56 protein-coding genes and 2 tRNA genes (2 of these 58 only partly in view) are annotated in these 56,908 nt (G+C 56.1%); 36 read left to right on the top strand and 22 right to left on the bottom strand.

All coding sequences use genetic code 11. The features are described 5' to 3' along the window. Window positions 1-182, bottom strand: partial view of a glutamate synthase subunit GltD gene (gene gltD, locus ACOI7D_RS14700; RefSeq protein ID WP_032454181.1) — the 5' end (the start) only. 1,237 nt of this gene lie to the left of the window's left edge; only the first 182 of its 1,419 coding nucleotides appear in the window; it begins with the start codon at window positions 180-182; its stop codon lies off the left edge, out of view. A gap of 9 nt (window positions 183-191) precedes the next feature. Next, complete coding sequence (gene gltB, locus ACOI7D_RS14695; protein WP_109546869.1) at window positions 192-4,652, bottom strand: glutamate synthase large subunit; 4,461 nt, start codon at window positions 4,650-4,652, stop codon at window positions 192-194. A 673-nt stretch (window positions 4,653-5,325) separates the two neighbouring features. Here gltB and ACOI7D_RS14690 point away from each other — a divergent pair. Continuing rightward, on the top strand, window positions 5,326-6,261 hold the full coding sequence (locus ACOI7D_RS14690) for a TIGR01212 family radical SAM protein (RefSeq protein ID WP_044524840.1): 936 nt from the start codon (window positions 5,326-5,328) through the stop codon (window positions 6,259-6,261). 52 nt (window positions 6,262-6,313) lie between these two features. On the opposite strand, the gene ACOI7D_RS14685 is transcribed toward ACOI7D_RS14690, so the two are convergent. Then, the gene (locus ACOI7D_RS14685; RefSeq protein ID WP_023291136.1) at window positions 6,314-7,597 is read right to left on the bottom strand and encodes an MFS transporter; all 1,284 of its coding nucleotides are present in this window, start codon (window positions 7,595-7,597) and stop codon (window positions 6,314-6,316) included. A 76-nt stretch (window positions 7,598-7,673) separates the two neighbouring features. Further along, window positions 7,674-8,690, bottom strand: a complete 1,017-nt coding sequence (locus ACOI7D_RS14680) for a Zn-dependent oxidoreductase (protein ID WP_023291135.1) — start codon at window positions 8,688-8,690, stop codon at window positions 7,674-7,676. Between the two features lie 297 nt (window positions 8,691-8,987). Here ACOI7D_RS14680 and uxuA point away from each other — a divergent pair, with 297 nt between their 5' ends. The 4 genes from uxuA to mtgA all read left to right on the top strand — a co-directional run bounded on the left by uxuA (window position 8,988) and on the right by mtgA (window position 14,149). Continuing rightward, a complete protein-coding gene (gene uxuA / locus ACOI7D_RS14675; RefSeq protein WP_044524869.1) occupies window positions 8,988-10,052 on the top strand; it encodes a mannonate dehydratase in 1,065 nt (354 codons plus the stop codon). Between the two features lie 148 nt (window positions 10,053-10,200). After that, window positions 10,201-12,540: an aerobic respiration two-component sensor histidine kinase ArcB gene (gene arcB / locus ACOI7D_RS14670; RefSeq protein ID WP_064155360.1), complete on the top strand. Its 2,340-nt coding sequence runs from the start codon at window positions 10,201-10,203 to the stop codon at window positions 12,538-12,540. Window positions 12,541-12,773: 233 nt separating this feature from the next. Then, the gene (gene elbB / locus ACOI7D_RS14665; RefSeq protein ID WP_023291132.1) at window positions 12,774-13,427 is read left to right on the top strand and encodes an isoprenoid biosynthesis glyoxalase ElbB; all 654 of its coding nucleotides are present in this window, start codon (window positions 12,774-12,776) and stop codon (window positions 13,425-13,427) included. Further along, window positions 13,424-14,149 carry a monofunctional biosynthetic peptidoglycan transglycosylase gene (gene mtgA, locus ACOI7D_RS14660; RefSeq protein WP_023291131.1) on the top strand — a complete coding sequence of 242 codons (726 nt, stop codon included), beginning with the start codon at window positions 13,424-13,426 and terminating at the stop codon, window positions 14,147-14,149. The genes elbB and mtgA overlap by 4 nt, the downstream gene beginning before the upstream one ends. A gap of 63 nt (window positions 14,150-14,212) precedes the next feature. On the opposite strand, the gene npr is transcribed toward mtgA, so the two are convergent. The 11 genes from npr to ACOI7D_RS14605 form a co-directional block, all read right to left on the bottom strand. Next, window positions 14,213-14,485 (bottom strand): PTS phosphocarrier protein NPr, encoded by a 273-nt coding sequence (gene npr / locus ACOI7D_RS14655; RefSeq protein ID WP_002918431.1) that lies wholly within the window; start codon window positions 14,483-14,485, stop codon window positions 14,213-14,215. Beyond that, complete coding sequence (gene rapZ / locus ACOI7D_RS14650; protein ID WP_004206208.1) at window positions 14,482-15,336, bottom strand: RNase adapter RapZ; 855 nt, start codon at window positions 15,334-15,336, stop codon at window positions 14,482-14,484. The genes npr and rapZ overlap by 4 nt, the downstream gene beginning before the upstream one ends. A gap of 45 nt (window positions 15,337-15,381) precedes the next feature. Further along, on the bottom strand, window positions 15,382-15,870 hold the full coding sequence (ptsN, locus tag ACOI7D_RS14645; protein WP_004144926.1) for a PTS IIA-like nitrogen regulatory protein PtsN: 489 nt from the start codon (window positions 15,868-15,870) through the stop codon (window positions 15,382-15,384). 70 nt (window positions 15,871-15,940) lie between these two features. Beyond that, a complete protein-coding gene (hpf, locus tag ACOI7D_RS14640; protein WP_004206206.1) occupies window positions 15,941-16,228 on the bottom strand; it encodes a ribosome hibernation promoting factor in 288 nt (95 codons plus the stop codon). Window positions 16,229-16,250: 22 nt separating this feature from the next. Further along, complete coding sequence (gene rpoN, locus ACOI7D_RS14635) at window positions 16,251-17,684, bottom strand: RNA polymerase factor sigma-54 (protein ID WP_004206204.1); 1,434 nt, start codon at window positions 17,682-17,684, stop codon at window positions 16,251-16,253. A gap of 47 nt (window positions 17,685-17,731) precedes the next feature. Then, a complete protein-coding gene (lptB, locus tag ACOI7D_RS14630; protein WP_004206203.1) occupies window positions 17,732-18,457 on the bottom strand; it encodes an LPS export ABC transporter ATP-binding protein in 726 nt (241 codons plus the stop codon). Window positions 18,458-18,463: 6 nt separating this feature from the next. Then, window positions 18,464-19,009: a lipopolysaccharide ABC transporter substrate-binding protein LptA gene (lptA, locus tag ACOI7D_RS14625; RefSeq protein WP_002918415.1), complete on the bottom strand. Its 546-nt coding sequence runs from the start codon at window positions 19,007-19,009 to the stop codon at window positions 18,464-18,466. After that, window positions 18,978-19,553: an LPS export ABC transporter periplasmic protein LptC gene (gene lptC / locus ACOI7D_RS14620; RefSeq protein WP_002918413.1), complete on the bottom strand. Its 576-nt coding sequence runs from the start codon at window positions 19,551-19,553 to the stop codon at window positions 18,978-18,980. Before lptC ends, lptA begins: the two co-directional genes overlap by 32 nt. Beyond that, entirely contained in the window at window positions 19,550-20,116 is a 567-nt protein-coding gene (gene kdsC, locus ACOI7D_RS14615) for a 3-deoxy-manno-octulosonate-8-phosphatase KdsC (protein WP_023291129.1), read from the bottom strand. Before kdsC ends, lptC begins: the two co-directional genes overlap by 4 nt. Before the next feature lie 14 nt (window positions 20,117-20,130). Then, on the bottom strand, window positions 20,131-21,135 hold the full coding sequence (gene kdsD, locus ACOI7D_RS14610; protein WP_369707981.1) for an arabinose-5-phosphate isomerase KdsD: 1,005 nt from the start codon (window positions 21,133-21,135) through the stop codon (window positions 20,131-20,133). Next, window positions 21,132-22,109: a calcium/sodium antiporter gene (locus ACOI7D_RS14605; protein WP_109546870.1), complete on the bottom strand. Its 978-nt coding sequence runs from the start codon at window positions 22,107-22,109 to the stop codon at window positions 21,132-21,134. Before ACOI7D_RS14605 ends, kdsD begins: the two co-directional genes overlap by 4 nt. Window positions 22,110-22,318: 209 nt before the next feature. Between ACOI7D_RS14605 and mlaF the strand changes: the two genes are divergently transcribed. The 7 genes from mlaF (at window position 22,319) to murA (ending at window position 27,125) form a co-directional block, all read left to right on the top strand. Continuing rightward, window positions 22,319-23,131 (top strand): phospholipid ABC transporter ATP-binding protein MlaF, encoded by an 813-nt coding sequence (mlaF, locus tag ACOI7D_RS14600; RefSeq protein WP_004206196.1) that lies wholly within the window; start codon window positions 22,319-22,321, stop codon window positions 23,129-23,131. Between the two features lie 7 nt (window positions 23,132-23,138). Next, window positions 23,139-23,921, top strand: a complete 783-nt coding sequence (gene mlaE, locus ACOI7D_RS14595; protein WP_004150949.1) for a lipid asymmetry maintenance ABC transporter permease subunit MlaE — start codon at window positions 23,139-23,141, stop codon at window positions 23,919-23,921. A 4-nt stretch (window positions 23,922-23,925) separates the two neighbouring features. After that, window positions 23,926-24,477: an outer membrane lipid asymmetry maintenance protein MlaD gene (gene mlaD / locus ACOI7D_RS14590; protein WP_004206195.1), complete on the top strand. Its 552-nt coding sequence runs from the start codon at window positions 23,926-23,928 to the stop codon at window positions 24,475-24,477. 18 nt (window positions 24,478-24,495) lie between these two features. Continuing rightward, on the top strand, window positions 24,496-25,131 hold the full coding sequence (mlaC, locus tag ACOI7D_RS14585) for a phospholipid-binding protein MlaC (RefSeq protein ID WP_023291126.1): 636 nt from the start codon (window positions 24,496-24,498) through the stop codon (window positions 25,129-25,131). Continuing rightward, window positions 25,131-25,421 carry a lipid asymmetry maintenance protein MlaB gene (gene mlaB, locus ACOI7D_RS14580; protein ID WP_023291125.1) on the top strand — a complete coding sequence of 97 codons (291 nt, stop codon included), beginning with the start codon at window positions 25,131-25,133 and terminating at the stop codon, window positions 25,419-25,421. The genes mlaC and mlaB overlap by 1 nt, the downstream gene beginning before the upstream one ends. A gap of 136 nt (window positions 25,422-25,557) precedes the next feature. Continuing rightward, the gene (gene ibaG, locus ACOI7D_RS14575) at window positions 25,558-25,812 is read left to right on the top strand and encodes a BolA family iron metabolism protein IbaG (protein WP_004144910.1); all 255 of its coding nucleotides are present in this window, start codon (window positions 25,558-25,560) and stop codon (window positions 25,810-25,812) included. Window positions 25,813-25,865: 53 nt separating this feature from the next. After that, window positions 25,866-27,125, top strand: coding sequence for a UDP-N-acetylglucosamine 1-carboxyvinyltransferase (gene murA / locus ACOI7D_RS14570; RefSeq protein ID WP_023291124.1), 1,260 nt, complete (start codon window positions 25,866-25,868; stop codon window positions 27,123-27,125). Window positions 27,126-27,179: 54 nt separating this feature from the next. Here murA and sfsB read toward each other — a convergent pair whose 3' ends face one another. Further along, the gene (sfsB, locus tag ACOI7D_RS14565; RefSeq protein WP_004206189.1) at window positions 27,180-27,452 is read right to left on the bottom strand and encodes a DNA-binding transcriptional regulator SfsB; all 273 of its coding nucleotides are present in this window, start codon (window positions 27,450-27,452) and stop codon (window positions 27,180-27,182) included. Between the two features lie 197 nt (window positions 27,453-27,649). Continuing rightward, window positions 27,650-28,621, bottom strand: a complete 972-nt coding sequence (ispB, locus tag ACOI7D_RS14560; RefSeq protein ID WP_023291123.1) for an octaprenyl diphosphate synthase — start codon at window positions 28,619-28,621, stop codon at window positions 27,650-27,652. A gap of 260 nt (window positions 28,622-28,881) precedes the next feature. On the opposite strand from ispB, the gene rplU reads away from it, so the two are divergent. The 4 genes from rplU (at window position 28,882) to cgtA (ending at window position 31,724) form a co-directional block, all read left to right on the top strand. Next, window positions 28,882-29,193 (top strand): 50S ribosomal protein L21, encoded by a 312-nt coding sequence (rplU, locus tag ACOI7D_RS14555; protein ID WP_002918379.1) that lies wholly within the window; start codon window positions 28,882-28,884, stop codon window positions 29,191-29,193. 20 nt (window positions 29,194-29,213) lie between these two features. Beyond that, a complete protein-coding gene (rpmA, locus tag ACOI7D_RS14550; protein WP_002434222.1) occupies window positions 29,214-29,471 on the top strand; it encodes a 50S ribosomal protein L27 in 258 nt (85 codons plus the stop codon). Window positions 29,472-29,564: 93 nt separating this feature from the next. Then, entirely contained in the window at window positions 29,565-30,530 is a 966-nt protein-coding gene (locus ACOI7D_RS14545; RefSeq protein ID WP_004206187.1) for a DMT family transporter, read from the top strand. A 15-nt stretch (window positions 30,531-30,545) separates the two neighbouring features. Beyond that, window positions 30,546-31,724: an Obg family GTPase CgtA gene (gene cgtA / locus ACOI7D_RS14540; protein ID WP_004206186.1), complete on the top strand. Its 1,179-nt coding sequence runs from the start codon at window positions 30,546-30,548 to the stop codon at window positions 31,722-31,724. Window positions 31,725-31,776: 52 nt separating this feature from the next. Here cgtA and dacB read toward each other — a convergent pair whose 3' ends face one another. After that, a complete protein-coding gene (gene dacB / locus ACOI7D_RS14535) occupies window positions 31,777-33,210 on the bottom strand; it encodes a serine-type D-Ala-D-Ala carboxypeptidase (protein WP_023291122.1) in 1,434 nt (477 codons plus the stop codon). Window positions 33,211-33,445: 235 nt separating this feature from the next. On the opposite strand from dacB, the gene greA reads away from it, so the two are divergent. After that, on the top strand, window positions 33,446-33,922 hold the full coding sequence (gene greA / locus ACOI7D_RS14530; RefSeq protein WP_002918375.1) for a transcription elongation factor GreA: 477 nt from the start codon (window positions 33,446-33,448) through the stop codon (window positions 33,920-33,922). Between the two features lie 152 nt (window positions 33,923-34,074). Here greA and yhbY read toward each other — a convergent pair whose 3' ends face one another. Next, window positions 34,075-34,368: a ribosome assembly RNA-binding protein YhbY gene (yhbY, locus tag ACOI7D_RS14525; RefSeq protein WP_002918374.1), complete on the bottom strand. Its 294-nt coding sequence runs from the start codon at window positions 34,366-34,368 to the stop codon at window positions 34,075-34,077. A gap of 123 nt (window positions 34,369-34,491) precedes the next feature. On the opposite strand from yhbY, the gene rlmE reads away from it, so the two are divergent. The 7 genes from rlmE (at window position 34,492) to ACOI7D_RS14490 (ending at window position 40,631) form a co-directional block, all read left to right on the top strand. Next, window positions 34,492-35,121: a 23S rRNA (uridine(2552)-2'-O)-methyltransferase RlmE gene (rlmE, locus tag ACOI7D_RS14520; protein WP_008806638.1), complete on the top strand. Its 630-nt coding sequence runs from the start codon at window positions 34,492-34,494 to the stop codon at window positions 35,119-35,121. Between the two features lie 99 nt (window positions 35,122-35,220). Continuing rightward, complete coding sequence (gene ftsH, locus ACOI7D_RS14515; RefSeq protein WP_004206183.1) at window positions 35,221-37,155, top strand: ATP-dependent zinc metalloprotease FtsH; 1,935 nt, start codon at window positions 35,221-35,223, stop codon at window positions 37,153-37,155. A gap of 96 nt (window positions 37,156-37,251) precedes the next feature. Beyond that, a complete protein-coding gene (gene folP / locus ACOI7D_RS14510) occupies window positions 37,252-38,100 on the top strand; it encodes a dihydropteroate synthase (RefSeq protein WP_109546871.1) in 849 nt (282 codons plus the stop codon). Further along, complete coding sequence (glmM, locus tag ACOI7D_RS14505) at window positions 38,093-39,430, top strand: phosphoglucosamine mutase (protein WP_004206179.1); 1,338 nt, start codon at window positions 38,093-38,095, stop codon at window positions 39,428-39,430. The genes folP and glmM overlap by 8 nt, the downstream gene beginning before the upstream one ends. Window positions 39,431-39,659: 229 nt before the next feature. After that, window positions 39,660-39,989 (top strand): preprotein translocase subunit SecG, encoded by a 330-nt coding sequence (secG, locus tag ACOI7D_RS14500; RefSeq protein WP_002918369.1) that lies wholly within the window; start codon window positions 39,660-39,662, stop codon window positions 39,987-39,989. A 9-nt stretch (window positions 39,990-39,998) separates the two neighbouring features. Next, a tRNA-Leu gene (locus tag ACOI7D_RS14495) sits at window positions 39,999-40,085 on the top strand. A 297-nt stretch (window positions 40,086-40,382) separates the two neighbouring features. Beyond that, window positions 40,383-40,631: a hypothetical protein gene (locus ACOI7D_RS14490; protein ID WP_072420646.1), complete on the top strand. Its 249-nt coding sequence runs from the start codon at window positions 40,383-40,385 to the stop codon at window positions 40,629-40,631. 42 nt (window positions 40,632-40,673) lie between these two features. On the opposite strand, the gene ACOI7D_RS14485 is transcribed toward ACOI7D_RS14490, so the two are convergent. The 3 genes from ACOI7D_RS14485 to argG form a co-directional block, all read right to left on the bottom strand. Then, window positions 40,674-41,225, bottom strand: a complete 552-nt coding sequence (locus tag ACOI7D_RS14485) for a YfaZ family outer membrane protein (protein ID WP_032454172.1) — start codon at window positions 41,223-41,225, stop codon at window positions 40,674-40,676. Window positions 41,226-41,573: 348 nt separating this feature from the next. Further along, complete coding sequence (locus ACOI7D_RS14480; RefSeq protein WP_023291118.1) at window positions 41,574-42,203, bottom strand: winged helix-turn-helix transcriptional regulator; 630 nt, start codon at window positions 42,201-42,203, stop codon at window positions 41,574-41,576. A 172-nt stretch (window positions 42,204-42,375) separates the two neighbouring features. Beyond that, window positions 42,376-43,719: an argininosuccinate synthase gene (gene argG, locus ACOI7D_RS14475; protein WP_004144895.1), complete on the bottom strand. Its 1,344-nt coding sequence runs from the start codon at window positions 43,717-43,719 to the stop codon at window positions 42,376-42,378. Between the two features lie 307 nt (window positions 43,720-44,026). On the opposite strand from argG, the gene ACOI7D_RS14470 reads away from it, so the two are divergent. The 12 genes from ACOI7D_RS14470 to mtr all read left to right on the top strand — a co-directional run. Continuing rightward, window positions 44,027-44,103 (top strand) — tRNA-Met (locus ACOI7D_RS14470). Between the two features lie 208 nt (window positions 44,104-44,311). Next, window positions 44,312-44,764: a ribosome maturation factor RimP gene (rimP, locus tag ACOI7D_RS14465; protein ID WP_002918364.1), complete on the top strand. Its 453-nt coding sequence runs from the start codon at window positions 44,312-44,314 to the stop codon at window positions 44,762-44,764. Between the two features lie 27 nt (window positions 44,765-44,791). Next, window positions 44,792-46,279 (top strand): transcription termination factor NusA, encoded by a 1,488-nt coding sequence (gene nusA, locus ACOI7D_RS14460; RefSeq protein ID WP_002918252.1) that lies wholly within the window; start codon window positions 44,792-44,794, stop codon window positions 46,277-46,279. 24 nt (window positions 46,280-46,303) lie between these two features. Continuing rightward, window positions 46,304-48,994, top strand: a complete 2,691-nt coding sequence (gene infB, locus ACOI7D_RS14455) for a translation initiation factor IF-2 (protein ID WP_064157959.1) — start codon at window positions 46,304-46,306, stop codon at window positions 48,992-48,994. A gap of 102 nt (window positions 48,995-49,096) precedes the next feature. Continuing rightward, window positions 49,097-49,498 (top strand): 30S ribosome-binding factor RbfA, encoded by a 402-nt coding sequence (rbfA, locus tag ACOI7D_RS14450; protein WP_002918248.1) that lies wholly within the window; start codon window positions 49,097-49,099, stop codon window positions 49,496-49,498. Further along, on the top strand, window positions 49,498-50,442 hold the full coding sequence (truB, locus tag ACOI7D_RS14445; RefSeq protein ID WP_044524834.1) for a tRNA pseudouridine(55) synthase TruB: 945 nt from the start codon (window positions 49,498-49,500) through the stop codon (window positions 50,440-50,442). The genes rbfA and truB overlap by 1 nt, the downstream gene beginning before the upstream one ends. Window positions 50,443-50,589: 147 nt before the next feature. Then, the gene (rpsO, locus tag ACOI7D_RS14440; RefSeq protein ID WP_002918244.1) at window positions 50,590-50,859 is read left to right on the top strand and encodes a 30S ribosomal protein S15; all 270 of its coding nucleotides are present in this window, start codon (window positions 50,590-50,592) and stop codon (window positions 50,857-50,859) included. Between the two features lie 242 nt (window positions 50,860-51,101). Next, window positions 51,102-53,237, top strand: a complete 2,136-nt coding sequence (gene pnp / locus ACOI7D_RS14435; RefSeq protein WP_109546872.1) for a polyribonucleotide nucleotidyltransferase — start codon at window positions 51,102-51,104, stop codon at window positions 53,235-53,237. Between the two features lie 108 nt (window positions 53,238-53,345). After that, the gene (gene nlpI / locus ACOI7D_RS14430) at window positions 53,346-54,230 is read left to right on the top strand and encodes a lipoprotein NlpI (RefSeq protein ID WP_004206169.1); all 885 of its coding nucleotides are present in this window, start codon (window positions 53,346-53,348) and stop codon (window positions 54,228-54,230) included. 104 nt (window positions 54,231-54,334) lie between these two features. After that, window positions 54,335-54,415, top strand: coding sequence for a protein YrbN (gene yrbN / locus ACOI7D_RS14425; protein WP_085903200.1), 81 nt, complete (start codon window positions 54,335-54,337; stop codon window positions 54,413-54,415). Beyond that, window positions 54,408-56,339 carry an ATP-dependent RNA helicase DeaD gene (gene deaD / locus ACOI7D_RS14420; protein WP_023291114.1) on the top strand — a complete coding sequence of 644 codons (1,932 nt, stop codon included), beginning with the start codon at window positions 54,408-54,410 and terminating at the stop codon, window positions 56,337-56,339. The genes yrbN and deaD overlap by 8 nt, the downstream gene beginning before the upstream one ends. Before the next feature lie 143 nt (window positions 56,340-56,482). After that, window positions 56,483-56,908, top strand: the 5' portion of a protein-coding gene (gene mtr, locus ACOI7D_RS14415; RefSeq protein ID WP_109546873.1) for a tryptophan permease. It continues 819 nt past the right edge of the window; 426 of the gene's 1,245 nt are visible here — the first part of the coding sequence; its start codon is at window positions 56,483-56,485; the stop codon falls past the right edge of the window.

The raw sequence follows: 56,908 nt of genomic DNA, 5'->3' as shown, positions 1-56,908 counted from the left end.
ACCGGGCACTTCCACTCGCAGTACGGGTTGCCGCAGGAGAGGCAGCGATCCGCCTGCGCCTTGGCCTGGCCTTCTGAAAACGGCTCGTAAATTTCCACAAATTCAATTTTACGGATCTTCAGCGGTTTCTTTGGCGGATCAACGCGCTGCAGGTCGATAAATTGATAAACGTTCTGACTCATCTTAACCCCTTACTGCGCCTGCACCCGCAGCTCAGCTGCGGAACGACTACGGTGACCCAACAGTGCTTTAACATCGCTGGACTTCGGTTTAACCAGCGCAAACTTCGCGGAGAAGGCCGGCCAGTTGGCGAGGATCTCTTCGCCGCGTTGCGAACCGGTAAGCTGCACGTGCTCGGTGATTAAACCGCGCAGGTGCTCTTCATGGATGGCCAGAGAGTCAACGTCCAGCACTTCCACCAGCTCCGGGTTCACGCGTTTACGGAAGTCGCCATCTTCATCCAGGACATAGGCAAAGCCGCCGGTCATCCCTGCGCCAAAGTTGACGCCGGTTTTACCGAGCACGCAGACGATACCGCCGGTCATGTATTCACAGCCGTTGTCGCCGATGCCTTCCACCACGGTGATGGCGCCGGAGTTACGCACCGCGAAACGCTCACCTGCGCGGCCTGCGGCGTACAGACGACCACCGGTCGCGCCGTACAGGCAGGTGTTGCCGATAATGCTGGCTTCGTGGCTGCGGAAAGCGGAGCCCACCGGCGGACGAATGGCCAGCAGACCGCCCGCCATGCCTTTGCCGACATAGTCGTTGGCGTCGCCCGTCAGATGCAGTTCCACGCCGCCGGCGTTCCACACGCCGAAGCTCTGGCCCGCGGTGCCGCTAAAGTGAGCGACGATCGGGTCGCCCGCTAGTCCCTGGTCGCCATGGGTCTGGGCAATATACCCGGACAGCGAGGCCCCCACGGAGCGGTCGGTATTGCGGATATCGAACCAGAACGTTTTGCTCTGCTTTTCATCCACGTACGGTTTCGCCTGCTGCAGCAGCTGGGCGTTGAGCACGCCGTTATCGAACGGCGGGTTATTTTCGGTGCAGTACAGCGCTTTGCCAGGATGCGGCTCTGCGGTCTCCAGCAGTTTACCCAGATCCAGTTTCTGCTGCTTGGCGGTGAACCCATCCAGCTCTTTGAGCAGATCGGTGCGGCCAATCAGATCCACCAGGCGCTTGACGCCCAGCTGGGCCATCAGCTCGCGGGTTTCACGGGCGATAAATTCAAAGTAGTTGGTCACTTTGAACGGCAGACCGTGATAGTGGTTCTTACGCAGTTTGTCATCCTGGGTCGCCACGCCGGTCGCGCAGTTGTTCAGGTGGCAAATACGCAGGTATTTACAGCCCAGCGCCACCATCGGGCCGGTACCGAAACCGAAGCTTTCCGCGCCGAGGATCGCCGCTTTGATGATATCGAGGCCGGTTTTCAGGCCGCCATCCACCTGCAGACGGATCTTATGACGCAGGCCGTTAGCGACCAGCGCCTGCTGGGTTTCCACCAGACCAAGCTCCCACGGACAGCCGGCATATTTCACGGAAGAGAGCGGGCTCGCCCCGGTGCCGCCGTCGTAGCCGGCGATGGTGATCAGGTCGGCATAAGCTTTGGCTACGCCGGTGGCGATGGTGCCCACGCCCGGTTCAGAAACCAGTTTGACCGAAATCATCGCTTTCGGGTTGACCTGCTTGAGGTCGAAAATCAGCTGCGCCAAATCCTCGATAGAGTAGATATCGTGGTGCGGCGGCGGGGAGATCAGCGTCACGCCCGGTACCGAATAGCGCAGTTTGGCGATGTACGGAGTGACTTTATCACCCGGCAGCTGGCCGCCTTCACCCGGCTTCGCGCCCTGGGCGACTTTGATCTGGATAACGTCGGCATTGACCAGATAGGCTGGGGTGACGCCGAAGCGGCCGGACGCCACCTGCTTGATGCGCGACACTTTATTGGTGCCGTAGCGCGCCGGGTCTTCACCGCCTTCACCGGAGTTAGAGAAGCCGCCGATGCTGTTCATCGCTTCCGCCAGCGATTCGTGCGCTTCCGGACTCAGGGCGCCGATCGACATCGCTGCGGTATCGAAGCGTTTGAACAGCTCCTTCGCCGGCTCCACGTCGTCGATGCTGATGGCGTCTTCGCCCGGGTTGAGCGCCAGCAGATCGCGCAGCGTGGCCGCCGGACGTTCGTTAACCAGCTTCGCGTATTGTTGATAATCGCTGTACTCGCCGCTCTGCACAGCCTGCTGCAGGGTACGCACCACGTCCGGGTTGTAGGCGTGATATTCGCCGCCGTGAACGTACTTCAGCAGACCGCCCTGAGCCAGCGGCTTGCGCGCCAGCCAGGCGCGTTTCGACAGATTCAGCAGGTCCTGCTGGAAATCGTCGAAGCCGGCGCCGCCGATGCGACTGACCACGCCCTGGAAGCAGAGATCGGAGACATCGCGATGCAGACCGACCGCTTCGAACAGCTTCGAGCAGCGGTAGGAGGCGATGGTCGAGATCCCCATCTTGGACATGATCTTATACAGACCTTTATTGATACCGTTGCGATAGTTCAGCATCACCGCACGGTACGGTTTATCGATAGCTTTGCTGTCGACCAGCTTCGCCAGCGTTTCATAGGCGAGGTACGGATAGATAGCTGTCGCGCCGAAGCCCAGCAGTACGGCGAAGTGATGCGGATCGCGGGCGCTGGCGGTTTCAACGATGATGTTGGCATCGCAGCGCAGACTTTTATCGACCAGACGGGTCTGGATCGCGCCAACGGCCATCGGCGCCGGCACCGGCAGGCGGTCTTTGGCGATGTTGCGGTCAGAAAGAACCAGCAGCACGGTACCATCGCGTACCATTTGCTCCGCTTTGTCGCACAGGACCTTCACCGTCTCGCTGAGGGAAGCCTCTGCCGGGTTGAAGGTGATGTCGAGGACGTCGGCACGATAGTGCTCTTCTTCCATCGTCGTCAGCTGTTTGAAATCGGAGTACAGCAGGATCGGCGATTTGAAGCTCAGACGATGCGCCTGGCCTTCCGCTTCGCAGAAGACATTCATTTCGCGACCGATGCTGGTGGCCAGCGACATGACGTGCGCTTCACGCAGCGGATCGATAGGCGGGTTGGTAACCTGCGCGAACTGCTGACGGAAATAATCGTAGATAATGCGCGGCTGGCTGGAAAGGACGGCGAAAGGCGTGTCATCGCCCATTGAGCCGACCGCTTCCTGGCCATTTTCGCCGAGCACGCGCAGCACCGAGTCCAGCTCTTCCGCGCTGTAGTTAAACTGTTTCTGGTAGCTGGCCAGCAGATCGTCGTCCAGCTGGCGGCTGCCAACCTCTTCGTCCGGCAGATCTTCAAATGGCACCAGGCGACGAACGTTTTTCTCCATCCACTCTTTATACGGATGGCGGCTCTTCAGATCGTCATCGGTTTCCGCTGAGTGCAGAATGCGTCCGGCACGGGTATCGATAACCATCAGCTCGCCCGGGCCCACGCGGCCTTTCTCAACCACTTCGTCCGGCTGGTAGTCCCAGATGCCGACTTCAGAGGCGCAGGTGATGAGCTTATCTTTGGTAATGACGTAGCGCGCCGGGCGCAGGCCATTACGGTCGAGGTTACAGGCCGCGTAGCGACCATCGGACATGACGATGCCCGCCGGGCCGTCCCATGGCTCCATATGCATGGAGTTAAAGTCGAAGAACGAACGCAGCTCCGGATCCATATCCGGGTTGTTCTGCCAGGCTGGCGGCACCAGCAGACGCATGGCGCGCACGATGTCCATCCCGCCGGCCAGCAGCAGCTCCAGCATGTTGTCCATTGAACTGGAGTCGGAGCCGGTTTCGTTAACGAACGGCGCGGCGTCGTGCAGGTCCGGGATCAGCGGGGTCTGGAACTTATAGGTACGGGCGCGAGCCCACTGGCGGTTGCCGGTGATGGTGTTGATTTCACCGTTGTGCGCCAGGTAGCGGAACGGCTGCGCCAGCGGCCAGCGTGGTACGGTGTTGGTGGAGAAGCGCTGGTGGAACAGGCAGATAGCCGACTCCAGGCGCAGGTCCGCGAGGTCCAGGTAGAAGCGCGGCAAATCCGCCGGCATACACAGACCTTTATAGATGTTGACCAGGTTGGACAAGCTACAAACGTAGAAATCTTTGTCTTCCTGCAGGCGTTTTTCAATGCGACGACGCGCAATAAACAGACGACGCTCCATATCGCGCGGGCGCCAGCCAGCCGGGGCGTTAACAAAGATTTGCTCAATACGGGGCAGCGAGGAGAGGGCGATTTCACCGAGCACGCCTTCGTTGGTCGGCACATCGCGCCAGCCAACAATCGACAGGGTCTCAAGCTGAAGTTCTTCTTCAACGATGCGGCGTGCCGCTTTCGCCAGTTCAGGATCTTTATTCAGGAACAGCATCCCAACGGCGTAGTTTTTGGCTAAACGCCAGCCGCGCTCTTCGGCAACGATGCGGAAGAAACGATCGGGTTTTTGCAGCAGCAGACCGCAACCGTCGCCGGTTTTACCATCGGCAAGGATTGCGCCACGGTGCTGCATGCGGGCCAGTGCGTGTATCGCGGTTCGCACTACCTTGTGGCTAGGTTCGCCTTCTATGTGGGCGATCAGGCCGAAACCACAGTTATCCCTCTCAAGGGATTTGTCGTACAACATATCAGTGAACCTCCCCAGGCTCTACGGACCCCCTCCGATACCGATTGCGCACAGGCACAGAAAGAGCATGGCGACGGGGTTTGCACCTCGCATTCGCCCTCTTTAAATCCTTTTTGCATCGGTACACAAGTTTGAGGACTTGCTGTTAAGAGGGAATCTCAATTACTGCATAAATATGATGAGCAGAGTGCTCATCCAGAAAGCTTCCAGCGGATTCCCAACTTATCGGGAATCCACACTTACGTCAAATGGCAATCTTATTAATACAAAAATGTGCTATACACGTGTTAACTTTTTGTTTTTAAAATAAATAATGCCATTTTTTATGCTTTGGATACGTCTGCAGAGGGTAAGGCTAGTGTGATCTGTCTCACTGTGCGCGCGGCTTTGCATTACCGATCTGCGCTGAAATATATTTCATTATTAGCATATTTGACTGCTATAAATTTATGTGGTGGATATTAATACTGTTTTTTACCATAAAGTAGATTAGGGCCGCGCGATGATGAAATATAAGGAAAACTCATTACCCTGTGGGTGAATGAAATTGCAGTAATCATGATTGTTTATGCAATGAAGCGGGGCGCCGCGCTGACGATTGATCCAGGTCATCGCCGTCGGTGACGAAAAGTGGCAGGCTTGGCCCCCTTTGTTGAGGCCGGTCTATCAGATTATGCAGTTACAGAAATTAGTCAATATGTTTGGTGGGGATCTTCTGCGCCGCTATGGCGAAAAGGTCCATAAGCTAACGCTGCACGGCGGTTTTAGCTGCCCGAACCGCGACGGTACGCTGGGCCGTGGCGGCTGCACTTTCTGTAACGTGGCCTCGTTTGCGGATGAAGCCCAGCAGCATCGATCCATTGCCGAACAGCTCGCCCATCAGGCGCAGCTCGTTAACCGGGCAAAGCGCTATCTGGCCTATTTTCAGGCCTATACCAGCACCTTTGCTGAAGTGCAGGTGCTCCGCTCGATGTATCGCCAGGCCGTCAGCGAGGCGAATATCGTTGGCCTCTGCGTCGGCACCCGCCCGGACTGCGTGCCGGAGGCGGTTCTCGACCTGCTCAGTGAATACCACCAGCAGGGGTATGAGGTATGGCTGGAGCTGGGGCTGCAGACCGCGCATGATAAGACCCTGCATCGCATTAACCGCGGGCATGATTTCGCCTGTTACCAGCGCACCGCGCGTCTGGCGCGTGAGCGCGGACTGAAGGTTTGCGCGCATCTCATTGTCGGCCTGCCCGGGGAGTCCCAGGAGCACGGCCTCGAGACGCTGGAGCGGGTCGTGACCACCGGCGTGGATGGCATCAAGCTGCACCCGCTGCATATCGTTAAAGGCAGCATTATGGCAAAAGCATGGCAGGCCGGTCGTCTCGATGGCATCGAACTGGAGGCGTATACCGTCACCGCCGGGGAGATGATCCGCCACACCCCGCCGGAGGTGATCTACCATCGCATATCGGCCAGCGCCCGTCGGCCCACGCTGCTCGCGCCGCTGTGGTGCGAAAATCGCTGGACCGGAATGGTTGAACTGGATCGCTATCTGAATGAGCAGGGCGCTCAGGGTTCGGCGCTGGGCCGCAGCTGGGTTGCGCCCCAGGCGGTGAAATAGTCTCAGAGGATGCCCGGCGTGATGGCTGCGCCGGGCATGGTATTGCTGTCGACTATGCCTGACTGGCTTTCATTGTCACGCGTGGCGTTTTGATCACGAACAGTACCAGCAGGGCGCCGAGCGCGGCGATAGTGCCGGCGAGGACAAAGGCGCTGTCGAATTTACCGGTAGACTGTACGATATAGCCGGTGACAATCGGCCCCACGATGCCGGAGACGCTGCCGATAAGGTGGATAAAGCCGCTGGTGCCGCCGACGCGGGATTTATGCACCACGTCCTGGATAATCGCCCAGTAGATCGCGCCGGTGACATAGAGGAAAAAGATGGAGACCGACATCAGCAGAACGGCAGGAACGACGCTGCTGACGGTACCGGCAAGCCCCACACAGATGGCGGCCATCAGCAGACATACCACCAGCACAATTTTGCGCGACAGCAGCAGGCGTCCGGTGAGTTTAAAAATTTTATCGGAAATATACCCTCCCAGCGCCAGGCCGACAAAGCCGACTATCCATGGGATCATGGTGGTGAGGCTCATCTGTTTAATATCCAGATGGTGCTGCTGAACCAGATAGGACGGGAACCAGCTGAGGAAGAAAAACAAAATATAGTTGTAGCAGAAGAACGCAAAGGCCGTTACCAGAATAATAGGCTGCTTGAGATAATAACCCAGTGAGTGAGCGGTTTGATTTTCTACGGTTTCCAGGGCGTCCTCCTCTTGCTTCATTTTATTAATGAGCATGAGCTCTTCCTGACTGACATGCTTATGTTTGTCAGGCGAGTTGGCGGCAATAAAAAACCACACGACCATCCACACAATACCGATGGCGAAAATAATCATAAACGCCGGGCGCCAGCCGAATGCGAGAGCCAGATAACCGACGATGGGGCCGGCAACCGCGCCGCCCAGCGGAGAGCCGGCGCTGAGCAGCCCTACGGCGGTAGCCGCTTGCTTCTTAGGAAACCAGCCGTTGATCATCTTGTTCGCCGACGCGCAAATCGGGCCTTCAGCCATCCCGAAGAGGACGCGCAGCATCAGCATGGAATAAAAGCCGGTGGCAAAGGCGGTTAAGCCGCAAAATAGCGACCACATCCCCACCGCCAGCCCCAGGACCAGCGTTGCGCCAAACTTATCCACGGCCAGACCGCCAATAAAATTAAATACCGCGTAGCCGAAGAAAAAACTGCCGAAAATAATACCAAACTGTTCGGCGTTGAGCGCCAGATCCTTTTCAATCATCGGTACCGTAATGGATAACGCCACCCGGTCCAGATAATTAATCATATATACTAAAAATAATAACAGGACGATAATCCAGCGGATATTTTTTCCCATGATGACACCGTGATGAGTATGTTATTGAGCTCTGGCGCGACGGATATCAATATTCACGTCGCCCGTTATTTAGCATTTACCCCAGCTGCAGCAATACCTTGCAGCAGGTTTTCCGATCGTTGGCAAAAATCTCCATAGCCTCTTTTACCTGCTCCAGCGGCATGCAGTGGGTGATTAACGCCTCAGGCTGGATAAGGCCTTTCTCCATCCAGTCGATGACCAGCGGAAAACGTCCGCTGTTCAGCCGGGAGGAGAAAATGGAGATCTCTTTACTGGTGATGCTTTGCTGGGTGAGGGTGGACGCCTCGCCGGAGAAGCCGAGTATGCCGATGCGTGCGGCGGGAGAGGCGAGGAGAATGGCCTCCTGAAGGATCGCTGGGTGGCAGGCGGCATCGATGACCAGCGTGGGGGCTATCTGCCGCTGCGCCAGCTGTTCCGCCAGCGGCTGGTGAGTGTTATCCAGCGTCAGATCGGCGCCATTGTCCCGCGCCATCTGCAGACGTTCGGCAATGCGGTCCACGACGATCACCTGCTTAACGCCATACACCCCCTTCAGCGCCTGGATCACCGTCAGACCCATCGGACCTGCGCCGTAGATCAGGGCGATATCCTGCGCCATGGGCTGCAGCTGGGCGGTAATGTTTGCCGCAATGGTAAAAGGCTCAACCATCGTCGCCTGACGATCGCTGATGGCTTCCGGAATGCGCCAGGCGTTTTTTGCCGGCACGCAGGCGTAGTCGCTGAATCCGCCGTCGCGGTGAACCCCGATGACCTGGAGCTGCGCACAGACATTCGGCCGCCCCACCGAGCAGGGATAACACTGGCCGCAGCTGACGACAGGGTCGACCGCGACGCGCTCGCCGATGCGTGCCGGAGAGACCTGTTCGCCGACGGCATCGATGATGCCGAAGAATTCATGGCCGATCACGCGGGGATATTTCGCGAAGGGGTTATGGCCCTGATAGATATGCACATCGGAACCGCAGATCCCGGCAAAGGCGATTTTCACCCGGACTTCGTGGGCGCCCGGAGCGGGAACCGGACGTGATTCGATGTTCAGTTGGCCTGGCTCTTTGACAACGACGCTTCTCATTTCTGTTCCTTCCCTTGTCTGTTTTCTGAACAAATATCGTGACTTTTATTACCATACAAGTATGCAATTGATCATAACTAGCTCTGGATCACATTTGGCGAAGGTCGTCAGAAAAAGCCCGGCAATGATTAATCTATTGAAATAAATTGAGAAAAATTATGAATGTAGCGAAAGCGACCTCACCGGCGAGCCGGTCAGCAGGAATGTGATCGCCATCACGACAGTTAAGGCTCAATCAATTATGATTACTGGTATGGTAGTAGGGTGAAATTAAACTATGTTGAGCAGGTGATGACGATGCAGATGACAATGCGCTGGTTTGGACCAGAGGAAGATAAGGTTTCATTAGAGCATATACGCCAGGTCCCCGGCGTGGAGGGGGTGGTCGGCGCGCTCTATGACGTCGCGGTGGGCGAGGTATGGCCGGAGGATAAAATTGAGCGTCTGGTCAGCCAGGCCCATGCCGCAGGCCTGAAAATGGAGGTAATAGAGAGCGTCAACATCCATGACGACATCAAAATCGGCCTCCCTTCTCGTGACCGCTATATTGCCAACTATCAGCAGACCATTCGCCACCTTGCCCGCTTCGGCGTCAAAGTCATCTGCTATAACTTCATGCCGGTGTTCGACTGGATGAAGACGGATATGAACTACGTCCTGCCGGATGGCTCGTTGACGATGGCTTTTGAGAAGAAAGATATCGATAAGCGGCTGGAAGACGTGGTGAAGGAGGTGCTTGAGAATTCAAACGGCTTCGCGTTGCCGGGCTGGGAGCCGGAACGGCTGGCGGAAGTGCAGACCCTGTTTGCCAAATATAGCGCGGTGGATGACCATAAGCTGCGGGAGAACCTGGTCTATTTTCTGCGGGCGGTGATCCCGGTTTGCGAAGAGGTGGGCGTGAAAATGGCGATCCACCCTGACGATCCGCCGTACTCGATATTTGGCCTGCCGCGGGTGGTCAAAAACCGCGACGATCTGGACTGGATCTGCCGGGCTGTCGATTCACCCGCCAACGGCATCACCCTCTGCACCGGCTCGATTGCCGAAGATCCGGATAACGACGTATACGCTATTCTGGCTGAGTTTACCCGCCGCAAGCGGATCCATTTTGCCCACGTCCGCAATATTAAACTGATGCAGGATAAAGACTTTTACGAGTGCGCCCATCCGTCAGAATACGGCTCCCTGGATATGTACAAGGTGATGCAAGCGTTGCACGACAACGGCTTCGACGGCTATATACGTCCGGATCATGGCCGCTTTATCTGGGGAGAGACCGGACGCCCGGGCTATGGTTTATACGATCGCGCACTCGGGGTGACCTACCTCAAAGGTCTCTGGGAGGCGCTAAGCAAGCGCTAACCCCTTCCTGACCATGCCTCTTTTTCGCGGCTGGTTCGCCTCGGCGGCCAGCCGTCATATCGGCTCCTTCCCGCATTTTTTGCACAACTTACAGCGCATTGCTCAGAATTGAGTATTATTGTGCGGAGTTGTCGTGAAGGAATCCCCTATGAAGCAAATTCGTATGCTGGCGCAGTATTATGTCGACCTGATGATGAAGCTGGGTCTGGTCCGCTTTTCAATGCTGTTGGCACTTGCGCTGGTGGTGCTGGCCATCGTGGTACAGATGGCGGTCACCATGGTGCTGCATGGCCAGGTTGAAAGCATCGACGTTATCCGCTCTATCTTCTTCGGTCTGCTGATCACCCCGTGGGCGGTCTATTTTCTCTCGGTGGTGGTGGAGCAGCTTGAAGAGTCCCGCCAGCGTCTTTCGCGGCTGGTGGAGAAACTGGAGGAGATGCGTGAGCGAGATCTGAAGCTGAACGTGCAGCTGAAAGACAATATCGCGCAGTTGAATCAGGAGATTGGCGAACGTGAAAAGGCGGAAGCCGAGCGTGAGACCACCCTCGAGCAGCTGAAGATCGAGATGAAAGAGCGTGAAGAGACGCAGATCCAGCTCGAACAGCAATCCTCCTTTCTGCGCTCTTTCCTCGATGCCTCCCCGGACCTGGTCTTCTACCGCAATGAGGATAAAGAGTTTTCCGGCTGTAACCGGGCGATGGAGCTGCTGACCGGCAAAAGCGAGAAACAGCTGATCCACCTCAAACCGCAGGATGTCTATAGCGAAGAGGCGGCGGAAAAGGTGCTGGAAACCGATGAGAAGGTGTTCCGCCACAATGTATCGCTGACCTATGAGCAGTGGCTGGACTATCCCGATGGCCGTAAAGCGTGCTTCGAAATCCGCAAGGTCCCGTACTACGATCGCGTCGGTAAGCGTCGTGGTCTGATGGGCTTCGGACGCGATATCACCGAACGAAAACGCTATCAGGACGCCCTCGAACGCGCCAGCCGGGATAAAACCACCTTCATCTCCACCATCAGCCATGAGCTGCGTACCCCGCTGAACGGGATTGTCGGGCTGAGCCGAATTTTGCTGGATACCGAACTGACCAGCGAGCAGGAAAAATACCTGAAAACCATCCATGTCTCAGCGGTGACGCTGGGGAATATCTTCAATGATATTATCGACATGGATAAAATGGAGCGCCGTAAGGTACAGCTCGATAACCAGCCGGTGGACTTCACCAGCTTCCTTGCCGACCTGGAAAACCTTTCCGGTCTGCAGGCGCAGCAGAAGGGACTGCGCTTTGTGCTGGAGCCGAGCCTGCCGCTGCCGCACAAGGTGATCACCGATGGCACCCGCCTGCGGCAAATCCTGTGGAATCTTATCAGCAACGCCGTGAAGTTTACCCCACAGGGCGGAGGGGTGAACGTCCGCGTGCGCTATGACGAAGGCGATATCCTGCACTTCGAAGTGGAAGACTCCGGGATTGGTATTCCTGAAGCGGAGCAGGACAAAATATTCGCCATGTATTACCAGGTCAAAGACAGCCACGGCGGCAAACCCGCCACCGGCACCGGGATTGGCCTCGCCGTATCGCGTCGCCTGGCGCGCAATATGGGCGGCGATATCAGCGTCACCAGCCAGCCGGGTAAAGGGGCGACCTTTACGCTCACCGTCCATGCGCCTGCCATTGCGGAAGAAGTGGAAGATACGCTGGCGGAAGACGACATGCCATTACCGGCGCTCAACGTCCTGCTGGTGGAAGATATTGAGCTCAACGTCATTGTGGCGCGCTCGGTGCTGGAAAAGCTGGGCAACAGCGTGGATGTCGCGATGACCGGCAAAGCCGCGCTGGAGATGTTTGAGCCTGGCGAGTACGACCTGGTGCTGCTGGATATCCAGCTGCCGGATATGACGGGACTGGATATTTCTCGTCAGCTAAAACAGAATTTTGCCGCGGATGAGCTGCCGCCGCTGGTGGCCCTGACCGCCAACGTGCTGAAGAATAAGAAAGAGTATCTGGATGCCGGCATGGACGATGTGCTGAGCAAGCCGCTATCGGTGCCTGCACTGACAGCCATGATTAAAAAATTCTGGGATGCGCCGGAAGAGGAGGCGCAGGAAGCGCCGGCGACCGATCGGCATAAAGCCGATGCGGTGCTGGATACCGATATGCTTGAGCAATATATCGAACTGGTGGGACCGAAGCTTATCAACGATGGCCTCGCGGTGTTTGAGAAGATGATGCCGGGCTATATGTCCGTCCTTGAGTCTAATCTCACCGCCCGGGATCAAAAAGGGATCGTCGAAGAGGGGCATAAGATCAAAGGGGCTGCGGGCTCTATTGGCCTGCGCCACATCCAGCAGCTGGGTCAGCAGATCCAGACGCCGGACCTGCCTGCCTGGTCTGATAATGTCGCTGAATGGGTTGAAGAGATGAAATCCGAGTGGCAAAACGACGTGGCGGTTCTGAAGGCGTGGGTGGCGAAGGCCGGGAAAAAATGACCCCGGACAGACCGGGGTGCGCGAATACTGCGCCAACACCAGGGAACTGGTGGTTGAGCCAGTGTGATTTGAGTGATGTTGTTACGTGGCGCAACCTGAGAAGTGGATTGCTCGCTCATTAAGATAGCAAAGCTTAACTAATTTGTTACATGAATCAGTAAAATATGTGAAGCATAGCGAGTAAATCGACATTTTCGACTGGTTTCAGCGAGTTGCATGGAGGAGCGAAGGCGATGAAAAAAATTGGTGTGGTACTGAGCGGCTGCGGCGTGTACGACGGCAGTGAAATTCATGAGGCAGTGATTACCCTGCTGGCGATCGCGCGCAACGGCGCGCAGGCGGTCTGCTTTGCGCCCGATAAACCGCAGCGCGACGTCATCAACCATCTGACGGGCGAACCGTTGACCGAGCAACGCAACGTGCTGGTTGAAGCGGCGCGCATCGCCCGCGGCGACATCCTGCCGCTGGCGCAGGCGCGTGAGGAGACGCTGGACGCGCTGATCGTCCCCGGCGGCTTCGGCGCGGCGAAAAACTTAAGCAGCTTCGCCGCCGAGGGCAGCGAATGCGAGGTGGACCGCGACCTGCGGGCCCTGACGCTGGCGATGCATCAGGCCGGCAAGCCGCTGGGCTTTATGTGCATCGCTCCGGCGCTGCTGCCGAAGATCTTTGCGTTTCCGCTGCGAATGACTATCGGGACCGATCTCGACACCGCCGATGTGGTGGAGGAGATGGGGGCGGAGCATGTGCCTTGCCCGGTCGACGACATCGTGGTGGATGAAGAGAACAAAGTGGTTACCACTCCGGCGTATATGCTGGCGGAGAATATTGCGCAAGCCGCTACCGGGATCGAAAAACTGGTCGCCCGCGTGCTGGCGCTGAGCGCATGAAGCTCCGCATTGCGCCCTTCGCGCTGCTTAAACGACTGGCGCTGCGTCTGCTGCTGATCGCCGCCGTCTTCTGGGGCGGGGGGATCGCGCTGTTTAGCGTGCTGCCGGTGCCCTTTTCGGCGGTCATGCTTGAGCGGCAGGTTAGCGCCTGGCTGTCCGGAGATGTCCACTATCTGGCGCACTCCGACTGGGTCGCCATGGATAACATCTCCCCGTGGATGGGGCTGGCGGTGATTGCCGCCGAAGATCAGAAGTTCCCGGAACACTGGGGGTTTGACGTCCCGGCGATAGAAAAGGCGCTGGCGCACAATGAGCGTCACGATACCCGCATTCGCGGCGCATCAACGCTGTCGCAGCAGACGGCGAAAAACCTGTTTCTGTGGGATGGACGTAGCTGGCTGCGCAAGGGGCTGGAAGCCGGGTTGACCGTCGGCATGGAAACCGTGTGGAGTAAAAAGCGGATCCTGACCGTCTACCTGAATATTGCCGAGTTTGGCGATGGGATTTTTGGCGTGGAAGCGGCCGCCCAGCGCTATTTTCATAAGCCCGCCAGCCAGTTGACGCCGGGGGAAGCGGCTCTGCTGGCCGCGGTGCTGCCAAACCCGATCCGCTATCGCGCCGACGCGCCTTCGGGCTATGTGCGCAACCGCCAGGCCTGGATCTTACGTCAGATGCGACAGCTGGGTGGGGAAGGGTTCATGCGTGAGCATAAGCTCTATTAGGGGGTTAATCCGGCGCCGGGGCTGGTACAGTCGCCAGTCGTCCGTCGCCGGGAAGCATCACGTTTAATCTTCGTCAAACCCGGCATTAAACAGGGCAATCACCGCGGCGAGGGCTTCCACTTCCTGCGGACCACTGGCCTCCACCTCTATCTGCCGTCCTTTCGCCGAGTCCAGCATCAGCAGGGCAATGACGCTGTTGGCTTCCGCCTCCGTGCCTTCATCGTTGCGCAGCAACACCTCGGCATCGAAATTCTGCATTAGTTCGAACAGCTTCATCGCCGGGCGGGCGTGCATGCCCAGCTTATTGGTGATTTCAACGGTCTGCTTTACGGTCATGATTTACGTTTTTCCAGCGTCCGATGACGAGACTGTACGTTTTTGCCGCGCGAGCGGAAGTAGTCAGCCAGTTGTTCAGCAATATAAACCGAACGATGTTTACCGCCGGTACAGCCAATGGCCACCGTCAGATAGCTGCGATTGTTGGTCTCCAGCATCGGTAACCATAGCTCAAGATAGCTCCGGGTCTGGTAAATAAAGTTGTGCACTTCGGTGTGCCGATCGAGGAAGGCGGCCACCGGTTTATCCAGACCGGTCATAGGACGCAGCTTCGGATCCCAGTGCGGGTTTGGCAGAAAGCGCACGTCAAAGACGTAATCGGCATCGATCGGGATACCGTGCTTAAAGCCGAAGGATTCGAAGACCATGGTCAGTTCGCGTTCACGTTTACCCAGCAGCCGGGTGCGCAACATTTCCGCCAGCTCGTGAACCGACATCTCCGAGGTATCGACAATCAGGTCGGCCCGCGAGCGCAGGGGCTCCAGCAGATCGCTCTCTTCGTCGATGGCGCTTTCCAGCGACAAATTCTTGCTCGACAGCGGATGCAGGCGACGGGTGTCGCTGTATCGACGGATCAGCGTGTTGCGATCGGCATCGAGAAACAGCAGCTGCGGCGAAAAGCACTCCGGCAGGTTTTTCATGGCCTGCTCGAAGATCTCCGGTGATTCCGGCATGTTCCGCACGTCGATGCTGACGGCCGCCGAAATATTGCGGTCAGCCAGCGACCGTGCCAGATCGGGCAGCAGCACGACCGGCAGGTTATCCACGCAGTAAAAGCCCATATCTTCCAGCGCTCGCAGAGCGACGGATTTACCCGAGCCCGAGCGGCCGCTGACGATCATCAGTACCATGTACCGTTTCTCCTCAGTACGATAAAGGATAAGGTGCGACTGCCGTTATGCGTCATCGCTGCTTCCTGCTTCGGTGATGATCTCATACAACTCTTCATCGCTCTGCGCCGCGCGCAGGCGACGACAAATCGCTTTGTCGGCCAGCCGTTTGGCCACCAGGGAGAGCGTATGCAGGTGGGTTTTTGTCTGATCGGCCGGCACCAGCAGCGCGAACAGCAGGTCGACAGGCTGATTGTCGATCGCGTCGAAGGCGATGGGGGTTTCCAGCTGGACAAAAACGCCGACAGCACGCAGCGTATCCTCTTCCAGTTTTCCGTGGGGAATGGCGATACCATTGCCAATCCCGGTACTGCCCATTTTTTCGCGGGTGAGGATCGCTTCGAACACCACCTGCGGCGGCAAACTTAACTGTTTGGCGGCCAGTTCGCTAATGATTTCCAAAGCACGCTTCTTGCTCTGGCAGTGAACCTGGCTACGGGTACATTCCTGGTTCAGGACGTTGCTCAGTTGTAGAGCCGAATCGTTGTTCATCATAATTTCACCTGAGCGCCCCCGCGCCCGTCGCCGATGTTAACTGACGGCGGACGCAGGGGGGCCCGGACAATTAGTGTTGTTTTAGTTTATCTTTATGCTTCGTTAACTGCCTTGCCAGCTTGTCGATAAGACCATCGACAGCCGCATACATATCCTGCCCTTCCGCACTGGCATGGATTTCGCCACCGTTGACATGCAGATTCGCGTCCGCAATTTGCGTCACTTTCTCTACTTTTAACACAATATAGACCTGATTGATCCGGTCGAAAAATTGTTCCAGCTTGCTGAACTTCGCCGTGACGAAGTCGCGCATCGCGGGAGTGATCTCGACGTTGTGTCCTGTAATGTTGAGCTGCATAGTGTCTTCCTTATCGGTTGTGTCAGACCAGTTGTTTACGCTGGTTTGACGGCGGGATGGATAAAGACTCTCTGTACTTCGCGACAGTGCGGCGCGCGACCATGATACCCTGCTCGGACAACATGGAGGTGAGCTTACTGTCGCTCAACGGCTTCGCGGGGTTTTCCGCGGCGATGAGTTTCTTCACCAGCGCGCGAATCGCCGTCGACGAGGCTTCGCCGCCGCCTTCGGTATTAACATGGCTGGAGAAGAAATACTTCAGTTCAAAAATACCGCGCGGACTGTGCAGATATTTTTGCGTGGTGACACGGGAAATTGTCGATTCATGCATCTCGACGGCCTGGGCGATATCGGCCAGCACCATCGGCTTCATATACTCTTCACCCTGTTCGAAAAAAGCCTGCTGCTGTTCTACGATGCAGCGGCTGACGCGAAGCAGGGTATCGTTGCGGCTTTCAAGACTTTTGATCAGCCAGCGGGCTTCCTGAAGATTGCTGCGAATGAACTGGCCGTCGGCGTCATTGCGGGCGCTGTTGCCCATTGCCGCATACTGCTGATTAATTTTCAGCCGTGGAATGCTGTCGGCGTTGAGCTCCACGGTCCAGCGGCCGCTGACCTTGCGCACCAGCACGTCGGGAATGACATATTCCGGTTCGCTGGTTTGAATGGACTGGCCAGGACGGGGATCCAGGGACTGGATCAGATTTACCGCCTCTTTCAGCACCTCTTCTTTCAGGCGGGTCACCCGCATCAGGGTGCGGAAATCATGGTTGGCCAGAAGATCGAGATGATCGCTGATAATCAGCCGGGCCTCTTCCAGCCATGGCGTCTCTTTGGCGAACTGCGAGAGCTGGATCAGCAGGCAGTCGCGCAGATCTTTCGCCGCGACGCCAACCGGATCGAAACGCTGGATGCGCTTCAGGACGGCTTCCACTTCTTCGAGGCCGATCTCCTCATCGCCGATGCTGTCGACGATATCTTCAATCTGAACGGTGAGGTAGCCCGTATCGTCGACGGCGTCGACAATGGAGGTGGCGATGGCGCGGTCGGTATCGGTGAAGGGCGTCAGCTCGACCTGCCACATCAGGTAATCCTGCAGCGTCTGGGTAGTCTCGCCTTGATAAACGGGGAGTTCGTCGTCCTGATAGTCCACGCCGTTGCCTGACGGCGTACCGGCGGTATAGATTTCATCCCAGCTGGCATCGAGAGGAAGCTCGTCGGGCATCTCTTTTTGCTCAAGCGCGTCGACGGTATCGAGAGACTCGCGGTCCTCCACCTCTTTCGCCTCTACCTCGTCGTGAAGATCGGTTTGCTCAAGCAACGGGTTACTTTCCAGCGCTTGCTGGAGCTCTTGCTGGAGTTCTAACGTGGACAACTGCAGCAAACGAATCGCCTGCTGCAGCTGCGGCGTCATGGCAAGCTGTTGGCTAAGCCTTAATTGCAAACCTTGCTTCATGTTCAGGGTAAATATCTCCGGCTAAAACGTCTGTAACCTCTACCCTATCAGAGTCTGAAGTCTTCCCCAAGATACACGCGCTTAACCTGCTCATCTTCGAGGATCTGCTGCGGTGTACCATGAGCGATAAGGTGTCCCTGACTGACAATATACGCGCGTTCGCAGACGGCGAGCGTCTCTCTGACGTTATGATCGGTAATCAGTACGCCGAGGCCGCTGTCGCGCAAATGCTCAATGATGCGTTTGATATCGATAACCGAGATCGGATCCACGCCGGCAAAGGGTTCATCCAGAAGAATAAATTTCGGGTTTGCCGCCAGCGCGCGAGCGATTTCGACGCGGCGGCGTTCGCCACCGGAGAGCGCCTGACCGAGGCTGTCGCGCAGGTGCTCAATATGAAACTCTTCCATCAGCTCTTTGGCGCGATCTTCCCGCTGTTCGCTGCTCAAATCGTCACGGATCTGCAGGACCGCCATCAGGTTGTCATAGACGCTCAGGCGACGGAAAATCGAGGCTTCCTGCGGCAGATAGCCGATCCCCCGGCGCGCGCGCGCGTGCAGTGGCAGCAGGCTGATGTCTTCGTCATCAATGATGATATTGCCCGCGTCGCGCGGCACAATCCCGACCACCATGTAGAAGGTGGTGGTTTTACCGGCGCCGTTGGGGCCGAGCAAGCCGACAATCTCCCCCGAGTTAACGGTGAGACTGACATCTTCCACCACGCGGCGGCCTTTATACGCTTTAGCGAGATTCTTCGCAGTTAAGGTTGCCATAACGGATTAGTTACTCTTCTTTTGCTGGTTGCCGCTTTTGTCCTGCAGCTCGGACGGCACCAGAACGGTGGTGACGCGTCGACCTTTGTCGCTGAAGGCCTGCATTTTTTGCTCTTTCACCAGATAGGTGATCTTGTCGCCCTTGATGTTGCTGTCGAGCTGTTCAAGGTACGCGTTGCCGGTCAGCACGACGTAATCGTTCTGCAGCTCATAGCGCATTTTCGACGCCCGGCCTTTTACCGGTTTGCCGTTATCCTGCATCTGGTAGAAGGTGGCCGGGTTACCGAAACCTTCGATCACCTCTTTGCCTTTTTCATTGCCCGGACGGGTGACTACCACTTTATCAGCGTTAATCTTGATCGTCCCCTGAGTGACGACCACGTTACCGGTGAAGGTGACGACGTTGCCCTGCATATCCAGCGACTGCTGATCGGATTCGATATGGATTGGCTGATCGGTATCGCCCGTCTTGGCGAGGGCCGGCAGGCTGGCGGCCAGTAACGCGCCGGCGAGCGCAATCTTAAGGCTGAGTTTGTTTGTTCTGAATTTCATAAGAGGTTCTCACCTTTTCAATCAGCTCGGCATTTTTGCTGCGAAGGTTTCCACGCATTTTCAGGCCGCTGGAATTAAATGTGGTGCCGTATAACGTCACCATGTCATCGGAGGTAACGTCCTGCGTTACCAGATTTATCTGGGCGTTATCCGTCGTAATTTTGCGCAGTTGAGAGTCTGGCGCGAGCGCATTCACCTCAACGTGCCCGTAAAGATAGAGCATCCGGTCATTTGTCAGCTTCGCTTTATCAGCCCTGACTGACCAGGTCGGCACCTTATTGGTATCAAAGGTGGTCATCACCGGTTTGGTAAACCAGGAGACCTCCTGATCGGAAAAATACTCCACGTGCTCGGCGATCAGCCGATAGCTCAGGGCGCCTTCCGGACTGTACACCACGGTGTCAGTGTGTTCGCTTTTATACGTCGGGTCGTTGGGATTGACCTCCGGCTGGGCCGTGTCGTCCGTATTCGCCAGATTCAGGCCGATGAGGATCAGCGCAAGCAGCGACAGTAAAATGATAACCCAACGTCTGGTTTTACTCATATTGATTGCCCTTTGGCCTCATCCAGCTTGCCCTGCGCCAATAGTAACAAATCGCAGACTTCGCGTACCGCGCCGCGTCCGCCATTAATCCGGGTGATGTAATCGGCGCGCGGCAGCAGCAGCGGATGCGCATCCGCGACGGCGACGCTGAGGCCCACTTCGGCCATCACCGGCCAGTCAATCAGATCGTCGCCGATGTAGGCGACTTCCTCTGGCCGCACGCTCAGTTTGTCAATGAGATCGCGGAACGCCAGCAGCTTGTCCGACTGCCCCTGATACAAATGCGTAATGCCCAGCGTCTGACAGCGATCTTCTACCAGTTTAGCTTTTCGTCCGGTAATAATCGCCACTTCAATGCCAGAGGTCAGCGCGCAGCGGATACCATAGCCATCGCGGACGTTGAACGCTTTCAGCTCCTCGCCGTGATTACCCATATAGATAAGCCCGTCGGATAATACACCGTCGACATCGAGGATCAGTAGACGGATCTTAGCCGCGCGATCGAGAAACGTCTGGCTTACCGGCCCATAGCAGGTCGCTAACTGAGCATCAGCATTATTCATTATTTTTTCCTTACTTACACTACGCCCGCGCGCAGGAGATCGTGCATATGTACCACACCCAGCAGATGGTCGCCATCGGCAACCAGCACGCAGGTGATATGACGGGATTGCATCAGGTTTAGCGCATCCACCGCCAGGGTGCCGGGACGGATGCGGATCCCTCCCCGGGTCATGACGTCGGCAATGCTGGCATCGCGCATATCGACGCCGGTGTCGAAGACCCGGCGCAGGTCACCGTCGGTAAAGATACCGATGATGTTCATGTCGTCATCGCAGATAGCGGTCATACCTAAATTTTTACGAGTGATTTCCAGCAGCGCATCGCGCAGGGTGGCCTGCAGGCCGACGTGCGGGATCTCATCACCGGTATGCATAATATCATTGACGCGCAGCAACAGCTTACGACCGAGTGCGCCGCCCGGATGCGAGAGAGCGAAATCCTCAGCGGTAAAGCCGCGAGCCTCCAGCAGGGCGACGGCGAGGGCATCGCCCATCACCAGCGCGGCGGTGGTGCTGGAGGTGGGGGCCAGCCCTAATGGACAAGCCTCTTTCGGCACTTTCACGCACAGATGGATATCCGCCGCGCGCGCCATGCTGCTTTCAGGCCGGCTGGTGATGCAGATAAGCTTCACCTGCTGGCGTTTCAGGACCGGGATCAGCGCGAGGATTTCGTTCGATTCGCCGGAGTTCGACAGCGCAATCACCACGTCCTGCGGCGTAACCATGCCCAAATCGCCGTGCGCGGCTTCGCCAGGGTGGACAAAAAATGCCGACGTGCCGGTACTGGCGAAGGTTGCCGCCATCTTGCGGCCAATATGGCCGGATTTGCCCATCCCCATCACCACGACTTTCCCGCCGCAGCGGAAAATCGTTTCGCAGGCGCGGGTGAAATCTTCATTTATATATTGATCGAGCTGGGCCAGACCTTCACGTTCAATTTCCAGCACCTGACGGCCGGCCTGTTGAAAGTCAAAATCCGTGGGCAAATCTATTTGCGACATGATGTTATCCCGAGTCATTCAACGAAGAGCGGCGCTGTCCAGAACAGCATCGCCAACCAAACCACAAAACCACCGACCAGCAGCACGCCAACCAGTCGTCCCGGCTGCTGCCTACGGCGCCAGCACAGCACCGCGAAGATCAGGCTGACCAGCAACATCACGCCATAGTCGCGGGTAAAGGCTTCCGCCGCAAAGGCTCCCGGCGCGATCAGCGCCGGCAAACCCAGCACCAGCGCAATATTGAGGATATTCGCGCCGATGATATTGCCGATGGCAATGTCATCTTCCCCTTTGCGCGCGCCGGCGATGGCGGTGGCCAGCTCCGGCAGGCTGGTGCCTATCGCCACTACCGTCAGGCCGACGGTTAGTTCGCTGATGGCAAAATAATTTGCCAGCACCGTGCTGTTATCCACCACCATGCGGGTGGCCATCGGCATGACGATCATCGCCACCCCTAACCACAGCAGAGCGACCGGCAGCGACCCTTCACGCGGCAGTTCCGCCAGCTGTTCGCGGGTCAGGCTATCGCTTCCCTGGCGTTCCGCCAGACGGGCGATCTTGATGGTGAACAGCAGCCATAGCAGCGCCAGCGCCAGTAAAAACAGGCCGTCGAGACGGGACAGTTGACCATCATAGAGCACCAGCCCCGCCAGCACGCTGACCAGCAACATTAGCGGTAATTCGCGGCGCAGAATATCAGAATGCACGGTAAATGGCCTGAGTAAGGCAGCCAGACCGAGGATCAGGAGAATATTGGTGATATTGGAGCCGAGCGCGGTGCCCACCGCCAGATCGGTCTGCCCATGCAGCGAGGCCGCGGTGGAAACCATGATCTCCGGCAGGCTGGTGCCAATACTCACCACCGTCATACCGATGATCAGCGGCGGGATCCCCAACATGCGACAAAGGATGGAGGCGGCATAGACCAGACGATCGGCGCTGTAGACAACCAGCAATAAACCAATAATTAACAGAGCCGTCGCTAAGAGCATCTAAAGTCCTTTCTTCAGGTATAATCGTCGCCTCGCTGGGTTATCCCTACGCAGCGTAACGAATTCTTAATTTTGACTTTATGCGTGCCAAAAGTAAAACAAATGCCAGCTTTCGCTAACCTGTGCAGGTAAGATTCTGTAAAAATGTTGTGATTGTGGCGTAAGAAAGGGCGATGCTTGCCCATCAGGTGCTTAGTAAGGATGATTTTATGAGCCAAACTCAGGCGAATTTAGTTGAAGTGCGCGGTATCCGCTTTTCTCGCGGCGATCGCGTGATCTTCGACGACATCTCGCTGTCGGTGCCGCGCGGTAAAATTACTGCGATTATGGGACCTTCGGGGATCGGCAAGACTACCCTGTTACGCCTGATCGGCGGACAGATCCCGCCGGACAGGGGAGAGATCCTGTTCGATGGCGAGAACGTGCCGCAGATGACCCGTTCACGTCTGTACACGGTGCGTAAGCGGATGAGCATGCTGTTCCAGTCCGGGGCGCTGTTTACCGACCTCAATGTTTTTGACAACGTCGCCTACCCGCTGCGCGAACATACGCATCTGCCGCCTGCGCTGCTGCATACGACGGTGATGATGAAGCTGGAGGCGGTGGGGCTGCGCGGTGCGGCGAAGTTAATGCCCTCTGAGCTTTCCGGCGGCATGGCGCGCCGCGCCGCCCTGGCGAGGGCCATCGCCCTGGAGCCGGATCTCATTATGTTCGACGAACCGTTCGTCGGGCAGGATCCCATCACCATGGGCGTGCTGGTGAAGCTGATTTCTGAACTCAACAGCACGCTGGGCGTCACCTGCATCGTGGTTTCGCACGATGTGCCTGAGGTGCTGAGCATCGCGGACTATGCGTATATCGTGGCGGATAAAAAGATTGTCGCCCACGGCAGCGCCCAGTCGCTACGGGAGAATGCCGACCCTCGGGTTCGTCAGTTCATTGATGGTATTGCCGACGGTCCGGTGCCGTTCCGTTATCCGGCTGGCGACTATCACCATGATTTATTAGGCATAGGGAGTTGAGCGACTGATGCTGTTTAATGCGCTGGCCGCGCTAGGCCATCGCGGTATTAAAACCACCGCGACCTTTGGACGCGCCGGATTAATGCTGTTTAACGCCGTTGTCGGCAAACCAGAGTTTCGCAAGCACGCGCCGCTGCTGGTTCGTCAACTCTACAACGTCGGCGTTCTGTCGATGCTGATTATCATTGTATCGGGCCTGTTTATCGGTATGGTGCTCGGGCTGCAGGGTTATCTGGTCTTAACCACCTACAGCGCAGAGACCAGTCTTGGCATGCTGGTGGCGCTGTCGCTGCTGCGCGAGCTGGGGCCGGTGGTCGCCGCGCTGCTGTTTGCCGGTCGCGCCGGGTCGGCGCTGACCGCCGAGATTGGCCTGATGCGGGCCACGGAACAGCTCTCCAGTATGGAGATGATGGCGGTGGATCCGCTGCGCCGCGTCATTTCTCCCCGTTTCTGGGCCGGCGTCATTTCGCTGCCGCTGCTGACGATTATCTTCGTCGCGGTGGGGATCTGGGGTGGCGCGCTGGTGGGCGTGAGCTGGAAGGGCATTGACGGTGGTTTTTTCTGGACCGCGATGCAAAATGCCGTCGACTGGCGAATGGATCTGGTGAACTGCCTGATTAAGAGCCTGGTATTCGCCATTACGGTAACCTGGATTGCGTTATTCAATGGTTATGACGCTATCCCCACTTCCGCCGGGATTAGCCGGGCGACTACGCGCACCGTGGTGCATGCGTCGCTGGCGGTTCTGGGGCTGGATTTTGTGCTGACTGCGCTGATGTTTGGGAATTGAGTTCATGCAAACGAAAAAAAATGAAATCTGGGTAGGGGTGTTCTTACTGGTGGCGCTGCTGGCGGCGCTGTTTGTCTGCCTGAAGGCGGCAAACGTCACCTCGTTACGTACCGAGCCGACTTACCGTCTTTACGCGACCTTCGATAATATCGGCGGCCTGAAAGCGCGCTCGCCGGTGCGCATCGGCGGTGTGGTTGTTGGCCGCGTGGCGGACATCACCCTCGACCCGAAAACCTATCTGCCGCGCGTGGAGCTCGATATTGATGAGCGCTACAACCATATCCCCGATACCAGTTCGCTGGCGATCCGCACCTCTGGCCTGCTGGGCGAGCAGTATCTGGCGCTGAACGTCGGTTTTGAAGACCCGGACCTCGGGACGACTATCCTTAAAGACGGCGGTACTATCCAGGACACCAAGTCCGCCATGGTGCTGGAAGATCTGATTGGTCAGTTCCTTTATAACAGCAAGGGCGGCGACAATCAGAATTCTGGCAATGATAAGGCCGAGGCAGAAGGTCATACTGACGCGACGCCGGCAGCCGGCACGACGCATTAATTTCAGGAGAAATACGATATGTTTAAACGCTTACTCATGGTCGCCATGCTGGTGATTGCCCCGCTGACCGCGGTCCAGGCGGCAGACCAGTCCAATCCGTATAAGCTGATGAATGAAGCGGCGCAGAAAACCTTCGATCGCCTGAAGAATGAACAGCCGAAGATCAAGGCCAACCCTAACTATCTGCGCGACATCGTCGACCAGGAGCTTCTGCCGTATGTGCAGGTGAAGTATGCCGGCGCGCTGGTGCTGGGCCGCTATTACAAAGAAGCCACCCCGGCGCAGCGTGAAGCCTATTTTGCCGCCTTCCGTGAATACCTGAAGCAGGCCTATGGCCAGGCGCTGGCCATGTACCACGGTCAGACCTACCAGATTGCCCCGGAACAGCCGCTGGGCAGCGCGACCATCATTCCGATCCGCGTCACCATCCTCGACCCGAATGGCCGTCCGCCGGTACGTCTCGACTTCCAGTGGCGTAAAAACACCCAGACCGGCAACTGGCAGGCCTACGATATGATCGCGGAAGGGGTCAGCATGATCACCACCAAACAAAATGAGTGGAGCGATCTGCTGCGTACCAAGGGCGTTGATGGCCTGACCGCGCAGCTGAAAGCGATCTCCGCTCAGCCGATCACCCTGGAACAGAAAAAATAATGAGCGGGCAGCTGAGCTGGACTCGTGATGGCGAGACGCTGGCGCTGCACGGAGAGCTGGATCAGGATCTGCTGGTCCCGCTCTGGGAGGCACGCGCCCAGGCGACGGCGGGGACAGCGATCATCGATCTCAGCCAGACCACGCGCGTGGACACGGCGGGCCTGGCGCTGTTAGTGCATTTTGTCGCGCTGATTCGCCGCCAGGGCCGGGAAGCGCAGCTGATCGGCAAGAGCGAAAATCTGCAAACGCTGGTCGGTCTTTACAACCTGCCTGCCGATATGATCCCATAATCTTTTCAGTGCCTTAGCGCTGAAGCTATTCCGAAAGCCCCGGCAATCTTTTCGCCGGGGCTTTTTGCTTGTTTAAGACCGCGCCACTTTCCTCTAAGATGTTGGGCTGTTTTCACTATCAGATAAATTTGAGCCCATGGAAAATCATGAAATTCAGACCGTGCTGATGAACGCACTCCCCCTCCAGGAAGTCCACGTCTCTGGCGATGGCAGCCACTTTCAGGTTATTGCTGTGGGCGAGATGTTCGATGGCATGAGTCGGGTTAAAAAGCAGCAGAGCGTCTACGCGCCGCTGATGGAATATATTGCTGACAACCGCATCCATGCGCTGTCGATCAAGGCCTTTACTCCGCAGGAGTGGGCGCGAGACCGCAAACTAAATGGCTTCTAAGCTGTGGGGGATCCCCTGCAGCGTATGTGAATTTTTAATAGAGAACAGAATCAATGGATAAATTCCGTGTTCAGGGGCCGACTCGCCTTCAGGGCGAAGTCACCATCTCCGGTGCAAAAAACGCCGCCCTGCCAATCCTCTTTTCCGCGCTGCTTGCCGAAGAGCCGGTAGAGATCCAGAACGTACCTAAGCTGAAAGACATCGATACCACCATGAAGCTGCTGAGTCAGCTGGGCGCGAAGGTAGAGCGCAATGGTTCGGTGTGGATTGACGCCGGCCCGGTCGATGTATTCTGTGCTCCGTACGATCTGGTGAAAACCATGCGCGCCTCCATCTGGGCGCTGGGCCCGCTGGTGGCGCGTTTCGGTCAGGGACAAGTCTCTCTGCCTGGCGGCTGCGCCATCGGCGCGCGTCCGGTCGATCTGCATATTAGCGGGCTGGAACAGCTGGGCGCCGAGATCAAACTGGAAGAAGGTTATGTTAAAGCCTCGGTCAATGGTCGTCTGAAAGGCGCGCATATCGTGATGGATAAAGTGAGCGTCGGCGCCACCGTCACTATCATGAGCGCAGCGACCCTCGCCGAGGGGACGACGATTATCGAAAACGCCGCTCGCGAGCCGGAGATCGTCGATACCGCGAACTTCCTTAACGCGCTGGGCGCAAAAATCAGCGGCCAGGGCACCGATCGCATCACCATCGAAGGCGTGCAGCGTCTGGGCGGCGGCGTTTACCGCGTGCTGCCGGACCGTATTGAAACCGGGACCTTCCTGGTTGCCGCAGCCATTTCCGGCGGCAAGATCCTCTGCCGTCACGCGCAACCAGATACCCTGGACGCCGTACTGGCGAAGCTGCGCGACGCCGGAGCCGACATCGAAACGGGCGAAGACTGGATCAGCCTTGATATGCACGGCAACCGTCCGAAAGCGGTTAACGTGCGTACCGCGCCGCATCCGGGCTTCCCGACCGATATGCAGGCCCAGTTCACGCTGCTCAACCTGGTCGCGGAAGGGACCGGCGTGATCACCGAAACGATCTTTGAAAACCGCTTTATGCACATTCCGGAACTGATCCGTATGGGCGCCCACGCGGAGATCGAGAGCAATACCGCGATCTGTCACGGCGTGGAGCAGCTTTCGGGCGCGCAGGTGATGGCGACCGATTTGCGTGCCTCGGCGAGCCTCGTGCTGGCAGGTTGTATCGCTGAGGGAACCACCATCGTCGATCGCATCTATCATATCGATCGTGGCTATGAGCGTATCGAAGATAAACTGCAGGCGCTGGGTGCCAATATTCAGCGCGTGAAAGGCGAGTAACCGCATCCTGTCAGGGCCCGGGCGTCTATCCCGGGTCCTTGTCGAACAATCACATCACTTGTCCATCTTCTTTTGACGCATCATCTGCGTTCTGTCGATAAACTCATGCGTTACCGGATCATGGTAGCGTGACGGCCAGATGACCCACGGCTGTGTATCCAGCGCCGTGGCGATGATTAATTCGCCTTTCGGCCAGGGGCGGGTCAGGGCGTTCGCCAGCGTTGAAGAACTCAGACCGTGCCGTCGCGACTCTGCCGCCAGCGATGTTCCCCGTTTACGTAATCCCGCAACAATATCTGCGGGATGCCAGTCGATGAACTTATCCATAAATTCTCCTGGTGATAAAGATCCTGATCGGCCCATATGGGCGACGGGGACACTATACCCGCGCACCAGGTAAGGTTCTAACAAGTTCTGTTAAAGCGCCGGAATATTCAGAATGTATCAAGGTATCCGGAAATTTACGGTAGGGAATGGGTTTTTACTGGAACTTTCCCGCGCATTGCGCGGGAAGGGGGAGGGGATTAATGATCGCGCTGAACCGCGATATGCGCCAGCCCGATCAAGGCTTCACGCCAGGGGGTGTCAGGGAGAACCTGCAGCGCGGCAATCGCTTTGTCAGCTTCTTCTTCGGCACGTTTCTGCGTCCACTCCAGCGAACCGCAGGCAGCCATCGTTTCCAGGACGGCATCCAGCAGATGGCGGCCGTTGCCCTGCTCGATTGCCCCGCGAATCATCGCCGATTGATCGGCGGTACCATGGTGCATGGCGTGCAGCAGCGGTAGCGTCGGTTTCCCTTCGTTAAGGTCGTCACCGACGTTTTTACCAAGCCGCTCTCCGTCGGAGCTGTAATCGAGTAAATCGTCGATCAGCTGGAAAGCGGTGCCGAGATAGCGGCCATAATCCTGCAACGCGCGCTCTTCTTCCGCAGTGCAGTCGGCCAGTAATCCCGCACACTGCGAGGCTGCCTCAAACAGACGCGCCGTCTTGCTGTAGATGACGCGCATGTAGTTCTCTTCCGTGATATCCGGGTCATTGACGTTCATCAGCTGCAGCACTTCGCCTTCGGCAATGACGTTCACCGCTTCCGACATGACCTCGAGGATCTTCAGCGAGCCCAACTGGGTCATCATCTGAAAGGCGCGGGTATAGATAAAATCGCCGACCAGCACGCTGGCGGCATTGCCAAACGCCGCATTTGCCGTGGCTTTGCCGCGACGCATATCAGACTCATCGACGACGTCGTCATGCAGCAGGGTGGCGGTATGAATAAATTCAATCAGCGCAGCAATGGTGACATGCGCGCTCCCCTGATAGCCCACCGCGCGGGCGGCGAGCACAGCAATCATCGGGCGAATGCGTTTGCCGCCGCCGCTGACGATGTAATAGCCTAACTGATTGATAAGCTGAACATCGGAGTTGAGTTGCTCAAGAATCGTCGCATTGACACCCGCCATATCTTGCGCGGTTAACTCATTGATTTTTTCTAAATTCATCGCAAAAGCCGGGCCAAATGTCCTGTTACCATGAATCCAGGTGGGATCACAGAAGGATTAAGACAGAATTAAAAGAAGTTATGATTGTACTGAAAAATTGCCGTAGATAAACGTTGTCGTGAAAGTTGTGTTTTTTTTCTGCATTGATCGCTAATCGCTCTTGTCAAAGGCTCGCGTTTTGCGTAATATTCGCGCCCTATTGTGAATATTTATAGCGCACTCTGAATCACACGAAGAGGTGCGCGGAAGCGGAGTTTTATATGTACGCGGTTTTCCAAAGTGGTGGTAAACAACACCGAGTAAGCGAAGGTCAGACCGTTCGCCTGGAAAAGCTGGACATCGCAACTGGCGAAGCTGTTGAGTTCGCTGAAGTGCTGATGATCGCAAACGGTGAAGAAATCAAGATCGGCGTTCCTTTCGTTGAGGGCGGCGTAATCAAAGCTGAAGTTGTTGCTCACGGTCGTGGCGAGAAAGTTAAAATCGTTAAGTTTCGTCGTCGTAAACACTATCGTAAGCAGCAGGGCCATCGTCAGTGGTTCACTGATGTGAAAATCACTGGCATCAGCGCCTAAGACCTGAGGAGTAGATTTAAATGGCACATAAAAAGGCTGGCGGCTCGACTCGTAACGGTCGCGATTCAGAAGCTAAACGTCTGGGCGTAAAACGTTTCGGCGGTGAAGCAGTTCTGGCAGGTAGCATCATCGTTCGTCAACGTGGTACCAAATTCCACGCTGGCACCAACGTTGGTTGCGGCCGTGACCACACTCTGTTCGCTTTGACTGACGGTAAAGTCAAGTTCGAAGTTAAAGGCCCGAAAAACCGTAAATTCATCAGCATCGTTGCTGAATAAGTTTTTCGCGTCCCGGTAACGGATGAAAGCCCCGCAACACGTTGCGGGGCTTTTTACATTCGTCTACCGGAAAATTTTTGCAGGGAAACAGGCATGAAGCAGCAGGCTGGGATTGGCATTATTCTGGCGCTTACCACCGCGATGTGTTGGGGAGCGTTGCCGATTGCAATGAAGCAGGTTCTTGAGGTGATGGCGCCGCCAACGGTGGTGTTTTATCGCTTCCTGATGGCCAGTATTGGCCTTGGCGCGATCCTCGCGATCAAAGGCAAACTGCCGCCGCTGCGAATTTTTCGCAAACCGCGCTGGCTGGTCTTATTAGCGATTGCCACCGGCGGCCTGTTCGGTAACTTCATCCTGTTCAGTTCTTCCCTGCAGTATCTCAGCCCCACGGCTTCTCAGGTCATCGGCCAGCTATCGCCGGTAGGCATGATGGTGGCTAGCGTCGTGATTCTGAAAGAGCGCATGCGCGGCACCCAGGTGGTGGGCGCGTTGATGCTGCTCAGCGGGTTGGTGATGTTCTTCAACACCAGCCTGATTGAAATCTTTACCCGCCTGACGGACTACACGTGGGGGGTAATTTTCGGCGTAGCTGCCGCCACGGTGTGGGTAAGCTACGGCGTCGCGCAAAAGGTGTTATTGCGCCGTCTGGCATCACAGCAGATACTATTTTTGCTGTACACTTTATGTACGATTGCATTACTGCCGCTCGCTGAGCCTGGGGTGATATCCCGGTTAAGCAGCTGGCAACTGGCATGCCTGATTTTTTGCGGGCTGAATACCCTGGTCGGCTACGGGGCGCTGGCGGAAGCCATGGCGCGCTGGCAGGCGGCGCAGGTCAGCGCGTTAATCACCTTGACGCCACTGTTTACGCTACTGTTTTCTGATTTATTATCAATGGCCTGGCCCGATGTTTTCGCCAGACCGATGTTAAACCTGATTGGTTATCTCGGTGCGTTTGTCGTGGTTGCGGGCGCGATGTATTCCGCCATCGGTCATCGTCTTTGGGGACGTTGGCGTAAGCGAGAGGCGGTAGTACCGCTGCCCCGCTCAGGCGAATGATTTACGGAGAGTAAAATGAAGTTTGTAGATGAAGCAACGATCCTGGTCGTAGCAGGTGACGGCGGCAATGGTTGCGTAAGCTTCCGCCGCGAAAAATATATTCCGAAAGGCGGCCCGGACGGCGGCGATGGCGGTGACGGCGGCGATGTCTGGCTGGAAGCGGACGAAAACCTGAATACCCTGATCGACTACCGTTTTGAAAAATCTTTCCGCGCCGAACGCGGGCAGAATGGCCAGAGCCGCGACTGTACCGGTAAGCGTGGTAAAGACGTGACGGTAAAAGTGCCGGTCGGGACCCGGGTTATCGACCAGGGCACCGGCGAGACCATGGGCGATATGACCAAACACGGTCAGCGTCTGATGGTGGCGAAGGGCGGCTGGCACGGTCTGGGCAACACCCGTTTTAAATCATCCGTTAACCGTACGCCGCGTCAGAAGACCATGGGTACGCCGGGTGATAAGCGCGACCTGCAGCTGGAGCTGATGCTGCTGGCGGACGTCGGAATGCTGGGGATGCCGAACGCCGGTAAATCCACCTTTATCCGTGCGGTCTCCGCCGCCAAGCCGAAAGTGGCTGACTATCCGTTTACCACCCTGGTGCCAAGCCTGGGCGTGGTGCGTATGGACAATGAGAAGAGCTTTGTGGTCGCCGATATCCCGGGGCTGATTGAAGGCGCAGCGGAAGGCGCAGGCCTCGGCATTCGCTTCCTCAAGCACCTTGAGCGCTGCCGCGTATTGCTGCACCTGATCGACATCGAGCCTATCGACGGTTCCGATCCGGTTGAGAACGCGCGCATCATCATCGGCGAGCTGGAGAAATACAGCGAGAAGCTGGCCTCCAAACCGCGCTGGTTAGTCTTTAACAAGATTGACCTGATGGACAAAGCGGAAGCCGAGGCTAAAGCGAAGGCAATTGCTGAAGCGCTGGGTTGGGAAGAGAAATTCTACCTGATCTCCGCCGCCAGCCAGCAGGGCGTAAAAGATCTGTGCTGGGACGTGATGACCTTCATCATCGAAAACCCCATCGTGCAGGCGGAAGAAGAGCAGAAGCCGGAGAAAGTCGAGTTTATGTGGGACGACTATCACCGTCAGCAGCTTGAAGAGGCCGAAGCCGAAGTGGAAGATGACGAAGACTGGGATGACGACTGGGACGAAGACGACGAAGAAGGCGTTGAATTCATCTACAAACGCTAATCCTGACTTCTCTGGATCAAAAAGGGCCGCATCTGATGCGGCCCTTTTGTTTTTAGTTGTTCTGGTACAAATCTTTATAAAGCCGGCTTTCAAAGCGTACCAAGGGTATGCGGCGGTTACGCTGATCGGCTGGCTCCACGGCGTAGCCGGAGAGGTATTGCACGAAGGCCACCTTTTGCCCGCTGGCGGTAGTGATGAAGCCCGCAAGGTTATAAACCCCCTGCAGCGACCCGGTTTTCGCCGAGACTTTGCCATCGACGCCCGCCTGATGGAGGCCGGCGCGATACTGCAGCGAGCCGTCATGGCCCGCCAGCGGCAGCATAGAGATGAAGTTGAGCTCGGTGTCGTGCTGGGCGATATACTGCAACACCTGCATCATGGTCGCCGGGGCGATCAGGTTGTGGCGCGACAGGCCAGAGCCGTCGGCGATGATGGTGTTGCCGAGATCAACCCCAGCCTGTTGACGCAGGATCTGACGTACGGCATCGGATCCTGCCCGCCAGGTCCCTGGTACGCCGAACCGGGCATGACCGATGGTACGAAAAACGGTATCCGCAATCATGTTGTCGGATTTCTTCAGCATGATCCGCAGCAGATCGTGCAGCGGCGCCGACTGGGTGGTGGCTAATACCGTGCCGGGCTCATTGGCCAGCGTCTGACGCAGCAGCGTGCCGCTATAGGCGATCCCCGCCTGCTTCAGCTCCGCTTTAAGGATCGCCCCGGCGTAGCTGGCGCCATCCTGTATCGCGAAGGCCAGCGGCAGCGGTTCGCTACGCTGCGGCAGGCAGCCGGTGAGGGTATAGCGATTGAGGTCGCCCGGCACCACGTCCAGTTCGCAATACTGGGCTTCCGATGAGCCACGCGCCAGGGTGCGAACCTGACTGAACATGGTGACCGGATAATAGGAGGCGACGCGAATGAAGGCGAGATCGCCCGGCTTCTGCGCGCTATACAGCGAGACCGAGAAGCAATTGCGGTCGACAATCGCCGCCGCAGGCGGAGCGCTGAAGCATTGCGTCAGGTCGTTCCACGGCCACCCCGGCGCTTTATCATGGCTGGCGAAGACCGAGGTATCGATAAGCACATTGCCGTCGATACGCTGCACGCCAGCTTTTTTCAGTGTCGCCACCATGTTGCGAATATCCTGCCGCTTCAGCGTCGGGTCGCCGCCGAAGCGGGCGATCAGATCGCCTTTCAGCACGCCGCCGTCCAGTGAGCCTTTGGTTTCCAGCGTGGTGGTGAAGCGAAAATCGGGACCCAGCTGCAGCAGGGCCGCCAGCGCGGTGATGACCTTTTGCGTACTGGCCGGAAGCGCCATTTGCTGGCTGTGATAGTCGATTTCCGGCGTCGATGCGCCGACCTTTTGCGCCATAAAGGCAAGGTTCGCACCGGCGGGAAGCTGGGTGATGTACTCGTCAATATTCGCCGCCTGAGCGCTAAGCGCTATACCGGCAGTCAATCCGATGATAAATCTGGGAAATCGCATAATCTCGCGCTAACAACCTGAAGCCAGGCCGTCATACTACGGTGCAACGCCCAGTAAAGTAAACGATGACCCATAATGAACTTCGGGGTAAAATACCTATCAAATGAAAAATTGCTGCTGACCTGGGGAGTGTTTCCCGGGTCGGTTTCTTTTTGCTCGTGTCCTGCCCGTGGACAGGACAGGTGGCGGAGCGGAGCTATCCGTTTCCTGAAGGAATGATAAAGAGGTATAACTAATGCAAGCGATTCCGATGACCTTACGTGGCGCTGAAAAACTGCGCGAAGAACTGGATTATCTGAAGTCTGTGCGTCGTCCTGAAATCATTGCCGCTATTGCTGAGGCCCGTGAACACGGCGATCTGAAAGAGAATGCCGAGTATCACGCCGCGCGTGAACAGCAGGGCTTCTGCGAAGGGCGCATCAAGGATATCGAAGCGAAGCTGTCCAATGCGCAGGTTATCGATATCACCAAAATGCCGAACAATGGCCGGGTGATTTTTGGCTCTACTGTCAGCGTGCTGAACCTCGATACTGACGAGGAACAGACCTACCGTATCGTGGGCGATGACGAAGCTGATTTTAAGCAGAATCTGATCTCCGTGAACTCGCCGATTGCCCGTGGTCTGATCGGTAAAGAGCAGGATGACGTCGTGACTATCCGTACACCGGGTGGGGAAGTGGAATACGAAATTACCAAGGTTGAATACCTGTAAGGCGTATTTCCCGCTACGATGTTTATAGATTGTAAAGAAAGGAAAAAGGCCGCATAGCGGCCTTTTATCAACGTCACGAGCATGGCATTTTGCTCGCCTGGCCACAGAAATCCCTCGTTTTACACAAATTTGTGTCGGGATTGAGGATATTCTTAGCGTGGCAGCGAGATTTTACGCTCTGGCGTTGGGCGGTACAGAACCAGCGTTTTACCGATGACCTGTACGTTACAGGCGCCGGTTTCGCGCACGATGGCTTCCACGATCAAGGCTTTAGTTTCGCGATCTTCTGAGGCGATCTTCACCTTGATGAGTTCATGGTGCCCTAACGCTTGTTCGATCTCGGCCAGTACCCCTTCGGTCAAACCATTGTTGCCAAGCATAACTACCGGCTTGAGCGGATGTGCCAGACCTTTCAGGTGCTGTTTTTGTTTAGTACTCAGATTCATCGTATTTTTTTGCTTACGTTGGGATTGAAAACGGGTCATTCTACCGCCATCTCCCATATATCGCCAAACTACCGCGTCGATTTTTACGCAGTAAAGTACGATGAACCCGAACGGGAATGTTAAATGACAGGTAAAAAGCGTTCTGCCAGCTCAAGCCGCTGGCTTCAGGAACACTTTAGCGATAAATATGTTCAACAGGCACAGAAAAAGGGGTTACGTTCCCGTGCCTGGTTTAAACTTGATGAAATACAGCAAAGTGACAAAATTTTTAAGCCGGGGATGACGATAGTTGACCTCGGCGCTGCTCCCGGAGGCTGGTCGCAGTATGCGGTCACGCAGATCGGCAACAGCGGCCGCATCATCGCTTGCGATCTTTTACCAATGGATCCAATCGTTGGTGTGGACTTCCTTCAGGGCGACTTTCGTGATGAATTAGTCCTGAAAGCGTTACTTGAGCGAGTAGGCGACAGTAAAGTACAAGTGGTCATGTCCGATATGGCGCCGAATATGTGCGGAACACCGGCGGTGGATATTCCCCGGGCGATGTATCTGGTAGAACTGGCGCTTGAAATGTCTCGTGATGTATTAGCGCCAGGTGGTAGTTTTGTAGTGAAGGTGTTCCAGGGCGAAGGCTTCGATGAGTATCTTCGAGAAATTCGCTCCCTGTTTACGAAGGTCAAAGTTCGTAAGCCGGACTCTTCCCGCGCTCGTTCGCGTGAAGTGTATATTGTAGCGACCGGGCGTAAACCATAACCGGCAGATTTCAAATGAAAGTTTGAAAGAAACTGGATATAGCGTATCCTGACGCTGTTTTTAACACAGTTGTAATAAGAGGTTAATCCCTTGAGTGACATGGCGAAAAACCTAATACTCTGGCTGGTCATTGCCGTTGTGCTGATGTCAGTATTCCAGAGCTTTGGGCCCAGCGAGTCGAATGGCCGCAAGGTGGATTATTCTACCTTCCTGCAAGAGGTCAATCAGGACCAGGTTCGCGAAGCGCGTATCAACGGACGTGAGATCAACGTTACCAAGAAAGATAGTAACCGTTACACGACTTACATTCCGGTTAACGATCCGAAGCTGCTCGATAACCTGTTGACTAAAAACGTCAAAGTTGTCGGTGAACCACCAGAAGAGCCAAGCCTGCTGGCTTCCATCTTCATCTCCTGGTTCCCAATGCTGCTGTTGATCGGCGTCTGGATCTTTTTTATGCGGCAAATGCAGGGCGGCGGCGGAAAGGGCGCGATGTCCTTCGGCAAAAGCAAAGCCCGTATGCTGACGGAAGATCAGATCAAAACCACTTTCGCTGACGTTGCCGGGTGTGACGAAGCGAAAGAGGAAGTCGGCGAACTGGTGGAATACCTGCGTGAGCCGAGCCGCTTCCAGAAACTGGGCGGTAAGATCCCGAAAGGCGTCCTGATGGTCGGTCCTCCGGGTACCGGTAAAACGCTGCTGGCGAAAGCGATCGCTGGCGAAGCAAAAGTGCCGTTCTTTACTATTTCCGGTTCTGACTTCGTAGAAATGTTCGTCGGTGTTGGTGCATCCCGTGTGCGTGACATGTTCGAACAGGCTAAGAAAGCAGCGCCTTGCATCATCTTCATCGATGAAATCGACGCCGTCGGCCGCCAGCGTGGCGCCGGTCTTGGCGGTGGTCACGATGAACGTGAGCAGACCCTGAACCAGATGCTGGTTGAGATGGACGGCTTCGAAGGTAACGAAGGCATTATCGTTATCGCGGCGACTAACCGTCCGGACGTTCTTGACCCCGCGCTGCTGCGTCCGGGCCGTTTTGACCGCCAGGTGGTGGTTGGCCTGCCGGATGTTCGCGGTCGTGAGCAGATCCTGAAAGTGCATATGCGTCGCGTTCCGCTGGCGCCGGATATCGATGCGGCAATCATTGCTCGCGGTACCCCTGGCTTCTCCGGTGCGGACCTGGCCAACCTGGTCAACGAAGCGGCCCTGTTTGCTGCCCGCGGCAACAAACGCGTCGTATCGATGGTTGAGTTCGAAAAAGCGAAAGACAAAATCATGATGGGTGCGGAACGCCGCTCCATGGTGATGACGGAAGCGCAGAAAGAGTCCACCGCTTACCACGAAGCGGGCCACGCGATTATCGGTCGTCTGGTGCCGGAGCACGATCCGGTGCACAAAGTGACGATTATCCCGCGCGGTCGTGCGCTGGGTGTGACCTTCTTCCTGCCGGAAGGCGATGCGATCAGCGCCAGCCGTCAGAAACTGGAAAGTCAGATCTCCACCCTGTACGGCGGTCGTCTGGCGGAAGAGATTATCTACGGTCCGGAACATGTTTCTACCGGCGCGTCTAACGACATTAAAGTGGCGACAAACCTGGCGCGTAACATGGTGACCCAGTGGGGCTTCTCCGACAAACTTGGTCCGCTGCTGTACGCGGAAGAAGAGGGTGAAGTGTTCCTCGGCCGCAGCGTCGCGAAAGCGAAGCATATGTCCGATGAAACCGCGCGTATCATCGACCAGGAAGTGAAATCGCTGATTGAGCGTAACTACGGTCGTGCTCGCCAGCTGCTGAACGACAACATGGACATTCTGCACGCGATGAAAGATGCGCTCATGAAGTATGAGACCATCGATGCGCCGCAGATTGACGACCTGATGGCTCGTCGCGATGTTCGTCCGCCAGCGGGTTGGGAAGAACCCGGTTCTTCTAACAACTCTGACAACAATGGCACGCCTCGTGCGCCGCGTCCGGTCGATGAACCGCGTACGCCAAACCCGGGCAACACCATGTCAGAGCAGCTGGGCGACAAATAAGCTGCCGCTGTTGATGTCTTGTTTTAACCTTAAAACCCCGGGGCGCCCGCTCCGGGGTTTTTCTTTTTTAACCTCTTCAGTCTCAGGGATTTTGTGATGAAACTTGTAGCCCAGGGCTCAACCCTCGATCTCTCTCACCCCCACGTGATGGGTATTCTTAATGTGACGCCTGACTCCTTCTCCGATGGCGGCGCCCATAATTCGCTGATTGAGGCGGTGAAGCATGCCAATCTGATGATCAACGCCGGGGCGACCATCATTGATATCGGCGGTGAATCGACGCGGCCAGGGGCGGCTGAGGTTAGCGTGGAAGAGGAGCTTGCGCGGGTGATCCCGGTGGTGGAGGCTATCGCCCAGCGCTTTGAGGTGTGGATCTCCGTGGATACCTCCAAAGCGGAGGTTATCCGCGAATCCGCCCGGGCAGGGGCGCATATCATTAACGATATTCGTTCGCTGACCGAACCCGGCGCGCTGCAGGCTGCGGCGGAAACCGGGCTGCCGGTGTGTCTGATGCATATGCAGGGACAGCCGAAAACCATGCAGGAGGCGCCGAAGTATGAGGATGTCTTCGCCGATGTGGAGCGCTTTTTTAATGAACACATCGTGCGCTGCGAACAGGCAGGGATCGCAAAAGAAAAATTGCTGCTCGACCCGGGATTCGGTTTCGGTAAAAATCTCACCCACAATTATCAACTGCTGGCCAGGCTGGGAGAGTTTCATCACTTTGGTCTGCCGCTGCTGGTCGGTATGTCGCGTAAGTCGATGGTAGGTCAGTTGCTGAACGTCGGGCCGTCGGAACGGCTGAACGGCAGCCTGGCGTGTGCCGTCATTGCAGCAATGCAGGGCGCGCAGATTATCCGCGTCCATGATGTCAAAGAAACGGTAGAAGCGCTGCGCGTGGTGGAAGCCACTCTCGCCGCTAAGGGAAAAAAAAGTTATGAGTAACCGCAAGTATTTTGGCACCGATGGTATTCGTGGCCGCGTCGGCGATGCGCCGATCACTCCGGAATTTGTGCTTAAGCTCGGCTGGGCGGCGGGCAAAGTGTTAGCGCGTCACGGCTCGCGTAAAATTATCATCGGCAAGGATACCCGTATTTCGGGCTATATGCTGGAATCGGCGCTGGAAGCCGGGCTGGCGGCAGCGGGGCTCTCTGCGTCGTTCACCGGGCCAATGCCAACGCCGGCGATCGCCTACCTGACGCGCGCCTTTCGCGCCGAGGCGGGGATCGTCATCTCCGCTTCACATAACCCTTTCTACGACAACGGCATCAAGTTCTTCTCCATTGAGGGCACCAAGCTGCCGGATGATGTGGAAGAGGCGATTGAAGCCGAAATGGAGAAAGAACTCACCTGTGTGGACTCGGCTGAGCTGGGCAAAGCCAGCCGCATCGTCGATGCCGCAGGCCGCTACATTGAGTTTTGTAAAGGCACCTTTCCTAACGAACTGAGCCTCTCCACGCTGAAAGTGGTGGTGGACTGTGCGCACGGCGCAACCTACCACATTGCGCCCAATGTTTTCCGCGAACTGGGCGCCCAGGTTATCGCGATGGGCTGCGAGCCTGACGGCCTCAACATCAACGAAGAGGTCGGGGCCACCGACGTGCGGGCGCTGCAGGCGCGCGTGCTGGCGGAAAAAGCCGATCTGGGCATTGCCTACGATGGCGATGGCGATCGGGTGATCATGGTTGACCACGAAGGCAATAAAGTCGATGGTGACCAGATCCTCTACATCATCGCCCGGGAAGGGCTGCGTCAGGGACAGCTGCGCGGCGGCGCCGTCGGTACGCTGATGAGCAATATGGGCCTGGAGCTGGCGCTCAAGCAGCTGGGCATCCCGTTTGCCCGCGCTAAGGTGGGTGACCGCTATGTGCTGGAGATGCTCCAGGAAAAAGGCTGGCGCATCGGTGCGGAAAACTCCGGCCATGTGATCCTGCTGGATAAAACCACTACCGGCGATGGCATCGTCGCCAGTTTGCAGGTGGTCGCGGCGATGGTACGCAACCACATGAGCCTGCATGACCTGTGCAGCGGCATGAAGATGTTCCCTCAGCTGCTGGTGAATGTGCGCTTTACCGAGGGCAGCGGTAACCCTCTGGAGAATGAGCATGTCAAAGCGGTGACCGCAGAAGTGGAAGCGGCGTTAGGTAAGCGTGGCCGCGTCCTGCTGCGTAAATCGGGTACGGAACCGCTGATCCGCGTTATGGTGGAAGGCGAGCATGAAGATCAGGTGCACGAGTTTGCGCATCGCATCGCCGAAGCGGTAAAAAGCGTCTAAGCTTGTCGGCTAAGTGGTTAAAAAGGCGGCGCTTGCCGCCTTTTTTATGATCGAACACCGGCTTTTTGCTGTTTTTTTCTGCAGTTGATACAATGTGTCGAAATTGCCCTTGCGAAGGTCATTCGCTTTGGTTAGTATTCACACCCGCTTCAGTGGGAAACGTTAAAACGTCCCGCTTTATTGGTCGAAGCACTTGGTATGCGGCGAATCCGCAAGGAACAGGTTGATTATGTACGAAGCTCTTTTGGTTGTTTTCCTTATTGTAGCGATTGGCCTCGTAGGTCTGGTTATGCTGCAGCAAGGTAAAGGCGCTGATATGGGAGCCTCCTTCGGTGCAGGCGCTTCCGGCACACTGTTTGGGTCCAGCGGTTCTGGTAACTTCATGACCCGTATGACCGGCATCCTGGCTGCGCTGTTCTTCATCATCAGTCTGGCGCTGGGTAACATCAACAGCAACAAGACCAGTAAAGGAAGTGAGTGGGATAACCTGAGCGCGCCGAAAACAGAGCAAACTCAGCCAACTGCGCCGGCTCAGCCGACCAGCGATATCCCGCACTAAGTATTCTGTACCGAGGTGGTGGAATTGGTAGACACGCTACCTTGAGGTGGTAGTGCCCTAACGGGCTTGTGGGTTCGAGTCCCATCCTCGGTACCAATATTCCAGAAAAAAGACGCTGAAAAGCGTCTTTTTTTGTTTTTATCCCCGCCGGTCATTTATTAATAAACATCTCTTCACTGGCTCCCGCCTTTTACTGTCGTTAAAGTCGCCACGTCTAATCAACAGAGGTGAAGTGACACAATGAACAAGATCGGGTTGCTTATCGTCGCCGGCGCGCTCGGTTTAGCGGGATGCAGTTCAACATCGCCATCCAAAACGGTGGAGACGATTAATGCGCTAACCGTACCGGTATCATACAGTGAGCCTGGCGTTGCAGCGAATAATGCCCAGGCGGTGACGCGCTATTTCCAGGACAATACGGCACTGATTGGCCGCCTTAACCATTCATTGAAAAGCCATTATCTGCAGGATGTTGAGCGCCGCGATGTGTTCGACAGACACAGCGAGGCGTATCAGGTGTATGGCGCTCTGACCCGCCTGGAGCAGATGGCGTCCATGAATGAGGTTTACCGCAAAGAGAATAATGTTGCTGGCCTGCAGGAGATTAACCGCGTACTGAAAAGCGTGCCGCAGGCCAGTTAAGAATGAAGCAGGGACTGCCGGACGGCAATCCCTGTGCATGGATTAAAAGCGGAAGTTAACCCCGGCGTAGGCCCCGTCGGCGAGGGTGTTGTCGCGATGGCCGTCTTTCCCCGCCATATCGATATATCGATAGCCTGCTTCGATATTCAGCGACGGCAGCACGTTAAGGCGTACCCCGGCATTGGCCTCCACATAATCATCGACGCCGCTGGACATCGAGTCCGGCGAGTAATAGCCCTCACCGAAGAGCGTGAAGTACTGGCCGAGAGGGAGCTCTGCTCCGCCACCCGCGGCGATGGCGTAGCCTTCATCCCCATCTTTAGGGTTCAGATAGATGCCTTTACCGCCCAGCGTCATCAGGAAAGGCCCGAGGTTGAAGTTATAACCCATACCCAGTCCAATGGTGTCGCCGTCATTGTCACTATGCGCCCACTGGGTATTGAACGTCATTCCAGGTTCCCCGGCGCCAAAGCTGGCAGACAGATTGGTAAACTCGCTACCGGCTTCACCATGCAGATTAACGGATGCGCAGGCGGCGCCGCTGGCCCCCACAGCGATCATCAGGGCTACCATTTTTGGAGCAATAGACTTCATTGTTGAATTCCTTCAGATAAAAAAAAGCCCGATACGGGTGTTCGGGCAAAATTAACGGGTTTTTGGATCTCATCGTTATGGTCGAGCAGGCGGTAGGAGAGGGGATTAACTCCCGCTACCGCTGCTCACGCCTGGCCGATTGCCGGCGGCATATCCTGCACCTGCGCAGGCCCGGCGATGCACGCCATGTATGGCTGTCTGCTGGTCGTGCCCGGCACAGGATGTCCTCCGGTAACTCAGGTAGTTAGCTTAAAATTATTTTTTTGTTACCGTTAGCGTTTATTGGTTTAAATTTAAACAACTTCAGCTGTGAGATGAATAGCCACAAATGACAGAGGTTGGCGCGAGTCAGAATTTTTCAGGAAGTGAGGCAATGCTTTGTAAATAACCCCCCCGGGCAAAGGCAATATAACCGCCTTTCTTTAAGGCTGACAAGACATTAAGAATACTGCTGCGTGAGAGATGAGTCCGGTCCTGAATATATTCAAGAATAGATACGCGCTGTCGTGTCTCTTCGGTTAAGAGCATCATTTCCAGCAGATGGTTACGGATCACCGAATAGGTTCGCTGTTGCAAGACCAAATCGTCACGATACACCATATACGAGGTATGATAGGCCAGCAGGATTGTCACTTCTTCCCACAGATTATGCTGACGAAATAGCGCCGACGCCAGATCGTAGTCGATACGCAGCAGCTCGGATGAGACCTCTGCTCGCAGGCTATGACTGCGGCTGGGCTGCAGCATTTCCGCCACGCCGAAAAGGTGGGGTTCATAGACGGTCACCATTAAGAGCCTGTCGGAATTACGAATAATCGACAACTCGCCTTTTTTAAAAATAAAGAGCTGGGTTTTGCCTTTATATTCCCACGTGAGTCTTTTTCTGGCGATCGCGTTAACGGGCGTCGCGTGTGGCTCAAGCACATCGATCAATCGGTCAATGGCCTTCTGCGGCCTGATAGGCGGTTTAATATTCATGATGTTTATCACCAGATACGAATTAATCAATTGAGGATATTATAGTCAACAATTTTGCTGACCAGGCGATAAGGAAATAATGCCTCTTTTCGAATTTTCTGGTGCAGACTGGTAACAAAAAATAAAAAAGCCGGCGGAGAGCCGCCGGCAGAGAGCAAACATCGTCAGGCGATTATTTGCCTTTGTTTTCCAGATTTTCAACCTGCGGTAAACCCGTCGCTGAGGAGGCGCTCAGCAGGCCAGACTGCGCGTAGCCGAACAGCTTCTCGCGGGTATCGGTGATATCCAGATTACGCATGGTCAGCTGGCCGATACGGTCTTCAGCGGTAAACATGGAATCGCCTTTTTCCATGGTCAGACGCTCTGCTTTATAGGTCAGGTTGTCTGATACCGTATTGAGGATCGAGTAGTCGTTGCCGCGACGCAGCTCAAGGGTGACTTCGCCGGTGATCTGGCTGGCGACCCAGCGCTGCAGCGAATCACGCAGCATCAGCGCCTGGGAATCGAACCAGCGGCCCTGATACAGCAGACGGCCCAGCTGGCGACCGTGAGCGTGATATTGCTCAATAGTATCTTCGTTATGAATACCGGTCAGCAGACGCTCATAAGCGATATGCAGCAGCGCCATCCCCGGGGCTTCATAAATGCCGCGGCTTTTCGCTTCGATAATCCGGTTTTCGATCTGGTCGCTCATGCCCAGGCCGTGACGACCGCCGATGCGGTTGGCTTCCAGCATCATCTCGACGTCATCGGCGAAGGTTTTGCCATTAAGCGCTACCGGGTGACCCTGCTCAAAACGTACGGTGACCTCTTCCGCAGGGATCTTCACGTTTTCGTCCCAGAACTTCACGCCCATAATCGGGTTGACGATCTTGACGCTGGAATTCAGAAACTCCAGATCTTTCGCTTCGTGGGTAGCGCCGAGCATGTTGGAGTCGGTGGAATAGGCTTTCTCGACCGACATCTTGTAGTCAAAGCCGCAGGCGATCATAAATTCGGACATTTCGTGACGGCCGCCCAGTTCATTGATGAAATCGCTGTCCAGCCACGGTTTGTAGATCTGCAGTTCAGCGTTGGTCAGCAGGCCGTAGCGATAGAAACGTTCGATATCGTTGCCTTTATAGGTGCTGCCATCGCCCCAGATGTTGACGCCGTCTTCTTTCATTGCCGCTACCAGCATGGTGCCGGTGACCGCGCGGCCCAGCGGCGTGGTGTTGAAGTAGGTCAACCCGCCGGTGGTGTTATGGAAAGCGCCACACTGAATCGCGGCGATCCCTTCTGCGACCAGCTGTTTGCGGCAGTCGATCAGACGGGCGCCTTCGGCGCCGTACTCTTTCGCGCGGCGCGGAATAGCATCGTAGTCGTCTTCGTCCGGTTGACCCAGGTTAGCGGTATATGCATAAGGCACGGCGCCTTTTTTGCGCATCCATAACAGCGCGGCGCTGGTATCCAGTCCACCAGAGAAAGCGATACCAATACGTTGACCAACCGGGAGATGCTTGAGAATCGTCGTCATAAAATAAAACCCTGCTCGATAGACTGTGGTGAGTTCGACTCAACAACCTTAACTGCATTTTTATGCATTAATTGTGAGTATTCATTTAACCATCTTTTACTGGTGACAGGAAGGGCTTCATCATCTTTTTGCTAAAAAAGCCTGAAATACCAGCACAAACGGCAATCGGGCGCGATAAAATGCATGTTGACAAAATATACTAATTGTCGTTACAATTCATCCCGATTTTATGTCCCGTCTTCGGTACCAAATCCCAGCAGTATTTGCGTCTTTTGCTCAAAAAGAGTAAAATATGCCACGTTTCAGGCGCGGGGTGGAGCAGCCTGGTAGCTCGTCGGGCTCATAACCCGAAGGTCGTCGGTTCAAATCCGGCCCCCGCAACCACTTTCCCATTAAGTACTTTTTCAAATATACTGTGAGGACTAGGTGTCCTTCGTAGCCGAATTTGAAAGAATTCTTGCGGAAGGTGTTCCAGATCGCCATGGCGATCTCAGGGTTCAGTTATCTAAAGCCCCGATTTATCGGGGTTTTTTGTTATCTGACTTCAGAATAACTGGGCTATACGCCCTTTTTTTATGTCTTGGGGGTGGGTTTGTCCACATTAGAGCAAAAATTGACAGAGATGCTCACTGCGCCGGTTGAAGCGCTTGGCTTTGAGCTGGTCGGCATCGAATTTATTCGCGGTCGCACATCCACACTGCGCATCTATATTGATAGTGAAGATGGCATCAACGTTGATGATTGTGCTGATGTGAGCCACCAGGTAAGCGCCGTCATGGATGTCGAAGACCCGATCACTGTCGCTTACAACCTGGAAGTCTCTTCGCCTGGTCTCGACCGTCCGATGTTCACCGCCGAACACTATCAACGTTTCACTGGCGAAGAAGTTGCGCTGGTGCTGCGCATGGCGGTTCAGAACCGTCGCAAATGGCAGGGCATTATCAAAGCGGTAGACGGTGAAATGATCACGGTAACCGTCGAAGGCAAAGATGAAGTGTTCGCGCTGAGTAACATCCAGAAGGCGAACCTGGTTCCCCACTTTTAACAGTCTGGATTGAGGTGAAAGGCCCCGATGAACAAAGAAATTTTGGCTGTTGTTGAAGCCGTTTCCAACGAAAAAGCGCTGCCACGTGAGAAAATTTTCGAAGCGCTGGAAAGCGCGCTGGCAACGGCCACCAAGAAAAAATACGAACAAGAGATCGACGTTCGCGTTGAAATCGACCGCAAGAGCGGCGATTTCGACACTTTCCGTCGCTGGCTGGTTGTAGAAGAAGTCACCCAGCCGACGCGCGAGATCACGCTGGAAGCCGCGCGTTTCGAAGATGAAAGCATGAACGTCGGCGACTACGTCGAAGATCAGATTGAATCTGTCACCTTCGACCGCATCACCACCCAGACCGCTAAACAGGTTATCGTGCAGAAAGTTCGCGAAGCCGAGCGCGCGATGGTGGTCGATCAGTTCCGCGAGCATGAAGGTGAGATCATCACCGGCGTGGTGAAAAAAGTGAACCGCGACAACATCACTCTGGATCTGGGCAACAACGCTGAAGCCGTGATCCTGCGTGAAGATATGCTGCCGCGTGAAAACTTCCGTCCGGGCGACCGCATTCGCGGCGTACTGTACGCCGTCCGTCCGGAAGCGCGTGGCGCCCAGCTGTTCGTGACCCGTTCCAAACCTGAGATGCTGATCGAACTGTTCCGCATCGAAGTGCCGGAAATTGGTGAAGAAGTGCTGGAGATCAAAGCGGCAGCTCGCGATCCGGGCTCTCGTGCCAAAATCGCGGTGAAAACCAACGACAAGCGTATCGACCCGGTTGGCGCTTGCGTCGGTATGCGCGGCGCGCGCGTGCAGGCGGTATCCACCGAGCTGGGCGGCGAGCGTATCGATATCGTCCTCTGGGATGATAACCCGGCGCAGTTCGTGATTAACGCTATGGCGCCGGCAGACGTCGCGTCCATCGTGGTGGATGAAGATAAACACACCATGGATATCGCGGTAGAAGCGGGCAACCTGGCGCAGGCGATTGGCCGTAACGGTCAGAACGTCCGCCTGGCCTCGCAGCTTAGCGGCTGGGAACTCAACGTGATGACCGTTGACGATCTGCAGGCTAAGCACCAGGCGGAAGCGCATGCCGCTATCGATACCTTCACCAAATATCTCGATATTGATGAAGATTTCGCGACAGTGCTGGTTGAAGAAGGCTTCTCCTCACTGGAAGAGCTGGCCTATGTGCCGATGAAAGAACTGCTGGAAATCGACGGTCTGGATGAAGCCACCGTTGAAGCACTTCGTGAGCGTGCGAAAAACGCACTGACTACGCTGGCGCTGGCTCAGGAAGAAAGCCTGGGAGATAACAAACCTGCCGATGATCTGTTGAATCTCGAAGGTCTGGATCGTGCCCTGGCATTCAAACTGGCTGCCCGTGGTGTTTGTACGCTGGAAGATCTCGCCGAGCAGGGCGTTGATGACCTGGCTGATATCGAAGGGATGACCGACGAGAAAGCTGGCGAGCTCATCATGGCCGCTCGCAACATTTGTTGGTTCGGCGACGAAGCGTAATAAACTGTAGCAGGAAGGAACAGCATGACAGATGTGACTATTAAAGCGCTGGCCTCAGAGATTCAGACCTCTGTGGATCGCCTGATACAGCAATTTGCTGACGCAGGCATCCGCAAAACGGCTGATGATTCTGTGACCTCGCAAGAGAAACAAACTTTGTTGACGCACCTGAACCGTGAGCACGGTTCGGCGCCAGACAAGCTGACGTTACAGCGTAAGACGCGCAGTACGTTGAATATTCCAGGTACCGGTGGAAAGAGTAAATCGGTACAAATCGAAGTCCGCAAGAAACGCACCTTTGTGAAACGCGATCCGCAAGAGGCTGAACGCCTGGCCGCGGAAGAGCAGGCGCAGCGTGAAGCGGAAGAGCAGGCCCGTCGTGAAGCTGAAGAAGCAGCGAAACGCGAGGCGCAATTAAAAGCTGAACGTGAGGCCGCAGAACAAGCTAAACGTGAAGTCGCTGATAAAGCGAAACGTGAAGCTGCGGAAAAAGACAAAGTGAGCAATCAACATACCGACGAAATGACCAAAACCGCCCAGGCTGAAAAGATCCGTCGCGAGAACGAAGCCGCGGAACTGAAGCGCAAATCGGAAGAAGAAGCACGCCGCAAACTTGAAGAAGAAGCGCGCCGTGTAGCGGAAGAAGCACGCCGTATGGCAGAAGAAAACGAAAAAAATTGGTCTGAAACTTCAGACAGCCCGGAAGACGCCAGCGACTATCACGTCACCACGTCACAGCATGCACGTCAGGCTGAAGATGATAACGATCGTGAAGTCGAAGGCGGCCGCAGCCGCAGCCGTAGCAGCAAAGCGGCGCGTCCGGCGAAGAAAGGCAACAAACACGCTGAATCTAAAGCCGATCGTGAAGAAGCCCGTGCGGCCGTTCGCGGCGGTAAAGGTGGTAAGCACCGTAAAGGTTCCGCTCTGCAGCAGGGCTTCCAGAAGCCGGCGCAGGCCGTTAACCGTGACGTCGTGATCGGCGAAACCATCACCGTTGGCGAACTGGCTAACAAGATGGCGGTGAAAGGTTCGCAGGTCATCAAAGCGATGATGAAGCTGGGCGCCATGGCGACCATCAACCAGGTCATCGACCAGGAAACCGCACAGCTGGTTGCCGAAGAGATGGGCCACAAAGTTATCCTGCGTCGTGAAAACGAGCTGGAAGAAGCGGTAATGAGCGACCGTGACACCGGCGCGGCGGCTGAACCGCGCGCACCGGTTGTGACCATCATGGGTCACGTTGACCACGGTAAAACCTCGCTGCTGGACTACATCCGTTCCACTAAGGTTGCTTCCGGCGAAGCGGGTGGTATTACCCAGCACATCGGTGCTTACCATGTAGAAACCGACAACGGCATGATCACCTTCCTGGATACCCCGGGCCACGCCGCGTTTACCTCCATGCGTGCTCGTGGTGCGCAGGCGACGGATATCGTGGTTCTGGTGGTGGCGGCAGACGACGGCGTGATGCCGCAGACTATCGAAGCTATCCAGCACGCCAAAGCGGCGCAGGTGCCGGTGGTGGTTGCGGTGAACAAGATCGATAAGCCTGAAGCCGATCCGGACCGTGTGAAGAACGAACTGTCCCAGTACGGCATCCTGCCGGAAGAGTGGGGCGGCGAGAGCCAGTTCGTCCACGTCTCCGCGAAAGCCGGTACCGGTATCGACGACCTGCTGGACGCGATCCTGCTGCAGGCTGAAGTACTCGAGCTGAAAGCGGTCCGTAACGGGATGGCGAGCGGCGCGGTGATCGAATCCTTCCTTGATAAAGGTCGTGGTCCGGTCGCTACCGTTCTGGTTCGCGAAGGTACTCTGCATAAGGGCGATATCGTTCTGTGCGGCTTCGAATACGGTCGTGTGCGTGCGATGCGTGACGAACTGGGTCGCGAAGTGCTGGAAGCGGGTCCGTCTATTCCGGTGGAAATCCTCGGCCTGTCCGGTGTGCCGGCTGCCGGTGATGAAGTGACCGTGGTTCGTGACGAGAAAAAAGCGCGTGAAGTGGCGCTGTATCGTCAGGGCAAATTCCGTGAAGTTAAGCTGGCGCGTCAGCAGAAATCTAAACTGGAAAACATGTTCGCTAACATGACCGAAGGCGAAGTTCACGAAGTGAACATCGTGCTGAAAGCGGACGTACAGGGTTCTGTCGAGGCGATTTCCGATTCCTTACTGAAACTGTCTACCGACGAAGTGAAAGTGAAGATCATCGGTTCCGGCGTAGGTGGTATCACCGAAACCGACGCCACCCTGGCTGCAGCATCCAACGCGATTCTGGTTGGCTTCAACGTTCGTGCCGATGCCTCTGCGCGTAAAGTTATCGAAGCGGAAAGCCTGGATCTGCGTTACTACTCCGTCATCTATAACCTGATCGACGAAGTGAAAGCGGCGATGAGCGGCATGCTGTCTCCGGAACTGAAACAGCAGATCATCGGTCTGGCTGAAGTGCGTGATGTCTTTAAATCGCCGAAATTCGGCGCCATCGCGGGCTGTATGGTTACCGAAGGGACGATCAAACGTCACAACCCAATCCGCGTGCTGCGTGACAACGTGGTTATCTATGAAGGCGAGCTGGAATCCCTGCGCCGCTTCAAAGATGACGTTAACGAAGTCCGTAACGGCATGGAATGTGGTATCGGTGTGAAGAACTACAACGACGTTCGCGTTGGCGATATGATCGAAGTGTTCGAAATCATCGAAATCCAGCGTAGCATCGATTAATCATCGGATGGCTAAGCCGCCGGGGAAGCGAAGCGCCACCCGGCAATCATTTTAAAAAGGGGCTTTAGGCCCCTTTTTTGTCTTTATTCTGGAGAATTTATTATGGCGAAAGAATTTGGTCGCCCGCAGCGCGTGGCCCAGGAGATGCAAAAAGAGATTGCTATCATCCTGCAGCGTGAAATCAAAGACCCGCGTCTGGGCATGATGACCACCGTTTCCGGTGTGGAAATGTCCCGTGACCTGGCCTATGCCAAGGTGTATGTCACCTTCCTCAACGACAAAGATGAAGCCGCGGTGAAAGCGGGCATCAAAGCGCTGCAGGAAGCCTCTGGCTTTATCCGCTCTCTGCTGGGGAAAGCGATGCGCCTGCGCATCGTGCCGGAGCTGACCTTCTTCTACGACAACTCACTGGTGGAAGGGATGCGTATGTCCAACCTGGTCACCAGCGTGGTGAAACACGACGATGAGCGTCGTGTGAACCCGGACGACAGCAAGGAGGACTGATGAGTCGTCCTCGTCGTCGCGGCCGCGACGTGCACGGCGTATTGCTGCTGGATAAGCCTCAGGGCGCCTCCAGCAACGATGTGCTGCAGAAAGTAAAGCGTATATATAACGCCAACCGCGCCGGACACACCGGCGCGCTGGATCCGCTGGCGACCGGTATGCTGCCGATCTGCCTTGGCGAAGCGACCAAGTTTTCCCAATACCTGCTGGACTCCGATAAGCGCTACCGCGTGATAGCTAAACTTGGCCAGCGCACCGATACCTCCGATGCCGATGGCCAGGTGGTGGAAGAGCGCCCGCTGACCTTTAGCGACGAACAGCTGGCGGCGGCGCTGGACAGCTTCCGCGGCGAGACGCAGCAGGTGCCGTCGATGTATTCGGCGCTGAAATATCAGGGCAAGAAGCTGTACGAATATGCCCGTCAGGGGATTGAGGTCCCGCGTGAAGCTCGGCCGATTACCGTTTATGAGCTGCTGTTTATTCGCCATGAAGGCGATGAACTGGAGCTGGAGATCCACTGCTCGAAAGGCACCTACATCCGGACGATTATCGATGATTTAGGTGAGAAGCTCGGCTGCGGCGCGCACGTGATTTTCCTGCGTCGCCTGGCGGTGAGCAAATACCCGGTTGAGCGGATGGTGACCCTCGAGCAGCTGCAGGCGCTGGTCGATCAGGCGGCGGCGCAGGATATTCCTGCCGCGCAGCTGCTCGATCCGCTGCTGATGCCCATGGACAGCCCGGCGTCGGACTATCCGCTGGTGACGATCCCGGAGACCTCCGCGGTCTACTTTAAAAACGGCAACCCGGTACGTCAGTCAGGCGCGCCGCTTAACGGGCTGGTGCGGGTGATGGAAAGCGAATCCGGCAAGTTTCTCGGCATGGGCGAAATTGACGAGGAAGGCCGCGTGGCGCCGCGTCGTCTGGTGGTGGAATACCCGGCGTAAGCGCTTTTCTTGCGATAAAAGCCTGCTACGAGTAGAATATCGCCGCTTAACGTCCGCTAAAGTGTTTTAACATTTTCGGGCGTTGCATCAGGGGTCGCTGAATTAGAGATCGGCACCCTTTCTTTCTTTTAATTTTGGAGTTCTAAAATGTCTCTAAGCGTTGAAGCTAAAGCAAAAATCGTTTCTGAGTTTGGTCGTGGCGAAAACGACAGCGGTTCTACCGAAGTTCAGGTTGCACTGCTGACTGCACAGATCAACCACCTGCAGGGCCACTTTGCAGAGCACAAAAAAGATCACCACAGCCGTCGTGGTCTGCTGCGCATGGTTTCTCAGCGTCGTAAACTGCTCGACTACCTGAAACGTAAAGATGTTGCACGTTACTCTGCGCTGATCGAGCGTCTGGGTCTGCGTCGCTAATTCTGCGAGTTTCAGAAAAAGGGGCCTGACGGCCCCTTTTTTCGACCGGGCGGCAGCAATTCATTCAAAACTCATGTATTGTTGCTAGTAATGATCTTCATGCAGAGGTTCGCGCGGCTAATGAGAGGCTTCATCCGCAGGGGCGGGTAAAGGTTGTCATTAGTCGCGAGGATGCAGAGGATCGGGTCAATAGACGCTATGTCGTAGATATGGCGTGATTTATAGATAAAAAGGATAGAATTTTGCTTAATCCGATCGTTCGTAAATTCCAGTACGGCCAGCATACCGTGACCCTGGAAACCGGCATGATGGCGCGCCAGGCAACGGCCGCTGTGATGGTTAGCATGGATGACACTGCGGTATTCGTGACCGTTGTGGGCCAGAAAAAAGCGAAGCCAGGCCAGGACTTTTTCCCGCTGACGGTTAACTACCAGGAGCGTACCTACGCTGCCGGTAAAATCCCGGGTGGTTTCTTCCGTCGTGAAGGCCGCCCAAGCGAAGGCGAAACCCTGATCGCGCGTCTGATTGACCGCCCGGTTCGCCCGCTGTTCCCGGAAGGCTTCGTTAACGAAGTTCAGGTTATCGCCACCGTGGTTTCCGTTAACCCGCAGGTTAACCCGGATATCGTCGCGATGATCGGCGCTTCCGCAGCGCTGTCCCTGTCTGGTATTCCGTTCAATGGCCCAATCGGCGCCGCGCGCGTGGGTTACATCAACGACCAGTACGTACTGAACCCAACCCAGGAAGAGCTGAAGTCCAGCAAACTGGATCTGGTGGTTGCCGGTACCGAAGCGGCCGTGCTGATGGTGGAATCCGAAGCGGAACTGCTGAGCGAAGACCAGATGCTGGGCGCGGTGGTCTTTGGCCACGAGCAGCAGCAGATTGTTATTCAGAACATCAACGACCTGGTGAAAGAAGCCGGTAAACCGCGTTGGGACTGGCAGCCGGAAGCCGTCAACGAAGCGCTGAACGCGCGCGTGGCTGCGCTGGCTGAATCCCGCCTGAGCGATGCTTACCGTATCACCGACAAACAAGAGCGTTACGCTCAGGTTGATGTGATCAAATCTGAAACCATCGCTACGCTGGTTGCAGAAGATGAAACCCTGGACGCTAACGAACTGGGTGAAATCCTGCACGCTATCGAGAAAAACGTGGTTCGTAGCCGCGTGCTGGCCGGTGAGCTGCGTATCGATGGCCGCGAAAAAGATATGATCCGTGGTCTGGACGTTCGTACCGGCGTTCTGCCGCGTACTCACGGTTCCGCACTGTTCACCCGTGGCGAAACGCAGGCGCTGGTTACCGCGACTCTGGGTACCGCACGCGATGCGCAGAACATCGACGAACTGATGGGCGAGCGTACCGACTCCTTCCTGTTCCACTACAACTTCCCTCCGTACTCCGTAGGCGAAACTGGCATGGTGGGATCTCCGAAGCGTCGTGAAATCGGTCACGGTCGTCTGGCTAAGCGCGGCGTTCTGGCCGTGATGCCGACTATCGACGAATTCCCGTACACCGTTCGCGTGGTGTCTGAAATCACCGAATCCAACGGCTCTTCTTCCATGGCTTCCGTCTGTGGTGCCTCTCTGGCGCTGATGGACGCTGGTGTGCCGGTGAAAGCCGCCGTGGCGGGTATCGCCATGGGCCTGGTGAAAGAAGGCGACAACTTCGTCGTGCTGTCTGACATCCTCGGTGACGAAGACCACCTTGGCGATATGGACTTCAAAGTAGCGGGTTCCCGCGACGGTATCTCTGCGCTGCAGATGGATATCAAAATTGAAGGTATCACCAAAGAAATCATGCAGGTTGCATTGAACCAGGCTAAAGGTGCGCGTCTGCACATCCTGGGCGTGATGGAGCAGGCGATTAACGCGCCGCGCGGCGACATCTCTGAATTCGCACCGCGTATCCACACCATCAAGATCAACCCGGACAAGATCAAAGACGTTATCGGTAAAGGCGGTTCTGTTATCCGTGCCCTGACCGAAGAGACCGGCACCACCATCGAAATCGAAGATGACGGTACCGTGAAGATCGCAGCGACCGACGGCGACAAAGCACAACATGCTATCCGTCGTATCGAAGAGATCACCGCTGAGATCGAAGTTGGCCGTATCTACAATGGTAAAGTGACCCGTATCGTTGACTTTGGCGCGTTCGTTGCCATCGGCGGCGGTAAAGAAGGTCTGGTTCACATCTCGCAGATCGCCGACAAGCGCGTTGAGAAAGTGACTGACTACCTGCAGATGGGTCAGGAAGTACCGGTTAAGGTTCTGGAAGTTGACCGTCAGGGCCGTGTCCGTCTGAGCATCAAAGAAGCAACTGAACAGACTCCGTCTGCCGCAGCGCCGGAAGTTCCGGCTGCCGAGCAGGGCGAGTAAGGTTGCCGTTAGCCCTCCGCTTTTGCGGAGGGCGTTTTACGGGCAGGACGCCTCGTTTGCAGCCGGGGAACAGGACGTTCATCCAATCGTTGTCTTCGGGAGTGGGAAATGAAGCCTTTTTTGCGCTGGTGTTTCGTGGCGACAGCTCTCACGCTGGCAGGATGCAGTAGCACCGCCTGGCGTAAGGACGCCGTCCTCGCAGTACCATTGCAACCGACTTTACAGCAAGAAGTGATTCTGGCACGTATGGAACAAATTCTTGCCAGTCGGGCTTTATCCGATGACGAACGCGCACAGCTTTTATATGAGCGCGGAGTGTTGTATGATAGTCTCGGTCTGAGGGCATTAGCGCGAAATGATTTTTCACAAGCGCTGGCAATCCGACCCGATATGCCTGAAGTATTCAATTACTTAGGCATTTACTTAACGCAGGCAGGCAATTTTGATGCTGCCTATGAAGCGTTTGATTCTGTACTTGAGCTTGATCCAACTTACAACTACGCGCACTTGAACCGCGGTATCGCCCTGTATTACGGCGGCCGGGCTAAGTTAGCGCAAGATGATCTGCTGGCGTTTTATCAAGACGATCCCAATGATCCTTTCCGTAGCCTGTGGCTTTATATCGCCGAGCGTAAACTCGACGAGAAGCGGGCGCTTGAAGCACTCAGAGAGCGCTTAGACAAGTCGGACAAAGAGCAATGGGGATGGAACATTGTCGAGTTCTACCTTGGCGACATTAGCGAAAAAGAGCTGATGACTCGTCTGAAGGCAGACGCAACGGATAACACCTCGCTCGCTGAGCATCTCAGTGAAACCAACTTCTATTTAGGTAAGTACTACCTAAGTCTGGGGGACAAGGACAGCGCTACGGCACTGTTCAAACTGGCGGTCGCCAACAACGTACATAACTACGTTGAGCACCGATACGCATTGTTGGAATTATCGCTCTTGGGCCAGGAGCAAGATGACCTGGCAGAATCGGACCAGCAATAGCTGACGAACACATCAGCCCATAGTTTTTTGCTTGCCATCACCTTCGCGGGTGAGGGCGTTGTTGTTCGTTAATACACCTACTTTGAGCCGGTTCACACTTTTCAATGAAAATTACCGTAAATTTTCACGATGAGTTATGTAGACTGGCCGCCATTAATTTTGAGGCACACGTACTACATGGCTGAATTCGAAACCACTTTTGCAGATCTGGGCCTGAAGGCTCCTATCCTTGAAGCGCTTACCGATCTGGGTTACGAAAAACCATCTCCGATCCAGGCTGAGTGCATTCCGCATCTGCTGGACGGCCGCGACGTTCTGGGTATGGCCCAGACCGGTAGCGGTAAAACCGCAGCGTTCTCTTTACCGCTGCTGAACAACATCGATCCTGAGCTGAGAGCACCACAGATCCTGGTGCTGGCGCCGACCCGCGAGCTGGCGGTACAGGTTGCTGAAGCAATGACGGAATTCTCTAAACATATGCGCGGCGTAAACGTGGTTGCCCTGTACGGCGGCCAGCGTTATGACGTGCAGCTGCGCGCCCTGCGTCAGGGTCCGCAGATCGTAGTCGGTACCCCGGGTCGTCTGCTGGACCACCTGAAGCGCGGCACCCTGGACCTCTCTAAACTGAGCGGCCTGGTACTGGATGAAGCAGATGAAATGCTGCGCATGGGCTTTATCGAAGACGTAGAAACCATTATGGCGCAGATCCCGGAAGGGCATCAGACCGCGCTGTTCTCCGCCACCATGCCGGAAGCGATCCGTCGCATTACCCGCCGCTTTATGAAAGAGCCGCAGGAAGTGCGTATTCAGTCCAGCGTGACGACTCGTCCGGACATCAGCCAGAGCTACTGGACTGCCTACGGCATGCGTAAAAACGAAGCGCTGGTGCGTTTCCTGGAAGCGGAAGATTTTGATGCGGCGATTATCTTCGTCCGTACCAAAAACGCGACCCTGGAAGTGGCTGAAGCGCTGGAGCGTAACGGCTACAACAGCGCGGCGCTGAACGGCGACATGAACCAGGCGCTGCGTGAGCAGACCCTGGAGCGTCTGAAAGACGGTCGTCTGGATATCCTGATTGCAACTGACGTTGCAGCCCGTGGTCTGGACGTTGAGCGTATCAGCCTGGTGGTGAACTACGACATCCCGATGGATTCCGAGTCTTACGTTCACCGTATCGGCCGTACCGGTCGTGCGGGCCGCGCCGGCCGCGCGCTGCTGTTCGTTGAGAACCGCGAGCGTCGTCTGCTGCGCAACATCGAACGTACGATGAAGCTGACCATTCCGGAAGTTGAACTGCCGAACGCAGAGCTGCTGAGCAAACGTCGTCTGGAAAAATTCGCCGCGAAAGTCCAGCAACAGCTGGAAAGCAGCGATCTGGACCAGTACCGTGCGCTGCTGGCGAAAATCCAGCCGACGGCGGAAGGCGAAGAGCTGGACGTGGAAACGCTGGCTGCTGCGCTGCTGAAAATGGCCCAGGGCGAACGCTCGCTGATCGTGCCGCCGGATGCGCCGATGCGTCCGCGTCGTGAGTTCCGTGACCGTGACGATCGCTTCGAGCGTCGTGGCGACCGCAACGACCGCGCTCCGCGTGGCGATCGCGAAGATCGTCCGAAACGTGAGCGTCGTGACGTAGGCGATATGGAACTGTATCGCATTGAAGTGGGTCGCGATGACGGTGTTGAAGTACGTCATATCGTTGGCGCGATCGCTAACGAAGGCGATATCAGCAGCCGTTACATCGGTAACATCAAGCTGTTCGCTTCTCACTCCACCATCGAACTGCCGAAAGGGATGCCGGGCGAAGTGCTGCAGCACTTTACTCGTACCCGCATCCTGAACAAGCCGATGAACATGCAGCTGCTGGGCGATGCGCAGCCGCGCACCGAACGTCGTGGCGGCGGTGAACGTCGTGAAGGCGGTCGTAGCTTCGGCGGTGAGCGTCGTGAAGGCGGTCGTGGCTTCGGTGGCGAGCGTCGTGAAGGTGGTCGTGGTGATGGTCGTCGTTTCAGCGGCGAACGTCGTGAAGGCCGTGCGCCGCGTCGTGACGATGCATCCGCGCCGCGCCGCGATGACTCTGCCGGTCGCCGTCGCTTCGGTGGCGATGCGTAATTAACGCAGCCCGCTAGCGTAAACTAAATAATACAGCCCCGATCGTCATGATTGGGGCTTTTTTTATTTCTTTTGTACTCGTGTACTGGTACAGTGCGTCACACCCATCGTGGGAAAGTATTTTTGACTGGAGATTTCGGTAAATGGTGACACTAACCACTACGGCAACCCGTCCGTCCCTGTTTGGCGGCGTGGTGATCATCGGCGGCACGATTATCGGCGCGGGCATGTTCTCGCTGCCGGTGGTGATGTCCGGCGCGTGGTTTTTCTGGTCGCTGGCGGCGCTGGTCTTCACCTGGTTCTGCATGTTGCACTCCGGTCTGATGATCCTCGAGGCCAACCTTAACTACCGGATCGGCTCCAGCTTCGACACCATTACCAAAGATCTGCTCGGTAAGGGCTGGAACCTGGTCAACGGCGTGTCGATCGCCTTTGTGCTGTATATTCTGACCTACGCCTATATTTCAGCCAGCGGCTCGATACTGCATCATACGTTTAGCGAGATGTCGCTGAACGTACCGGCGCGGGCGGCGGGTTTTGGCTTTGCGCTGCTGGTGGCATTTATCGTC

The sequence above is a fragment of the Klebsiella sp. C360 genome, from assembly GCF_048822415.1.
GTDB lineage: Bacteria > Pseudomonadota > Gammaproteobacteria > Enterobacterales > Enterobacteriaceae > Klebsiella > Klebsiella quasipneumoniae.
The sequence above is the reverse complement of the archived record's forward strand: the minus strand, read 5'-3'. Positions and strand labels throughout refer to the sequence as shown.

Coding starts and splice junctions, on each gene's coding strand:
- nusA (WP_002918252.1), top strand. CDS start 44,792: ATGAACAAAGAAATTTTGGCTGTTGTTGAAGCCGTTTCCAACGAAAAA.
- cgtA (WP_004206186.1), top strand. CDS start 30,546: ATGAAGTTTGTAGATGAAGCAACGATCCTGGTCGTAGCAGGTGACGGC.
- ispB (WP_023291123.1), bottom strand. CDS start 28,621: ATGAATTTAGAAAAAATCAATGAGTTAACCGCGCAAGATATGGCGGGT.
- infB (WP_064157959.1), top strand. CDS start 46,304: ATGACAGATGTGACTATTAAAGCGCTGGCCTCAGAGATTCAGACCTCT.
- mlaE (WP_004150949.1), top strand. CDS start 23,139: ATGCTGTTTAATGCGCTGGCCGCGCTAGGCCATCGCGGTATTAAAACC.
- argG (WP_004144895.1), bottom strand. CDS start 43,719: ATGACGACGATTCTCAAGCATCTCCCGGTTGGTCAACGTATTGGTATC.
- lptC (WP_002918413.1), bottom strand. CDS start 19,553: ATGAGTAAAACCAGACGTTGGGTTATCATTTTACTGTCGCTGCTTGCG.
- glmM (WP_004206179.1), top strand. CDS start 38,093: ATGAGTAACCGCAAGTATTTTGGCACCGATGGTATTCGTGGCCGCGTC.
- ptsN (WP_004144926.1), bottom strand. CDS start 15,870: ATGATGAACAACGATTCGGCTCTACAACTGAGCAACGTCCTGAACCAG.
- gltB (WP_109546869.1), bottom strand. CDS start 4,652: ATGTTGTACGACAAATCCCTTGAGAGGGATAACTGTGGTTTCGGCCTG.
- ACOI7D_RS14605 (WP_109546870.1), bottom strand. CDS start 22,109: ATGCTCTTAGCGACGGCTCTGTTAATTATTGGTTTATTGCTGGTTGTC.
- nlpI (WP_004206169.1), top strand. CDS start 53,346: ATGAAGCCTTTTTTGCGCTGGTGTTTCGTGGCGACAGCTCTCACGCTG.
- npr (WP_002918431.1), bottom strand. CDS start 14,485: ATGACCGTAAAGCAGACCGTTGAAATCACCAATAAGCTGGGCATGCAC.
- sfsB (WP_004206189.1), bottom strand. CDS start 27,452: ATGGATAAGTTCATCGACTGGCATCCCGCAGATATTGTTGCGGGATTA.
- ACOI7D_RS14680 (WP_023291135.1), bottom strand. CDS start 8,690: ATGAGAAGCGTCGTTGTCAAAGAGCCAGGCCAACTGAACATCGAATCA.
- ACOI7D_RS14690 (WP_044524840.1), top strand. CDS start 5,326: ATGCAGTTACAGAAATTAGTCAATATGTTTGGTGGGGATCTTCTGCGC.
- ibaG (WP_004144910.1), top strand. CDS start 25,558: ATGGAAAATCATGAAATTCAGACCGTGCTGATGAACGCACTCCCCCTC.
- uxuA (WP_044524869.1), top strand. CDS start 8,988: ATGCAGATGACAATGCGCTGGTTTGGACCAGAGGAAGATAAGGTTTCA.
- yhbY (WP_002918374.1), bottom strand. CDS start 34,368: ATGAATCTGAGTACTAAACAAAAACAGCACCTGAAAGGTCTGGCACAT.
- ACOI7D_RS14480 (WP_023291118.1), bottom strand. CDS start 42,203: ATGAATATTAAACCGCCTATCAGGCCGCAGAAGGCCATTGACCGATTG.
- lptA (WP_002918415.1), bottom strand. CDS start 19,009: ATGAAATTCAGAACAAACAAACTCAGCCTTAAGATTGCGCTCGCCGGC.
- yrbN (WP_085903200.1), top strand. CDS start 54,335: ATGAAAATTACCGTAAATTTTCACGATGAGTTATGTAGACTGGCCGCC.
- murA (WP_023291124.1), top strand. CDS start 25,866: ATGGATAAATTCCGTGTTCAGGGGCCGACTCGCCTTCAGGGCGAAGTC.
- rbfA (WP_002918248.1), top strand. CDS start 49,097: ATGGCGAAAGAATTTGGTCGCCCGCAGCGCGTGGCCCAGGAGATGCAA.
- ACOI7D_RS14485 (WP_032454172.1), bottom strand. CDS start 41,225: ATGAAGTCTATTGCTCCAAAAATGGTAGCCCTGATGATCGCTGTGGGG.
- mlaD (WP_004206195.1), top strand. CDS start 23,926: ATGCAAACGAAAAAAAATGAAATCTGGGTAGGGGTGTTCTTACTGGTG.
- truB (WP_044524834.1), top strand. CDS start 49,498: ATGAGTCGTCCTCGTCGTCGCGGCCGCGACGTGCACGGCGTATTGCTG.
- mlaC (WP_023291126.1), top strand. CDS start 24,496: ATGTTTAAACGCTTACTCATGGTCGCCATGCTGGTGATTGCCCCGCTG.
- rplU (WP_002918379.1), top strand. CDS start 28,882: ATGTACGCGGTTTTCCAAAGTGGTGGTAAACAACACCGAGTAAGCGAA.
- rpoN (WP_004206204.1), bottom strand. CDS start 17,684: ATGAAGCAAGGTTTGCAATTAAGGCTTAGCCAACAGCTTGCCATGACG.
- ACOI7D_RS14545 (WP_004206187.1), top strand. CDS start 29,565: ATGAAGCAGCAGGCTGGGATTGGCATTATTCTGGCGCTTACCACCGCG.
- lptB (WP_004206203.1), bottom strand. CDS start 18,457: ATGGCAACCTTAACTGCGAAGAATCTCGCTAAAGCGTATAAAGGCCGC.
- mtgA (WP_023291131.1), top strand. CDS start 13,424: ATGAAGCTCCGCATTGCGCCCTTCGCGCTGCTTAAACGACTGGCGCTG.
- ftsH (WP_004206183.1), top strand. CDS start 35,221: ATGGCGAAAAACCTAATACTCTGGCTGGTCATTGCCGTTGTGCTGATG.
- arcB (WP_064155360.1), top strand. CDS start 10,201: ATGAAGCAAATTCGTATGCTGGCGCAGTATTATGTCGACCTGATGATG.
- dacB (WP_023291122.1), bottom strand. CDS start 33,210: ATGCGATTTCCCAGATTTATCATCGGATTGACTGCCGGTATAGCGCTT.
- mlaF (WP_004206196.1), top strand. CDS start 22,319: ATGAGCCAAACTCAGGCGAATTTAGTTGAAGTGCGCGGTATCCGCTTT.
- deaD (WP_023291114.1), top strand. CDS start 54,408: ATGGCTGAATTCGAAACCACTTTTGCAGATCTGGGCCTGAAGGCTCCT.
- ACOI7D_RS14685 (WP_023291136.1), bottom strand. CDS start 7,597: ATGGGAAAAAATATCCGCTGGATTATCGTCCTGTTATTATTTTTAGTA.
- mlaB (WP_023291125.1), top strand. CDS start 25,131: ATGAGCGGGCAGCTGAGCTGGACTCGTGATGGCGAGACGCTGGCGCTG.
- rpmA (WP_002434222.1), top strand. CDS start 29,214: ATGGCACATAAAAAGGCTGGCGGCTCGACTCGTAACGGTCGCGATTCA.
- folP (WP_109546871.1), top strand. CDS start 37,252: ATGAAACTTGTAGCCCAGGGCTCAACCCTCGATCTCTCTCACCCCCAC.
- rlmE (WP_008806638.1), top strand. CDS start 34,492: ATGACAGGTAAAAAGCGTTCTGCCAGCTCAAGCCGCTGGCTTCAGGAA.
- secG (WP_002918369.1), top strand. CDS start 39,660: ATGTACGAAGCTCTTTTGGTTGTTTTCCTTATTGTAGCGATTGGCCTC.
- rapZ (WP_004206208.1), bottom strand. CDS start 15,336: ATGGTACTGATGATCGTCAGCGGCCGCTCGGGCTCGGGTAAATCCGTC.
- rpsO (WP_002918244.1), top strand. CDS start 50,590: ATGTCTCTAAGCGTTGAAGCTAAAGCAAAAATCGTTTCTGAGTTTGGT.
- greA (WP_002918375.1), top strand. CDS start 33,446: ATGCAAGCGATTCCGATGACCTTACGTGGCGCTGAAAAACTGCGCGAA.
- hpf (WP_004206206.1), bottom strand. CDS start 16,228: ATGCAGCTCAACATTACAGGACACAACGTCGAGATCACTCCCGCGATG.
- kdsC (WP_023291129.1), bottom strand. CDS start 20,116: ATGAATAATGCTGATGCTCAGTTAGCGACCTGCTATGGGCCGGTAAGC.
- kdsD (WP_369707981.1), bottom strand. CDS start 21,135: ATGACTCGGGATAACATCATGTCGCAAATAGATTTGCCCACGGATTTT.
- elbB (WP_023291132.1), top strand. CDS start 12,774: ATGAAAAAAATTGGTGTGGTACTGAGCGGCTGCGGCGTGTACGACGGC.